The organism is Ruminococcus sp. MSJ-25 (assembly GCF_018917825.1).
In the GTDB taxonomy this organism is placed as follows: domain Bacteria; phylum Bacillota; class Clostridia; order Oscillospirales; family Ruminococcaceae; genus Hominimerdicola; species Hominimerdicola aceti.
In genome coordinates, this window is record NZ_JAHLPI010000016.1 from 1 (window position 1) to 57,671 (window position 57,671).

Annotated in this window: 50 protein-coding genes, 3 tRNA genes, 1 pseudogene and 1 CRISPR repeat array (1 of these 55 running past the window's edge); of the genes and pseudogenes, 21 read left to right on the plus strand and 33 right to left on the minus strand. The window is 41.5% G+C overall.

Annotated features, from left to right (window positions below):
• The 5 genes from KQH97_RS05945 to KQH97_RS05965 all read right to left on the minus strand — a co-directional run.
• Positions 1-716 (minus strand): hypothetical protein (locus KQH97_RS05945; RefSeq protein WP_216553412.1); only part of this gene is annotated, 716 nt, incomplete at its 3' end.
• Between the two features lie 691 nt (positions 717-1,407).
• A complete protein-coding gene (locus tag KQH97_RS05950; RefSeq protein WP_216553415.1) occupies positions 1,408-1,833 on the minus strand; it encodes a hypothetical protein in 426 nt (141 codons plus the stop codon).
• Positions 1,834-1,927: 94 nt separating this feature from the next.
• A complete protein-coding gene (locus KQH97_RS05955; RefSeq protein ID WP_216553418.1) occupies positions 1,928-2,605 on the minus strand; it encodes a DUF4367 domain-containing protein in 678 nt (225 codons plus the stop codon).
• Positions 2,592-3,131 (minus strand): RNA polymerase sigma factor, encoded by a 540-nt coding sequence (locus KQH97_RS05960; RefSeq protein WP_216553421.1) that lies wholly within the window; start codon positions 3,129-3,131, stop codon positions 2,592-2,594. Before KQH97_RS05960 ends, KQH97_RS05955 begins: the two co-directional genes overlap by 14 nt.
• A 290-nt stretch (positions 3,132-3,421) precedes the next feature.
• A complete protein-coding gene (locus KQH97_RS05965) occupies positions 3,422-3,694 on the minus strand; it encodes a hypothetical protein (RefSeq protein WP_216553424.1) in 273 nt (90 codons plus the stop codon).
• Between the two features lie 271 nt (positions 3,695-3,965).
• Between KQH97_RS05965 and KQH97_RS05970 the strand changes: the two genes are divergently transcribed.
• Positions 3,966-5,324, plus strand: coding sequence for an ATP-binding protein (locus tag KQH97_RS05970; RefSeq protein ID WP_216553427.1), 1,359 nt, complete (start codon positions 3,966-3,968; stop codon positions 5,322-5,324).
• A 119-nt stretch (positions 5,325-5,443) separates the two neighbouring features.
• Here KQH97_RS05970 and KQH97_RS08880 read toward each other — a convergent pair.
• From KQH97_RS08880 to KQH97_RS06020, 10 genes and pseudogenes are all read right to left on the minus strand, one after another.
• Positions 5,444-5,548 (minus strand): annotated as a pseudogene (locus KQH97_RS08880) (AbrB/MazE/SpoVT family DNA-binding domain-containing protein); the annotation flags it as partial.
• Positions 5,549-5,702: 154 nt separating this feature from the next.
• Complete coding sequence (locus KQH97_RS05980) at positions 5,703-6,308, minus strand: zinc ribbon domain-containing protein (protein ID WP_216553431.1); 606 nt, start codon at positions 6,306-6,308, stop codon at positions 5,703-5,705.
• Positions 6,309-6,320: 12 nt separating this feature from the next.
• Complete coding sequence (locus KQH97_RS05985; protein WP_216553435.1) at positions 6,321-6,968, minus strand: zinc ribbon domain-containing protein; 648 nt, start codon at positions 6,966-6,968, stop codon at positions 6,321-6,323.
• Positions 6,969-6,980: 12 nt separating this feature from the next.
• Entirely contained in the window at positions 6,981-7,271 is a 291-nt protein-coding gene (locus KQH97_RS05990) for a hypothetical protein (RefSeq protein WP_216553438.1), read from the minus strand.
• 16 nt (positions 7,272-7,287) lie between these two features.
• Positions 7,288-7,875, minus strand: a complete 588-nt coding sequence (locus KQH97_RS05995) for a zinc ribbon domain-containing protein (protein ID WP_117878860.1) — start codon at positions 7,873-7,875, stop codon at positions 7,288-7,290.
• A gap of 204 nt (positions 7,876-8,079) precedes the next feature.
• Complete coding sequence (locus tag KQH97_RS06000; protein ID WP_216553441.1) at positions 8,080-8,790, minus strand: AAA family ATPase; 711 nt, start codon at positions 8,788-8,790, stop codon at positions 8,080-8,082.
• A 257-nt stretch (positions 8,791-9,047) separates the two neighbouring features.
• A complete protein-coding gene (locus KQH97_RS06005) occupies positions 9,048-9,689 on the minus strand; it encodes an ATP-binding cassette domain-containing protein (protein ID WP_216553444.1) in 642 nt (213 codons plus the stop codon).
• Positions 9,690-9,705: 16 nt separating this feature from the next.
• Positions 9,706-10,581 (minus strand): hypothetical protein, encoded by an 876-nt coding sequence (locus KQH97_RS06010; RefSeq protein ID WP_038672009.1) that lies wholly within the window; start codon positions 10,579-10,581, stop codon positions 9,706-9,708.
• Between the two features lie 7 nt (positions 10,582-10,588).
• Complete coding sequence (locus KQH97_RS06015; protein WP_216553446.1) at positions 10,589-11,461, minus strand: hypothetical protein; 873 nt, start codon at positions 11,459-11,461, stop codon at positions 10,589-10,591.
• Complete coding sequence (locus KQH97_RS06020; protein WP_216553448.1) at positions 11,458-12,507, minus strand: hypothetical protein; 1,050 nt, start codon at positions 12,505-12,507, stop codon at positions 11,458-11,460. The genes KQH97_RS06015 and KQH97_RS06020 overlap by 4 nt, the downstream gene beginning before the upstream one ends.
• Before the next feature lie 142 nt (positions 12,508-12,649).
• On the opposite strand from KQH97_RS06020, the gene KQH97_RS06025 reads away from it, so the two are divergent.
• Complete coding sequence (locus KQH97_RS06025) at positions 12,650-13,417, plus strand: GNAT family N-acetyltransferase (protein WP_216553450.1); 768 nt, start codon at positions 12,650-12,652, stop codon at positions 13,415-13,417.
• Between the two features lie 94 nt (positions 13,418-13,511).
• Here KQH97_RS06025 and KQH97_RS06030 read toward each other — a convergent pair whose 3' ends face one another.
• From KQH97_RS06030 to KQH97_RS06055, 6 genes are all read right to left on the minus strand, one after another.
• On the minus strand, positions 13,512-14,597 hold the full coding sequence (locus KQH97_RS06030; RefSeq protein WP_216553452.1) for a hypothetical protein: 1,086 nt from the start codon (positions 14,595-14,597) through the stop codon (positions 13,512-13,514).
• Positions 14,598-14,627: 30 nt separating this feature from the next.
• Entirely contained in the window at positions 14,628-15,749 is a 1,122-nt protein-coding gene (locus KQH97_RS06035) for a hypothetical protein (RefSeq protein WP_216553454.1), read from the minus strand.
• A 73-nt stretch (positions 15,750-15,822) separates the two neighbouring features.
• Positions 15,823-16,224: a hypothetical protein gene (locus KQH97_RS06040; RefSeq protein WP_216553456.1), complete on the minus strand. Its 402-nt coding sequence runs from the start codon at positions 16,222-16,224 to the stop codon at positions 15,823-15,825.
• Positions 16,225-16,589: 365 nt separating this feature from the next.
• Positions 16,590-17,267 (minus strand): DUF4367 domain-containing protein, encoded by a 678-nt coding sequence (locus KQH97_RS06045; protein ID WP_216553458.1) that lies wholly within the window; start codon positions 17,265-17,267, stop codon positions 16,590-16,592.
• The gene (locus KQH97_RS06050) at positions 17,254-17,793 is read right to left on the minus strand and encodes an RNA polymerase sigma factor (protein ID WP_216553421.1); all 540 of its coding nucleotides are present in this window, start codon (positions 17,791-17,793) and stop codon (positions 17,254-17,256) included. The genes KQH97_RS06045 and KQH97_RS06050 overlap by 14 nt, the downstream gene beginning before the upstream one ends.
• Before the next feature lie 290 nt (positions 17,794-18,083).
• A complete protein-coding gene (locus KQH97_RS06055; protein WP_216553424.1) occupies positions 18,084-18,356 on the minus strand; it encodes a hypothetical protein in 273 nt (90 codons plus the stop codon).
• 271 nt (positions 18,357-18,627) lie between these two features.
• Here KQH97_RS06055 and KQH97_RS06060 point away from each other — a divergent pair, with 271 nt between their 5' ends.
• The 6 genes from KQH97_RS06060 (at position 18,628) to KQH97_RS06085 (ending at position 25,751) form a co-directional block, all read left to right on the plus strand.
• Entirely contained in the window at positions 18,628-19,986 is a 1,359-nt protein-coding gene (locus tag KQH97_RS06060; RefSeq protein WP_216553427.1) for an ATP-binding protein, read from the plus strand.
• Between the two features lie 258 nt (positions 19,987-20,244).
• Positions 20,245-21,267: a glycoside hydrolase family 5 protein gene (locus tag KQH97_RS06065; RefSeq protein WP_216553460.1), complete on the plus strand. Its 1,023-nt coding sequence runs from the start codon at positions 20,245-20,247 to the stop codon at positions 21,265-21,267.
• Positions 21,268-21,688: 421 nt separating this feature from the next.
• Positions 21,689-22,546, plus strand: coding sequence for a hypothetical protein (locus tag KQH97_RS06070; protein ID WP_216553462.1), 858 nt, complete (start codon positions 21,689-21,691; stop codon positions 22,544-22,546).
• A gap of 17 nt (positions 22,547-22,563) precedes the next feature.
• Positions 22,564-23,988 carry an ABC transporter substrate-binding protein gene (locus KQH97_RS06075; protein ID WP_253286390.1) on the plus strand — a complete coding sequence of 475 codons (1,425 nt, stop codon included), beginning with the start codon at positions 22,564-22,566 and terminating at the stop codon, positions 23,986-23,988.
• Between the two features lie 119 nt (positions 23,989-24,107).
• Complete coding sequence (locus KQH97_RS06080; RefSeq protein WP_117878607.1) at positions 24,108-24,869, plus strand: helix-turn-helix domain-containing protein; 762 nt, start codon at positions 24,108-24,110, stop codon at positions 24,867-24,869.
• 114 nt (positions 24,870-24,983) lie between these two features.
• Positions 24,984-25,751, plus strand: coding sequence for a glycoside hydrolase family 16 protein (locus KQH97_RS06085; RefSeq protein WP_022288047.1), 768 nt, complete (start codon positions 24,984-24,986; stop codon positions 25,749-25,751).
• 226 nt (positions 25,752-25,977) lie between these two features.
• Here the strand turns inward: KQH97_RS06085 and KQH97_RS06090 are convergent, their stop codons facing one another.
• The gene (locus KQH97_RS06090) at positions 25,978-27,147 is read right to left on the minus strand and encodes a hypothetical protein (protein WP_216553466.1); all 1,170 of its coding nucleotides are present in this window, start codon (positions 27,145-27,147) and stop codon (positions 25,978-25,980) included.
• Between the two features lie 696 nt (positions 27,148-27,843).
• Positions 27,844-28,132: a CRISPR direct-repeat array (repeat unit 25 nt; unit sequence GTGCGAATTTGCACTAGTCTAAAAC).
• An 80-nt stretch (positions 28,133-28,212) separates the two neighbouring features.
• Here KQH97_RS06090 and cas13d point away from each other — a divergent pair.
• Positions 28,213-30,990 (plus strand): type VI-D CRISPR-associated RNA-guided ribonuclease Cas13d, encoded by a 2,778-nt coding sequence (cas13d, locus tag KQH97_RS06095; RefSeq protein ID WP_216553468.1) that lies wholly within the window; start codon positions 28,213-28,215, stop codon positions 30,988-30,990.
• Here cas13d and KQH97_RS06100 read toward each other — a convergent pair.
• Both KQH97_RS06100 and KQH97_RS06105 read right to left on the minus strand, forming a co-directional pair.
• Positions 30,977-31,390: a hypothetical protein gene (locus KQH97_RS06100; protein WP_216553470.1), complete on the minus strand. Its 414-nt coding sequence runs from the start codon at positions 31,388-31,390 to the stop codon at positions 30,977-30,979. The genes cas13d and KQH97_RS06100 overlap by 14 nt on opposite strands.
• A gap of 581 nt (positions 31,391-31,971) precedes the next feature.
• Positions 31,972-32,048, minus strand: a tRNA-Pro gene (locus KQH97_RS06105).
• Positions 32,049-32,273: 225 nt separating this feature from the next.
• Here KQH97_RS06105 and KQH97_RS06110 point away from each other — a divergent pair.
• Positions 32,274-35,528: a fibronectin type III domain-containing protein gene (locus tag KQH97_RS06110; RefSeq protein ID WP_216553472.1), complete on the plus strand. Its 3,255-nt coding sequence runs from the start codon at positions 32,274-32,276 to the stop codon at positions 35,526-35,528.
• Between the two features lie 221 nt (positions 35,529-35,749).
• A complete protein-coding gene (locus KQH97_RS06115) occupies positions 35,750-35,899 on the plus strand; it encodes a hypothetical protein (protein WP_216553474.1) in 150 nt (49 codons plus the stop codon).
• Between the two features lie 118 nt (positions 35,900-36,017).
• Here KQH97_RS06115 and KQH97_RS06120 read toward each other — a convergent pair whose 3' ends face one another.
• From KQH97_RS06120 to KQH97_RS06130, 3 genes are all read right to left on the minus strand, one after another.
• Positions 36,018-37,115: a glycerol dehydrogenase gene (locus KQH97_RS06120; RefSeq protein ID WP_022286582.1), complete on the minus strand. Its 1,098-nt coding sequence runs from the start codon at positions 37,113-37,115 to the stop codon at positions 36,018-36,020.
• 210 nt (positions 37,116-37,325) lie between these two features.
• Positions 37,326-38,648, minus strand: a complete 1,323-nt coding sequence (locus KQH97_RS06125; RefSeq protein ID WP_216553476.1) for a sensor histidine kinase — start codon at positions 38,646-38,648, stop codon at positions 37,326-37,328.
• Positions 38,648-39,361: a LytTR family DNA-binding domain-containing protein gene (locus tag KQH97_RS06130; RefSeq protein WP_216553478.1), complete on the minus strand. Its 714-nt coding sequence runs from the start codon at positions 39,359-39,361 to the stop codon at positions 38,648-38,650. Before KQH97_RS06130 ends, KQH97_RS06125 begins: the two co-directional genes overlap by 1 nt.
• 225 nt (positions 39,362-39,586) lie before the next feature.
• Between KQH97_RS06130 and KQH97_RS06135 the strand changes: the two genes are divergently transcribed.
• The 4 genes from KQH97_RS06135 to pckA all read left to right on the plus strand — a co-directional run bounded on the left by KQH97_RS06135 (position 39,587) and on the right by pckA (position 47,258).
• Positions 39,587-41,290: a GLUG motif-containing protein gene (locus KQH97_RS06135; protein ID WP_216553480.1), complete on the plus strand. Its 1,704-nt coding sequence runs from the start codon at positions 39,587-39,589 to the stop codon at positions 41,288-41,290.
• 204 nt (positions 41,291-41,494) lie between these two features.
• Positions 41,495-43,420, plus strand: a complete 1,926-nt coding sequence (locus KQH97_RS06140) for a GLUG motif-containing protein (RefSeq protein ID WP_216553482.1) — start codon at positions 41,495-41,497, stop codon at positions 43,418-43,420.
• Positions 43,421-43,627: 207 nt separating this feature from the next.
• Positions 43,628-45,148, plus strand: coding sequence for an NPXTG-anchored protein (locus tag KQH97_RS06145; RefSeq protein WP_216553484.1), 1,521 nt, complete (start codon positions 43,628-43,630; stop codon positions 45,146-45,148).
• Between the two features lie 505 nt (positions 45,149-45,653).
• The gene (gene pckA / locus KQH97_RS06150) at positions 45,654-47,258 is read left to right on the plus strand and encodes a phosphoenolpyruvate carboxykinase (ATP) (protein ID WP_117897516.1); all 1,605 of its coding nucleotides are present in this window, start codon (positions 45,654-45,656) and stop codon (positions 47,256-47,258) included.
• 180 nt (positions 47,259-47,438) lie between these two features.
• Here the strand turns inward: pckA and KQH97_RS06155 are convergent.
• Positions 47,439-47,528: transfer RNA gene (locus KQH97_RS06155), tRNA-Ser, on the minus strand.
• Positions 47,529-47,550: 22 nt separating this feature from the next.
• Positions 47,551-47,639, minus strand: a tRNA-Ser gene (locus tag KQH97_RS06160).
• 244 nt (positions 47,640-47,883) lie between these two features.
• On the opposite strand from KQH97_RS06160, the gene ilvB reads away from it, so the two are divergent.
• From ilvB to ilvC, 3 genes are all read left to right on the plus strand, one after another.
• A complete protein-coding gene (gene ilvB, locus KQH97_RS06165; protein ID WP_216553486.1) occupies positions 47,884-49,509 on the plus strand; it encodes a biosynthetic-type acetolactate synthase large subunit in 1,626 nt (541 codons plus the stop codon).
• 118 nt (positions 49,510-49,627) lie between these two features.
• Complete coding sequence (gene ilvN / locus KQH97_RS06170; RefSeq protein ID WP_022287490.1) at positions 49,628-50,125, plus strand: acetolactate synthase small subunit; 498 nt, start codon at positions 49,628-49,630, stop codon at positions 50,123-50,125.
• 68 nt (positions 50,126-50,193) lie between these two features.
• Positions 50,194-51,219, plus strand: a complete 1,026-nt coding sequence (gene ilvC, locus KQH97_RS06175) for a ketol-acid reductoisomerase (protein ID WP_041337504.1) — start codon at positions 50,194-50,196, stop codon at positions 51,217-51,219.
• Between the two features lie 103 nt (positions 51,220-51,322).
• Here ilvC and KQH97_RS06180 read toward each other — a convergent pair whose 3' ends face one another.
• Genes KQH97_RS06180 through KQH97_RS06195 form a run of 4 tightly spaced genes read right to left on the minus strand, consistent with a single transcriptional unit; the run spans position 51,323 to position 54,295 of the window.
• On the minus strand, positions 51,323-51,817 hold the full coding sequence (locus tag KQH97_RS06180; RefSeq protein ID WP_216553488.1) for a hypothetical protein: 495 nt from the start codon (positions 51,815-51,817) through the stop codon (positions 51,323-51,325).
• Positions 51,817-52,485, minus strand: coding sequence for a tRNA (guanosine(46)-N7)-methyltransferase TrmB (gene trmB / locus KQH97_RS06185; protein WP_041337508.1), 669 nt, complete (start codon positions 52,483-52,485; stop codon positions 51,817-51,819). Before trmB ends, KQH97_RS06180 begins: the two co-directional genes overlap by 1 nt.
• 18 nt (positions 52,486-52,503) lie before the next feature.
• Entirely contained in the window at positions 52,504-53,040 is a 537-nt protein-coding gene (locus tag KQH97_RS06190) for a hypothetical protein (RefSeq protein ID WP_216553490.1), read from the minus strand.
• Between the two features lie 13 nt (positions 53,041-53,053).
• A complete protein-coding gene (locus KQH97_RS06195) occupies positions 53,054-54,295 on the minus strand; it encodes a galactokinase family protein (RefSeq protein ID WP_216553492.1) in 1,242 nt (413 codons plus the stop codon).
• Between the two features lie 709 nt (positions 54,296-55,004).
• Here KQH97_RS06195 and iorA point away from each other — a divergent pair.
• The 3 genes in view from iorA to KQH97_RS06210 are tightly spaced (at most 28 nt apart) and all read left to right on the plus strand, a layout consistent with a single transcriptional unit that may run on beyond the window.
• Positions 55,005-56,732: an indolepyruvate ferredoxin oxidoreductase subunit alpha gene (gene iorA / locus KQH97_RS06200; RefSeq protein WP_022287482.1), complete on the plus strand. Its 1,728-nt coding sequence runs from the start codon at positions 55,005-55,007 to the stop codon at positions 56,730-56,732.
• 28 nt (positions 56,733-56,760) lie between these two features.
• Positions 56,761-57,336: an indolepyruvate oxidoreductase subunit beta gene (locus tag KQH97_RS06205; RefSeq protein WP_216553495.1), complete on the plus strand. Its 576-nt coding sequence runs from the start codon at positions 56,761-56,763 to the stop codon at positions 57,334-57,336.
• Positions 57,336-57,671: the 5' portion of an HD domain-containing protein gene (locus tag KQH97_RS06210; RefSeq protein ID WP_215650303.1), read on the plus strand. Its footprint extends 162 nt past the window's final position; 336 of the gene's 498 nt are visible here — the first part of the coding sequence; its start codon is at positions 57,336-57,338; its stop codon lies off the right edge, out of view. Before KQH97_RS06205 ends, KQH97_RS06210 begins: the two co-directional genes overlap by 1 nt.

Genomic DNA, 57,671 nt, shown 5'->3' on the forward strand with positions numbered 1-57,671 from the left:
GTGGAAAAAACATTCTGTATGCCGATGCCCTTATATGCCTTTTGTATCTCTATCTCATAGCCAACGCCGCTGTCGGTCGTGATAACATACCCGTCGCTGACCACATTGTCAAGCTCCTCTCCAAGCACATTGCTGAACGTGTCCGCCAAAGTCTTTGCCTTGTCCGCAGCAGACAAAAGTCCGCTGTCAGCATTTTCAGAAGTTGGTCTGTCGAGATAAAAAAGCTCCATATTATCGGCGTCAGCGTCTGCGGTATTTACGCCGTTTTCGCTTGCCTCCCAACAGCAATAAGGCTGTGCAAAGCGTGTTATTTTAAGTTTGTTATGTTCGTCCTGGAGCTGTGCCTGATCTTCCACAGTTTCGATCTTACTGTCGATCTTGATATCCAAGGCACTTTGCAGCTCTTCCACTTTTGACGACAGCCAGTCCATATCATTTTCGGCATTGATATATGCAAGCTCGAAATCATAAACACCGTCAGGTTTGCAAATGCTCACCGCCGATTTTTCGGGCAGCTTGAATTTTGTATACTCTTTTTCAAATGCAGCATCAAAGCTGTCATAAATATTCTCTGACGAAACATAAGCCTCGCCGCTGTCCACCTCAGCCGAATGCTTGTTGCTTCTGATATTGTCGGGAGTATTTTCACAAGATGACAGCACCACAGCTGCCAACAGCACGGGCAATAATATTTTTGCTTTTTTGATACTTTTCATATGTCGTTCCTTTCTTTTGGGTTATTGCTGCCGATCAATATAGAAACCAAGTTTCTATATTGATCGTATAATTTAAGGCAATATCACATAAAAAGATAGTTAGTGATATTGCCTTAGTTTAAATTTTATTTACCGCTAACATATCCTGAAGCCTGACTACCTACACCTGACGGAGCTGGATTGAGTGACATGGTGCACAAAATACGTTCACCTTTATCAATATATGTCGCATTAGTGTGTTTCGTAGTATGGTTTCCTTTACTCGAGATTTTTCCACTTGCAATATATGTAACTCCAACCGTTGTTCTATATGAAACGGATGTAGCATTGGAAATTTTGTCAATTCGGTAGTTGACCCTAACATAATCATCCTGAGCTGCATTTCCAGCAGTAATAACTTTTGACGTAACAGATCCAGTGTTGGAAATATAGAACGAGAAACTATCTGCCGCACTGCCCCAATAGCCATAGAACTCATCATCATAACAGCAGCACCCATAGCTGCGATCCTCTTAATTATTTTTGTCATGTAAAAAAACCTCCGTCATTTTAATGCTAGTGTCTGAAACAATCTGCTTTGTTGCAAACTGATTTCATTTTCGTATGCTTGCACAAATATCATTGTGCGTTTTTGTATGTTTTATCTCTGCATTGGAATCACCAGCTTTTCCAATTAATCAACAACGTCTTTTTAATAAATCATGGTTGCACTGTTAGCTTCAAGATATTCATATTTGCTTCCGCTATAAACATATACGTGAGTTTCTGTACGATATCTCCTGCCTGAAACAGCAGATGAAAACTTGTCACTTACATGAGCTGAACGAGTTGTAGCTGTTTTTGTTACAACATCAACATTGCTCCAGTTGCCATTTTTGTATTCCTGTAAATACAGGTAAATGCTGATTTTTGTCGCTGTTGATTTTCCGACAACGTTACAACTATACACTATATTTGAACCGGATTTGCTGAGAGTTGTACTTACAGTGTCAGTGTACAAATTCATCAAAATGATGTCTTCGTTTATATTTATATCATCATCAGTTGCTGAAACATTTGTACAAAAGCAGCAGAACATCAGACAAGCTGAAATAATTATTGAAATAATTTTTCGCATAAAAAATGTGCACTCCTTTCCTCAAGATTTTGCCTCCTCATATAGTAAGATACAAGCTTGAGTGAATTTGTACACACTTTTTCAGAAAAATATTTTATTTTGTAGAGTTTACCGAATCAGCCATCTTAATTATGTCACTTTTACACAAATCTCCGGTTATTGTATAAGAATATCTGCCATCAGTCCATACAATGGTTGATGTATAGGCATCGTAAGACAGCAGAGCGTCATTGTCATTTATCGATATCTTTTCAGTTGTCCTGTTTTGCGTATCTATTTGATTATTCGTTAATATACTGCTTTGAGTGTACTCGATAAATTCATTATTAGAAGAATAATCAATGATAAGCATAGTTTCTTCTTGAACTCGGTCCTGTTCAGCAAATCCATTCGGGATATATGTTGGTTCACAACACACAAAAGCATCTGTAAGATCATCGGCAGGAACATCCCCATGTACATTCCAGACATCAGTATTATTATCATTGCTGCTTGCAAACAAACCAACAAACCATTCTCTTAACGGCGGTACAGCAGCTACTGTTATCGATCCGATCATAAGCACTGCGGCAATTATGAATATCATCTTTTGCAAGGTCGTCTTTATCAATGAATGGGGTGTTTTATCTTGATTTTTGGTCAATCTGCGGATCCTTCTTCTGTATGCTGATGAAAAATCACATTTTTCATCGGATATCAGCTGCATTTCTTTTGCACATGGCAGCACAACTGCTTGTTCGATTGCTTTGCAGAAATTTTCATTTTCGTTCATAGTTTGCACCTCTCAGCTTTTCCAATAAAATAGTTTCAGCCTTTCTCAGATACTTATATACTGTATTTCTGGATATCCCCATTAAATCAGCGGTTTCATTTGCGTTGTGACCGTAATAATAAAAATAAGTGATAACAGCTTTATACTTGTCTTCAAGCTGACCAATAGCGTTAGTCAGATCAGAAATATCATACTCATTAAGCTTAGCTATATCCGGCACATATTCAGAATCCTCAAATGAGTCATTTTCAAAATATTTTTTCTCCGTATTGTAGATCCGATATGATGCCCTTCTAATAGTTATAATCAAATAAGCGTTCATTTTGTACACAGGCAAATTGTGAACTTTCTTAAAATTTTCTGCTATCCTGTAAAAAGCCTCCCAAACGGCTTCTTCTGCCAATTCGTGTGAATTAAGAATTTTAAAGGCTTCACGATATAATTTTCGTTCATATTTATTTACTATATTTTCAAAATCACTTTTATCTTCCTCATCATCGATCAATGCCATATATATCGGCAGCATACAATCACTCCCTTCCTATCTCCATTTCAGAATATCATCCGTTTCCAAATTAAGTATATCATGTTTTCATACACCGTGCAACAAGGTTCTCTAAAATTTTACTTCTGTCGGATGCTGACTTGTAATTGCATAACAAAAGCGGCCAAGATGAAGGGTGATAACAAAAAAATGCCTAACCAAAATTTCCGTAATAAAAAGTACCCTCAACTTTTGTTTAATCATAAACACCGCCGCAGGTCACGCATTTGTGACCTGCGGCGGTGAATTTGGTTCTGTAAGATGTGTTTTAGTTAAGAGTGTGCACCATCCATCCAAGAACCATAAGCTTGCGATTCTATTTTTTCTTTACTCATTTCTTCAAATTTTGAGATAGTATCACATAAATTCCTGTCATAATACGAACAGCAGTTATACATATCTTTACCGATCTTTTTAAAATCAGTATTTACATTAACGCCTTTATCGGAACAGTAAACGATGTATTCATGTCCGTTTGAAATTCCACGAGATATAATATTTGCTTCTGATATTTGAAAAAATGGCTGTGATATATTGGTTTTCATATTTTATCCTCCAAATACTGATTTGATGCTACGATCAACTATCGCATTCAGTTTTTTCTTTGTTTTGAAATATTATACCACGGCATAATTGAACTGTCAACCACACCAAAACGGCAAAAGCTGCTTGATTTATCCCTTGATTTAATTTGCAAAGTGTGGTATAATAGCTATAAACCTGCGTATAATACGATTATAAGATATATGTAAACCTGCGTATTATTGAAATTGAGAATATATTCTAACCTGCGTATTATCAAAGTGAGGTGTTGTTATGATACTAAAGCGTAAAATGTATAATAAACTACTGACGCTGAAAAAAGAACTGAATGGTAAAAAAGCCTTTCTTATCGAGGGTGCAAGACGTATCGGCAAGTCTACTATCTGCGAGGAGTTTGGCAAGAACGAGTACAAGAGCTATATCCTGATTGACTTTGCAAAATGTCCCGATGAGGTCAAGGGCTATTTTCAAAAGCATATGAATGACCTCGACACGTTTTTTATGCTCCTGTCCACATATTATGGTGTGAAATTGTTTGAACGTGAGTCGCTTATAATTTTTGACGAGGTGCAAATGTACCCAAAGGCAAGAGAATGTATTAAATATCTCGTTGCCGACGGCAGATATGACTATATCGAAACAGGCTCGCTGATCTCCATCAAGGAGAATGTAAAAAACATCGTCATTCCGTCGGAGGAACGTCATCTGAGTATGTATCCGCTGGATTTTGAGGAGTTTTGCGATGCTTTGGGTGAGGGGCAGATCATTGGCTATATCAGAAAATGCTTTGCAGACAGAGAACCTCTTGAAAACGAGCTGCACCATAAGGCAATGCTGCTTTTTAAGCAATATATGCTTGTGGGCGGTATGCCGCAGAGTGTTATTGCGTTTCTTGAAAGCAGGAAGGATTTTGATAAAGCTGACGTTGAAAAGCGTGATATACTCGCACTCTATCGCAGCGATATTATGAAGATCGATGCAAGGTATCGCAGCAAGGTGCTTACCATATTTGATCAGATACCGGGACTGCTTTCTCAGCACGAAAAGCGTGTGGTGTTCAGTAATGTTGTCGCACAAAGTACGGCGGATCAGTATGAAGAAACATTTTTTTGGCTGTCAGATTCTATGATATCCAATGAGTGTTTTCTATGCAACGATCCGAATGTTGGGCTGTCGATCAACGAAAACAGAAGTTATGTAAAGTGTTATCTCGGTGACACTGGGCTGCTCGTAAGCCACACATTCGATGAGAACGAACTGCTTGAAGATGAGGTCTACAAGCAGATACTCGGTGACAAGCTGAACATGAATGAGGGTATGCTTTACGAGAACGCCATTGCTCAGATGCTGACGGCAAACGGTCACAAGCTGTATTTCTATACACATTACAACACTGAAAAGCACCGAAACGATATTGAGATAGATTTTCTTATTTCCAACAACAGTAAGCTGAAATACAAAATGTATCCTATTGAAGTTAAGTCCGGCAAGCGATATTCCATAGAGTCCTTGAAACGCTTTAGGGAGAAGTATAAGGCAAGGATCGGAGAGTGCTATGTCATTCATCCACGTAATCTTTGTTTCAAAGAGGATATAGTTTGTATTCCGCCGTATATGACAATATGTCTGTAAAAAACCGCCGTTCGGGAACTAGCCTGAACGGCGGTTTTGCTTTTGTGTCACTTTATGTACAGCCTATCCGCCAATCTGAGGAGTGCAAGCAGGTAGTCGAGTTCGCTTTTCAACGTTGTCTGTAACGGGTCGCCCTCACGGATACGCATGGTGCGCCTTATTTCTTTAGGTATGACAACTCTGCCGAGATCGTCTATCCTGCGGACAATTCCTGTTGCTTTCATATTTATGACCTCCGTTGTTTTTTCAAAATTGCAGTAATATTATTTGCAGAGGTGGGGAATTTATGCAGGAAAAAAAGCGAGCTGTGTGGCTCGCTTTTTTTATCGGCTGGGAAGTCCTCTATAAAGAAGTTGTGTTTTTGATTTTGTCTGTCAATTACATATGGATTGGGTTTGGCCACTGTCCATAAATGCTTGAACCTGATGATGAACGCCATGTTGCACTTTTTGCATTACCGAATTTATCGATCTCAAATGTTATATAGCTGTCAGTACCTTGGTCTTTAAGTGCTTTGTAGACGGCAGTTTCCAGTTTATCATCCTTGTTATAGTTAGAAAGTTTAAATTCGTGATAGCCTGGCTCGACAGAAACTCCGTTTACTAAAAGATCTGCGGCCTCATTGTTCACAATAGTAAACACCCATTTTGCATTGCTGTTTGCAGCTTTTAACTGGCTCTCTGTCATTTTAGAAGGTATGATAGCTATTGCCAGAATTAAAATTATACATATTGCCCATGTGATAACACCCACTAAAAGACAGGTCTTTGCCGCTTTTGGCTTTTTATCCTTATTTACACAATAAAGTATGATTCCTGCTATTGGAATAAGGAAACTTAGAACCTTTTCTCCTGTTGTCGCTGTTGATACCATATCTACTGTAGGTGCTGCTGGTGCAGCCTGAACTCCTGTTGGGCAGCCGCAATGCACGCATATTACTGCCTCATCGTCTATTTCTTTTCCGCATTTTCCGCAAAATGCCATATGTCATCTCTCCTAATGTGTATATATTTGTTTCCAAGTGTTGATATAAGATTGGTCGGGTCGTCCGGTTACAGGCACAACTGATATCATTGAGCATTTTCCAGTAAGATAACTGTTGATCCTGATAATGAACACCAAACCGTTTTCTGAACTTTCACTATAGCTGCCAATGTCTGTGCTGGTTTTGGCTGCCGAGTATACAAAGTATACATCATCCGTGTGGTCGAGCACTTCAGGACTGCCTATCAGATCAAATTTGAAAGAAAGTCCATTAAACTTGCCGTCTTTTTCTGCCTGACTTATAGTGCTGTTAAACTTTCTTGCAACAAGAGCACTGCCGTCAGAAACATTAATGATATACATGACCACCAAGGCAATGATAACTACTATGAAAGCAAATGCGATTATTTTTTTCTGTGTATCGCTAAGTCCGTTTGAACTGGAGTATGAAGCTGTTTGCGTACTTGTTGAGGTGCTGTTCTGCATATTGTTACCGTTTACATAGCAACCGCATTTGGGACAGATCGTGACATCATTACCTACAAGACTTCCGCAATGTCCGCAATAGGTCTTATTGCTATTGCTGCGATGACAATCACTGCAAAGACCATCACCGTGATCAAACTCGATCACAGCACCGCATTCTTTACAAAATTTCATAACAAATTCCTCCTAAAGGACAGACATTGTGATAAAGCCAAGTGCCCAGGTGATGATTCCCACCAAAAGGCAAGTTTTAGCGGCTTTTGGACGGGTATCCTTTTTTACAAAGTACATTATGATACCGGCAAGAGGTATCAGCACGCTAAGAAGTACTTCCACAAAGTCTGCACCTGAATAAGGGTCATAGTCAGGGTTTTGGTTCGTGTTTGTTCGTGCTGCCTTTTCGGTCGCACAGCCGCAATGTACGCACATTACTGCGTCATCATTAATTTCTTTTCCGCATTTTCTGCAAAAAGCCATAATTTTTCCCTCCTAATTATTTTTGATTTTCTTTTTTGTTTAATGCTCCGATTATCAACTCCATTTGTGCCGATTTATAAATAGCAGTTTTATAAGAGCCTATAGATTTTATGGCTGCAAAAGCTGATATGAGAATTATAAATAGTCCAAAACCAGTTCCTATTATTTTAAATTTAGGAACTATTTTTACTAAATCTTGCATTTGTTTAGCTGTTTGAGCTGCATATTGAGCTGTAGATTTAGTATTTTCGGTCGTTATTTTAAGAGCCTTATACACGTATGTATAATAATCTGTTCCAAATTCAGCATAATCTGCGGAATTATAATATTCGTTGTAATTGTTTGTATCTGCAGTGTTGTATGGTGCGGATATGTTACCACTTGTTGCTGTGACTATAAGTCCCAGTATTATTCCCAATGCACAAACAATAATCTTACCAATAAGTATTGTTTTGTAGTTTGGCTGTTCTGATGTTAGCAAAGACTTTGCTCCTAACGATATGCTCTGTTTTGTTTCTGCTCTTGCCAAGGTATAACACCCACATTCAGGACAGATTTCTGTTCCGTCTTTAACGTATTTTCCACAATGTCCACAATATGCCATATGACATTCCTCCATATTCTTTACAGTGCTTTTTTTCTGCACCATTTATTTTGTACTGTCATTATACCACATTATTTCCACGATTTGTTAAGCTGGCTGCTTAGGATAACGATTACATTTTGTAAACAAAGTGTAAATTTTGCAGGTGTAAACGTTGATAGGGGGTGTTTTTGAAATAAGGAGTGGGGAGCGAGGGGTGTTATTTCAAAAAGTGGGGAGATTTTGAAATAAGGGGGGGATGTATTGAAAAATATATCGCCGCAGGTCACTTGTGGGGCTTTGATGCGTTTTTGTTTGATCTACTCGACTAAAATTACAAGCCCACAAATCGCCCCACGTTCGCTGATTTGGGTTGACAGTAACTTCGCTAGTGTTTTTACTGTCACTACTATCACGCTCACGGTCGTAATGAAGAATTATCAGCCTGCCGTTTCTAGTTCGCTTGTACTGAAAATCTATCCCATACTTCCTGAGAGTATAGCCGTTCTGAACCAGATCTCTTGTAACTCTATTCGGATAGAATTGTTCTTGCGTGACTTCTTTTAGTTCGCTTACAAGTTCTGACGCCGTACCTGAAAAATCAATTTTCTTTTTGATGTAAACATACAATGCCGCAAGAAAAATGTTGTCCTTACTTTTTGGAGCGGTCGGCTCATAGAGTCTGTTTTGTATTCTTGCGTAGCTGTCCTCTAAACACAAATACAATGCCGTGCCCTGCAATGTTTTCTGACCTAAAACACTTTCTCCTTTCGCTATTGACAGGCACATATCCAGTGCCAGCCAAGACTTTCTGACCTTTGGTGCACCTGCTAAGATATACAGACCTTGTGCAAGCAAGCCGTCTATAACGAACTCTATTGGCTTGTACACAGTTGTCATTATTTCTTCGCAGGATCTTGTGCTAAGTTTTTTCAAATTATCATTCCTCCTATTCTGTTTTCAAGTTTCTGCTATTGTCACTGAACATAGCGAAATTTATATTCAAAACAAAAAGCTCGCAAAGACTTTTAAAATCTTTACGAGCTTATATTACTTTCCATTCTTATGGTATCGCATTTTAATACGTTTGTCAATAGTCATGGTCCATTTTCATTGTTTTGCACAGGAGATTTGATTTTGACACGGGGGTAAGATGTGCGTTTTCGCCGTCGCACTGTGAGATACCCCCTATGTCAAAACGTGATCTCACTTATCACTCCCTTATCCATTTCATGCACAGTATCGCACAGCACGGAGATGTCCTCCGCCGAATGAGAGCAGATAAGGATAGTCTTACCCTGCTCTTTGTATGAAAGCAGGTACTCACGCATTTCTTTTACTCCGTCCTTGTCAAGACCATTGAAAGGCTCGTCGAGAATAAGTATCTTCGGATTTTCCATAATGGCTTGTGCAAGTCCCAAACGCTGCCGCATACCTAGACTGTATTTGCGGACGTGTCGCTTTAGGTCAGGATCAAGTCCCACCTGTTTCATACTGCTTTTTATCTCCTCTTTGCCGATCTTGTTGTTGAGCCCTGCAAGAAGTTTGAGATTTTTGTAGCCTGAATAGTATGGGATAAACCCCGGTGTTTCAATGATAATTCCCATATCTTTCGGAAAATCAACGTCCTTGCCCACCCGCTTGCTGTCAACGATAATCTCACCGCTCGTGGGCTTGATAAAGCCGCATATGCACTTCATAAGCATTGTCTTTCCGCTGCCGTTTCGCCCGATAAGTCCGTGTATCTTGCCCTCCTCAAAGGACACATTTATGTGCTTTAGTATCTCCGTTTTGCCAAGCGTAAGGCATACGTCATTTACATTGATGATATCCATTTTGTCCCCCTAATCCCTAACTTGCTATCTCTGCAACATTGTCGTAATTGAATTTTCTTATGGCGATAAAGCAGAACGCCAGCAGTACCGCTATAAATATGGCAAGATAGCTGACTGAAAAACTCATTGACATAACAGGCTCACGGAAATATTTTGTGTAGTGCAGCCATATTATGCTGTTCGCCATTGGCATTGTCCACATAAGCGTGGTCTTTATAGAGCAGAACGCTGTGCCTAAAGATATCACCGCTCCGCAGAGGACAAAGCCTACAGTTTTGTGTTTCACAAGTGAAAAGCTCAGCAGGATAAGCCCAATTATCATAAGGTATGCGAACACGAGCAGGTAGCTTTGCACTGCGGCTGAAAATACTGTGAGCTGATTGTAGAGATTTTCAGGGAGAAGCTGCACACCGAAATTGCCCGAATGTTCAGGAAAGCGTGAAGCGAACTTTGTCGCCACATTGCTCCAGCCGTTGTACCAAAAACCGTCTGAAAGCATTGGAAGCACTGCGCCCAAGAATATCACTGCAAGATAAGATAAAGCCATAAAAATGAGCTTCAAAAGCTGTCCGAACAGCCAGTTCAGCCTGCCAACACGCATTATGTAGAAAACTGTGTTGGTGTCTATCTTGGGGAAATCTGCGATAAGTGTGAGGAAAACCAGCGGTATGATAAGAAGTATCGCACCTGAATTAGCTATGGCGATAAAAGGCTCAAGGATATTCAGCGGCTCGCCCATAAGCTCTGCGTTTGATTTAAGAGGCTCGATAGCAAAGCTGTAAATGAAGATAAGAAGCACTCCCAGGATTATCATTCGTGCGTCGCATACCCACTTTATGAACTCCGCCCTTGCACAGAAAAAGCTTTGCTTAAGGCTGAAATTTTTCATCATAGCTGACCTACACCCCCTTGTCCTTGCGCAAATTCATCACGATAATAAATCCCAGCAGGGCAACGATCGCCCCCGAACAGTTCACCGCAGTTATCCACTTTGCACTTCTGTCAAAGCTTTGTATATACAGAAAATTCATCACAGAGCTTGGATAAAAGGCGTTCGCTCTATCAAAATCAAAGTTATCGTTGAAAAGATTTGCGTCTATTATCCTATTGAGCATTGTTGTGAGGACATAGTTGAGCATAAAAGGCAGGCAGGTTATGATATACGGATTTTTGCAGAATGAGCTTAGGAAAAACGCAGGCAGTGTGGAAACTGCACCATATGCGAAAGCTACCGCAAGCATTTTGATTATGGTTCTACCTGTGCTGTCTTGCATTATGTATTGAAGCTGGTCGGCTGATACGTCAAACTTCGAAAGTGGTTGAAAAAGCACTGCACAGGCTATGCCGTAAACAGCTATACCTAGCATAACGGCAAATCCGCCTGAGATAAGTGCGGATATGAATTTTGAAAGATAATATCTTAGCTTGCCTGTGCGAGATATGGTGAAACGCATCAGTCCGTTATTTCGCTCTGCACAGAAAGACACCATGAAAGGGAATGCCACGACAATAGGCAAAAACATTGTGATATATCCCGAAAGTCCGTTTCTGAAAACCAGCACTGAGGACAGCATTGGGTCGGTGCGGAGGATATTTTTATCGAGAGTGAAAAGTGACTCGAACACCGAGTATGATTTATCGGTGGCAAGGTCTGTATAGGCTGAGGAGGTGAAAGCAAGCACTGTCGTCAGCAGCACCGCACCTGCAAAGCCTATGTTTATTATGCTTTTGTTCAGGTCACATTTTATTGCGTTTAGAAGTTTTAGTTTCATTTCTCTATATCTCCGATCTCGGTGTAGATAAACCTACCAAGATTATTGCTGTCAGCTTTGGCGTAAGCGAGCGTTCCAAACTCATGCCCTGAGGGGTCATACTCCGCAGGGTCTGTGCATATAACGGCATAATCAAAACTCTCCGACTTTCCGCTATCGAAAAGGTCTGTGGAGCAGTCAATTATCACCATAACTTCAAGCCCCTCACTAAGCTCACCGTCGCAATAATATGTAGGCACTGTGCAAACTGTCTTTTTGTCTGTGAGCTTTATCTCTGCGGTAGTGTCGCCTATGGTCTGTACTGTGCCGAAAAAGCTGGGGTAGTCACTGGTCGTGAGCGGCTCATACGTCTTTGAGCCGTCATCATTTACCGCAACAAGTAAGTTGATATCCTCAATAATAAACTTGCCGTCGGTAAAAAGATAGCCGCCGAACATAACATCATCAGCACTTTCGGGATATTTTCCTTTCTGCCACTCCTCAAGATCGTTGAAATCCGCCGTGATAGTCCGATTTGCATTGCTAAGCTCATAGACAGAGCCGCTCTTGTGGCAAAGCTTGTAGTCATAATTCTCCGCAGGCACGTCCGCCTTGATGTCCTCATACATTCCCGAAGCGTATTTCTCGCCGTTAGGACTTACAACATCACAGCTGTATATTTTGGTTATGCCCTCGCTTGCTACTATCTCCGCCGAAATGTCCTCACAAATGTTATTGTTTATTATGGCTTGCGACAAGCTTTTTCCATTCACATATTTTTCATCGTGCTCAAAAAGCTCGCTGTCCATTGCAAGCGTGTATTCCTTGCCGTCATAAACAAAGGTGAGCTGTCCGTTATCATAACCCACAGCCTCAGCCTGCAATGTCACTCTGCTGTCCAAAAGGCTATCAGTTCTGCTTCCCACAGCCGATACCACCACCGCAGATGAACTATTCTCGCTATTATTTTGACTATTTCCGCAAGCCGTAAGACAGATGATTACACCTATCACAGCAATACAAAAAATTCGCTTTGTGATTTTGTCTATATTTATGTTTGTTTTCATACTACTGTCCTTTCGGTTTTGGTTGATTTATTTATGTGGATATGGTATAATGGAGAAAATATGTTGGGGTTTCTGCTCGACAAATCGGAGTTTGTTGATTTTGTGAATTTCGATTTTATATACTATGTGAGGTAATCAAAACATGACAAATAAAGAGATACTTGATATTGCAATGCAGCAATCTGCCTACGATACTAATGCGAAAGCATGTGATTTTCTTTTGGACACAAATGTATTTGTAAAGTCTGAGATCGGGCCATTGGCAAAAAAATATTATAAAGAACCTATTGCCTGTAATTTGGTTTCATATGGGAATAATATAGTTGCATCTGTAAAAGATGAATATAGAGAAATTGTTGAAAGCTATCTGAGCAAATATGAGTTTTATCATTGTTTTGAAACTCCTAATATGCATTGGCTAGATGAACGGATGAAAGAAAACGGATACCGTGTTTGTTTTATGGCAGAGTATTTTTTACCGGATGTTAATGCCTTGAAGAGAAGAGAATGCAACTATCCTCTTAAGGTGTTGGAACAAAAGGATTTTGCAAATTTATATCTTCCGATCTGGAGCAATGCACTTTGTGAAGATAGAAAACAACTAGATGTTCTTGGGGTTGGTGCTTATGATAATGGAATACTTATCGGGCTTGCAGCCTGTTCTGCGGATTGCGATGATATGTGGCAAATTGGAGTTGATGTTTTACCAGAGTATCGCAGGCAGGGGATCGCTTCCTCATTAACCAGCAATTTGGCAATAGAGATAATAGATAGAGGAAAGGTGCCTTTTTATTGTTGTGCCTGGTCGAATCTTAAATCTGTTAAAAATGCATTACGAAGTGGTTTTGTGCCAGGGTGGGTGGAGATGACCGTAAAAGCTGCAAGCTTAGTTGAGAATATGAATAAATAACAACTTCCAGCTTATCGCTACACTTATTTTTCACAGCACTCAAACGGGTGCTGTGATTTTTTATGCCTGATTTTTTTCTCAAAAAAAGCTTCACCTATGAAACATCAACAAAGACCTCGCCACTGAGAGCATTCACCTTGATATATTCCTTTGCTCCCTCGCCGCCCTTTATCTCGAAACACCACATAGGCTCAAAGGTTTTTGGTGTCTTGTTGTATTCCTCCGCCAACTGTTCAGCCTTAGCAACATTGTCCTCTTCGGTCATATCCAATGCTGGCTGATTTGCAAGACAGCAGTACATAAGCTCAACATTTGAAAACTCATAATAAGACCCTTTTGCAAGCTCCGTCTCAAGAATTTTCACCGCCTCGTCAAATGGTATCATCTTAGTTTTCTCCGTCTTATCAAGTATGTTAAGTGGCGCATTTGCGTTGATAAAATCAAATTTGCCGTCCGCCCCAATAGAGCCTGTCACCTGCAAAAACGTCCAGTAACTCATATTATTCTCGTTGTCTGCCCGACTGTATGCAGAGGGCGAATACTGAAAAGGCACATTTTCATAGTCAAGACTTGCCGTAAAATCAATTCTGCCCACAGTGTCATTCACCGAAAACTCTTTGGTATTGATCGTAAAATCCTTATAAAAATCAGCAAGATAATTGTTTAATCCACTGTCGATATCAGTCACATCAATGGCTCTGCCACCCAAAGTAATGTCGCCCTCATCAAGCTCCACAACATAAGTCTGTCCGCTGCTGTTTTCTTGAAACTCATAGTCAGCGGAATAAAGTGCAATATCCATACCCCAGTATGCAGATGTGTTTATTCCAGCTTGATAAACTATTCCGCCATTGTCAGTTGAAAGTGCACTTTCGTTAAAATCGTCACCATAAAAAGTCTTGAATAACTTTTCAGCATTGGTCATATCATCATTTTTCAAAGTATTGCAGGACAAAGAATATACCTTATCAAAGTCCACTTTGCTTATCTTTTCTGGCAGCTTAAAACTGCCGTGATCGCTGCCAAGCAACTTATCACAGCCGTCATAAGCCTGTTCCACTGGCTCAAGCCTTGCACTGTCTGTACTGTGGTTATTGGATTTGTTGTCCTGAGATGAACAACCCGTCAGCATAAGCACAGCCGCTATTAAGGCTGTGGCTCTTTTTAAGCTATTATCCATACTTTATAAGCTCCGATCTATATTGTAAAATTACAAATTTATATCACCACTGCTTTGTGAATAAAATGAAAAATCACCCGTTTCACAATCTACCAAAGCATAGTATAATTTTTCCTCAGTAGGGCTATAGAGTGAAACTGTCCACATTGGAGTACTTGAATATACGCCCGTTTCAGCGTCCACCCAGTATATCTTATTCTCAAGTCCTATGTAATCCACCTCGTAACTGGAATTATCACTTAAATTGTCATCAATATATCTAAGTGCAGAATATGGTGTTATCACCTTGTCGATATTCTCTTTTTCATATTCACAAAATACATTTTCATTATTTCTAAAACAACCTATATCGGACGAAGAAGTTATAAGCACTGTGTATCCCGCTGGATTTGAATTTATTTTGCTCAATCGACCTGTGAAAACATCATTGACAGAGGATTCCCTGCCCTCAAAGCCACTGTTAGCTGCTCTCAACGGTACTCCGTTATCCTGTTGCACCATATCTATTCTGAACGCATAAGTATCGTTTATTTTCTCAACTCTGATCTCAAAAGGCGACATTTGTGGGTAGCCAATTTTTCTCAGTCCCTCTGAAAATTCAGCACTTTTTTCTATTGCCTCACTTATGGACATTTCACAGTCTTTAAGCTTATATTTCTCATCATCAAAGGTGTTGCAACAATAATATCGTTTTACTGTAATGTTTTCATTAGTTAGAAAAAAAGCCTCAGCATCTTCGTCTTTGATCCATACTATCGAGCCACCATCATAATCAGTAAAGTAGGGATAACCTCCTTCGGCGTTAAGCTGATGATATTCACCCATATCGTCACTGCTAACACTTATTTTGCTAAGATCAACAGGACTGCCGTTTAAATAGTCTATAAATCTCTGCTCTTTATTGAACAGAAAACCGTCCGACGGCTTATATAACGTTCTGCTAACTGAACTCACATCAGCTATTCTTACACTGTCACGAATAGTGAAATGAGCATACTCCAATTTGAGGGCTTTTGAATATGTATCTGTTATTTTATTTACAGGCACATATTCAGAATTAAATTCACTGAATTTTACATTATTAGTTTTGTTTGAACACGCTGAAAGTACCATGCACACCGCAACAACCAAAATACAAATCTTTTTCATCATAATTTATCCTCTAAAGTAAGAGCCGCTCGTCATTACCAGCAAGATAATCCGCAGCGGCTCAAAATACTATTCTTTAGTTAAAACTTCCTGACGCAGAAGCACTTGAAACATACTTTGAAATATTTGTGTAACCGCCAGACACTCCAAATTCAGCAACAACATCATAAGAATAACCCTTCTTATAATTAGAATTTTTCCAATTTGTTGTTCCTTTGTTCCAGATATCGAAAGAACCACAATTAATAGTATGGCTTGAAGATCTGTATCCATTTGCTAAGACACTAAACTTGCCACTTGTATTTATGGATTTGCAGGTGGATTTTAAATAGCCATTATTCTGTGCCTTTATACCATACATCCATTTCTCACAAACGTTATCTGATGACGGAGCTCCTTTAGTATAGTGCAGATCGTAGGAGTTTGCCGCACTAGCCCCAATAGCCATAGAACTCATCATCATAACAGCAGCACCCATAGCTGCGATTCTCTTTACGATCTTTTTCGTATTAAACGTCCTTTCATAATATAAGAGTGTTTTTTGGGTAATTTTGTTGCAAATAAAATTAAATTTCATCATATCACACAATTATTGCAATGGGTAATTGTGCATAATGAATATTCACATCTTCATTGAACTCAGCAGCTTTCAATTATACAAACCGAAAAAGCAGTGAAAATGGCTGATTGAAATACATAAGTTTGTATGTTTTCACAATTGCACGTACTTGTTTTTATTATTATTGCATAAAAAATGTGCACTCCTTTCCTCAAGATTTTGTCCCCTCATATAGTAAGATACAAGTTTGAGTGAATATGTACACACTTTTTCAGAAAAATATTTTATTTTGTAGAGTTTACCGAATCAGCCATCTTAATTATGTCACTTTTACACAAATCTCCGGTTATTGTATAAGAATATCTGCCATCAGTCCATACAATAGTTGATGTATCGGCATCGTAAGACAGCAGAGCGTCATTGTCATTTATCGATATCTTTTCAGTTGTCCTGTTTTGCGTATCTATTTGATTATTCGTTAATATACTGCTTTGAGTGTACTCGATAAATTCATTATTAGAAGAATAATCAATGATAAGCATAGTTTCTTCTTGAACTCGGTCCTGTTCAGCAAATCCATTCGGGATATATGTTGGTTCACAACACACAAAAGCATCTGTAAGATCATCGGCAGGAACATCCCCATGTACATTCCAGACATCAGTATTATTATCATTGCTGCTTGCAAACAAACCAACAAACCATTCTCTTAACGGCGGTACAGCAGCTACTGTTATCGATCCGATCATAAGCACTGCGGCAATTATGAATATCATCTTTTGCAAGGTCGTCTTTATCAATGAATGGGGTGTTTTATCTTGATTTTTGGTCAATCTGCGGATCCTTCTTCTGTATGCTGATGAAAAATCACATTTTTCATCGGATATCAGCTGCATTTCTTTTGCACATGGCAGCACAACTGCTTGTTCGATTGCTTTGCAGAAATTTTCATTTTCGTTCATAGTTTGCACCTCTCAGCTTTTCCAATAAAATAGTTTCAGCCTTTCTCAGATACTTATATACTGTATTTCTGGATATCCCCATTAAATCAGCGGTTTCATTTGCGTTGTGACCGTAATAATAAAAATAAGTGATAACAGCTTTATACTTGTCTTCAAGCTGACCAATAGCGTTAGTCAGATCAGAAATATCATACTCATTAAGCTTAGCTATATCCGGCACATATTCAGAATCCTCAAATGAGTCATTTTCAAAATATTTTTTCTCCGTATTGTAGATCCGATATGATGCCCTTCTAATAGTTATAATCAAATAAGCGTTCATTTTGTACACAGGCAAATTGTGAACTTTCTTAAAATTTTCTGCTATCCTGTAAAAAGCCTCCCAAACGGCTTCTTCTGCCAATTCGTGTGAATTAAGAATTTTAAAGGCTTCACGATATAATTTTCGTTCATATTTATTTACTATATTTTCAAAATCACTTTTATCTTCCTCATCATCGATCAATGCCATATATATCGGCAGCATACAATCACTCCCTTCCTATCTCCATTTCAGAATATCATCCGTTTCCAAATTAAGTATATCATGTTTTCATACACCGTGCAACAAGGTTCTCTAAAATTTTACTTCTGTCGGATGCTGACTTGTAATTGCATAACAAAAGCGGCCAAGATGAAGGGTGATAACAAAAAAATGCCTAACCAAAATTTCCGTAATAAAAAGTACCCTCAACTTTTGTTTAATCATAAACACCGCCGCAGGTCACGCATTTGTGACCTGCGGCGGTGAATTTGGTTCTGTAAGATGTGTTTTAGTTAAGAGTGTGCACCATCCATCCAAGAACCATAAGCTTGCGATTCTATTTTTTCTTTACTCATTTCTTCAAATTTTGAGATAGTATCACATAAATTCCTGTCATAATACGAACAGCAGTTATACATATCTTTACCGATCTTTTTAAAATCAGTATTTACATTAACGCCTTTATCGGAACAGTAAACGATGTATTCATGTCCGTTTGAAATTCCACGAGATATAATATTTGCTTCTGATATTTGAAAAAATGGCTGTGATATATTGGTTTTCATATTTTATCCTCCAAATACTGATTTGATGCTACGATCAACTATCGCATTCAGTTTTTTCTTTGTTTTGAAATATTATACCACGGCATAATTGAACTGTCAACCACACCAAAACGGCAAAAGCTGCTTGATTTATCCCTTGATTTAATTTGCAAAGTGTGGTATAATAGCTATAAACCTGCGTATAATACGATTATAAGATATATGTAAACCTGCGTATTATTGAAATTGAGAATATATTCTAACCTGCGTATTATCAAAGTGAGGTGTTGTTATGATACTAAAGCGTAAAATGTATAATAAACTACTGACGCTGAAAAAAGAACTGAATGGTAAAAAAGCCTTTCTTATCGAGGGTGCAAGACGTATCGGCAAGTCTACTATCTGCGAGGAGTTTGGCAAGAACGAGTACAAGAGCTATATCCTGATTGACTTTGCAAAATGTCCCGATGAGGTCAAGGGCTATTTTCAAAAGCATATGAATGACCTCGACACGTTTTTTATGCTCCTGTCCACATATTATGGTGTGAAATTGTTTGAACGTGAGTCGCTTATAATTTTTGACGAGGTGCAAATGTACCCAAAGGCAAGAGAATGTATTAAATATCTCGTTGCCGACGGCAGATATGACTATATCGAAACAGGCTCGCTGATCTCCATCAAGGAGAATGTAAAAAACATCGTCATTCCGTCGGAGGAACGTCATCTGAGTATGTATCCGCTGGATTTTGAGGAGTTTTGCGATGCTTTGGGTGAGGGGCAGATCATTGGCTATATCAGAAAATGCTTTGCAGACAGAGAACCTCTTGAAAACGAGCTGCACCATAAGGCAATGCTGCTTTTTAAGCAATATATGCTTGTGGGCGGTATGCCGCAGAGTGTTATTGCGTTTCTTGAAAGCAGGAAGGATTTTGATAAAGCTGACGTTGAAAAGCGTGATATACTCGCACTCTATCGCAGCGATATTATGAAGATCGATGCAAGGTATCGCAGCAAGGTGCTTACCATATTTGATCAGATACCGGGACTGCTTTCTCAGCACGAAAAGCGTGTGGTGTTCAGTAATGTTGTCGCACAAAGTACGGCGGATCAGTATGAAGAAACATTTTTTTGGCTGTCAGATTCTATGATATCCAATGAGTGTTTTCTATGCAACGATCCGAATGTTGGGCTGTCGATCAACGAAAACAGAAGTTATGTAAAGTGTTATCTCGGTGACACTGGGCTGCTCGTAAGCCACACATTCGATGAGAACGAACTGCTTGAAGATGAGGTCTACAAGCAGATACTCGGTGACAAGCTGAACATGAATGAGGGTATGCTTTACGAGAACGCCATTGCTCAGATGCTGACGGCAAACGGTCACAAGCTGTATTTCTATACACATTACAACACTGAAAAGCACCGAAACGATATTGAGATAGATTTTCTTATTTCCAACAACAGTAAGCTGAAATACAAAATGTATCCTATTGAAGTTAAGTCCGGCAAGCGATATTCCATAGAGTCCTTGAAACGCTTTAGGGAGAAGTATAAGGCAAGGATCGGAGAGTGCTATGTCATTCATCCACGTAATCTTTGTTTCAAAGAGGATATAGTTTGTATTCCGCCGTATATGACAATATGTCTGTAAAAAACCGCCGTTCGGGAACTAGCCTGAACGGCGGTTTTGCTTTTGTGTCACTTTATGTACAGCCTATCCGCCAATCTGAGGAGTGCAATTTTATATGTGCAACGTAATGCATATCAAGAGTTTAGAGAAATACATTTAAAATGTCATAATAACATTACGATTTTTACACGAATATTAAAATTATGATATAATTTCCGGCCATATAGTGCTACGATATAGTTGCAAATAAAACTAGAATCAGAAAGGACGGTTAAAAATATGAGAAGATTTAATGGCTATATGCACGGCATCGATATCGGAGGCTGGCTGTCACAATGCGATTACAGCAAGGAGCATCTTGATAATTTTATTACAGAGGAGGACATCAAGCGTATAAAGGGCTGGGGCTGCGACCACGTTAGAGTGCCTGTGGATTATAATATCTTTCAGGACGAAAACGGCTTTATAGAGAGCGGCTTTGACTATGTTCAGAAGTGTATCGATTGGTGCGGAAATAACGGTATCAATATGATACTTGACCTCCATAAGACATTGGGCTTTTTCTTTGACAAGGCTCAGGCTGAAAGCGGATTCTTTGATAACGCTGAGCTTCAGCAGAAATTCTATGACCTTTGGGAAGAGTTTGCAAAGCGTTTCAGCAAATATTCTGACAGAGTCTCTTTTGAACTTCTCAATGAGGTAACTGACCCGAAATTCAGTGAAAAATGGAATGCTATCGTTGAAAATGCCATAAAGCTTATCAGAAGATATAGCTCTGATATAAATATCATTGTGGGCAGCTACTGGAACAACTCTATTGATTCAATGAAAGATCTTGATAAGCCTTATGACGAGCATATAGTTTATACTTTCCATTGCTATGACCCATTTCTTTTCACTCATCAGGCTGCCTATTGGGTAGATGAGATGCCGAGAGATTTCAGGATCGATTATCCGGGAAGCGTCCCAAAATACAGAAGTGAGATAAAGCGTCTTGGTCTTGAATATATGCAGACATACGAGGAGGTCAAGACAGAGAAGTTTACGCCTGATTATTTTATGGGAAGATTTGCTGAGGCTGTAAGGGTCGCAGAGGAAAGAAATGTTCCTATGTATTGTGGCGAATACGGTGTTATAAATCTTGCATCTGCTGAAAATACTCTTAACTGGTACAAGGATATAAGCAGTGCCTTTGAGAAATGTTCTATCGGAAGAGCGGCTTGGTCATACAAGGGCGTTGACTATGGCTTTATTGACGGACATCTTGACGGCGTTCTTGATGAACTGGTAAAGTATCTTTAATAGATCATTTCTTAATATAACTCCATTTTTGGACAAGCTCGGTCACGTTTGCCGAGCTTGTTTTTTTATGCTTAGTTTCATAAATTGATGTTTGCTCATAAAATTCTATTTACGATAATTATTTGATATAAATAATTAAATATTGATATAATAGTTTTAAAACAAAGCGTATAATATAAACATAATAATTCATAGTCACTTTCTTATAATAACTTCCGAATAAACAGATCTGCTTGAATATCAAGTGGGTCTGTTTTCATATATTTATAATCTTTCATAAATTCGATATTAAACACTTTTATGATATTTATGTTACGTTTTTGATATAAACAAAACGTTTACATAGTTATAATATATACAGAAACAACAAAATAAATTGCTTTTAGCGAAAAATTTTATTGAAAAATAGGAGGAAAAGGTTATGAAAATCAAAAAATTTGTAGCAGGTCTTTCAGCAGCGGTTCTCGCAGCAACAATGATGTCAGTTTCTGTTTCGGCAGCAAAGCTTGGCGATGTTGTTCACCCGTCAGAGGAGGACTCAAAAATGAATGACTCATATTACTCTATCGGAGCAATGGGCTTTTATATGGGTCAGGACTGGACCTGGAATCAGGGCGACTGGGTAGGCATTGATGATGCCGGCAAGATAACTGTTGAATATAAGATAAGCAAAGTTATCACCGACAAGACAATGTCAGGAAAGGGAACTCTTGGAGATATGGGCGTTATGGTGGCTAATCTTCCTGATGGTGTTTATCCTGTGGACGTTAAGATATCTGACGCAAAGTTCGTTGCCGAGGACGGCACAACAACGGTTTTTGATTCGCTTAATTCTATCACTTCATTGGACGAGGACCCAGAGGGTGGAATAAGAATACATATCAGACCAACTGACGAGGTCAATGAGGAAACAGGCGAGGTAACAAAGAAAGCTTGTCCTGAGGTCGCAGGCTGGGAGAAGGAAGGCGCTTTCAACGGCGGAACACTTTCAATGACGCTTGATTTCGGTGTTGCATCTGCCGAGGGCGGAGAGTCAAAAACAGATACTTCAAAGGCAGATTCAAAGTCTGATACTTCAAGCTCAAAGGCTGATACATCAAAGAAAGACGTTTCTTCATCTAAGGCAGATACAAGCAAGACTTCTGCAGCAGCGGCTACATCTTCAAAAGCATCTGACGATACATCTAAGGCAGCAGAAACAGGTGCTGTTGTTGGCGGAACACTTGCGGTTATTGTTCTTGCAGGCACAGCAGTGATCGTTGCAAAGAGAAGAAAGTAATATTCGGAGGTATGGCTATGAATAATGCAAAAAGAGTTTTGACGTTTGCCCTTGCGGTTTGCTCGCTTTCAGCATTTGCATCTTGCGGAAGTTCAAGCGATTCATCAAGCAAGGTAGTTGACAAAAAGCTTAAGGAAGATCAGCAGCAGATAGTTCAAAGACTTGCTGATGATATGAAAGATGTGAGAGATCTCAAGAGCAACGAAATAAAGTGGTTTTCACATTGGGATATCAACCCTACTGAGGCAGAGGACAAGGAGATAGGTGCTGACCTTGCTTTGTTCAAGACAAAGTATAATGGTAAGATAAACTGGGTGCAGACCACTTGGGAAACTAAGTTTGACGATCTTGCGGCACTTGTAATGTCAAATGATTCACCTGATTTCATCGGCGCTGATGATATGGACGTTTTCCCTAAGGGCGCTATAAAGTCAATGATAGAGCCTATCGACGATTATATCGATCTTTCAAAGCCTCTTTGGACAGACATAAAGGGTGCGACAGATCAGTTTATGCTTGGCGATAAGCATTATGTGAGCGTTATCAGAACAGACCCTGCATATGTTTTTGTATATAACAAGCAGACAATGGAAGATAACGGCTATGATGATCCTGCTGAGCTTTTCAAAGAAGGCAAGTGGAACTGGGATACATTCACAGAAATGTGTCTTGATTTTACTGACGCTGAAAGCGATAAATACGCACTTGACGGCTGGTATTATGAAAAGGCTTTGCAGCAGTCTTCAGGTGTGCCGCTCATCGGTATCACAGACGGCAAGCTTGTAAATAATATTTCTGACCCTATGATAGCTAAGGCTCAGAATATGATGTATGAGCTGCAGAAGAACAATGTTGTTTATCCAAAGCACGAGAATAACTGGAAACTCAGAGGCGACGCAGAGGGAAGCGGAATGGCAACAGGTCTGACGCTTTTCTATCCTATCGGACTTTGGGCACTTGAGAATGCTCCGTCAACAACTGTAAACTATGGCGATGTATCAAAGGGAGAGGTAATGTTCGTTCCTGTTCCTTGCTCAGCTGATAGTGATAAACAGTATATCCCTTCAAGAGTACACGGCTTTAGCATTGTAAAAAACGCTCAAAATCCTGAGGGCGTGGCAGCTTTCCTTGAATGCTGCCGTTATGCAGAGCTTGACGAGGCTGCACATCAGATAACCCTCGACCAGTATAAGGACGATTACGGCTGGTCTGATGAAATGCTTGAAATGAGAGATACTATATATGATCTTTCCGCACAGAACCCTGTGTTCGACTTTGAACAGGGCGTATCTGCCGACCTTAACTCTATCTGTGATACTGCAATAAGAGGAACAATGAATCCGCAGGAGTCAAAGAGCTGGTCACAGGTCGTTCAGGAAAATGAAAAGGCTATAAATTATCTTATCGACGAGGCTATGGCTTCAATGAATGAGGCTAAATAATATCTAATTATCAGAAAAAAGGGCGGCAGGGTGATTTGCCGTCCTTTTTCTATAAATATGAAGCTTTACTTGTGTCTGTAAATGTGATATAATAATCTAAAAAGCAGGGGGTGAAAGCTATGGAAATAAACAGAGAATTGTCTAAGCGGCAGTTTATGCAAAAGGAAAATGACTATCATCATTCACCATATGAAACGGAACTGGAATTTTACTCTGCTGTGCGGGCGGGCGATCTTGAAACGGTCAAACGTTTGTATACGCCGCTGGATACAAACGGAAAGGGCAGGCTCAGCAAGGACGACCTTAGAAACGTCAAGTATCATCTTGTCATAACCATAGCTATGCTGTGCAGGTTTTGCATCGAGGGTGGACTTGACCCGGAAACTGCGTATACCATAAGCGATATATACATTAATAAATGTGATGAGTGCCGCAATGAAGAAAGCGTTATGGCTGTACACAAAGAAGTCATCGTTTATTATACAAAGCAAATGAAAAAAGCTGCGTCACAGAACGTTTACTCGAAGCATATCCTTATGTGCTTTGACTGCATTTTCGATAATATTTACAAGGGCGTGACCGTCAATCAGATAGCTGATGAACTGAACATAACGCCTCAGTATCTTTCAAAGCTTTTCAGAGAGGAAGTTGGCGTAAAGATCTCTGATTTCATTATGTCTAAAAGGATACAAGCGGCTGAAAATATGCTGAGATATTCTGAATATAGTCCGCTTGATATAGCCAATTATCTTGCTTTCAGCTCGCACAGCCATTTTATTGCCTGCTTTAAGAAACAGACAGGACTTACGCCGAAACAGTATAGAGATCAGTTTTTCCGTGCAAACTGGAACAAGCATAGCACAAGCAGATCGAAAATATAAGTTGATGTTAATAATCTGATATTTGCATTACTTTTCTGATATAAATATCACATTTGTTGATTTATAATACTTATAGAAGATAAAATTCTGATATTTATTCGGAGGTAATGAAAAATGAAAAAAGTTTTGGCTATGTCGATTCTCACAATGATAGTTATGTCTATGGGTGGCTGCGGTGCTTCATCTGACAGCAGTTCTTCGCAAGATGTCAGCAGCAAGGCGGAAACGGAAAGCAATTCTCCATACACGGTTGAGGCAGATTTCAGCAAGGGTGCGTCAAATGATTTTTCCATTTCAGCAGGCTGGTCAAATGGTGATCCGTTCAACTGTTCGTGGAGCGAAGATAACGTAACTTTCAATGACGGAAAAATGCAGCTTACCATTGACAGTATGGGCGATTCCGAAGCGTACAGAGGCGGCGAGTATCGTTCAAAGGAAAACTATGGCTATGGACTTTATGAGGTTTCAATGAAAGCCATAAAGAATGACGGCGTTGTATCATCGTTCTTTACATACACAGGTCCGTCGGAGGATAATCCTTGGGACGAAATAGATGTTGAAGTCCTTGGCAAGGACACAACAAAGGTGCAGTTCAATTACTACACCAATGGTGTTGGCAAGCACGAATACATGTATGATCTTGGTTTTGACGCTTCTGAGGATTTTCACACTTACGCATTTGAGTGGAAAGAGGACGGCATAACTTGGTATGTTGACGGAAAGGAAGCATACAAGGCTACTGAAAATCTGCCTGTTACGCCCGGAAAAATAATGATGAATGCGTGGAACGGCATTGGCGTTGACAGCTGGCTGAAAGCCTTTGACGGCACAGTTCCGCTGACAGCGGAATATGAGTGGGCAAGGTTTACGGCAGAAAAGTAAAGTGATCCGCATATTACGTTTGCTTTTATGTTTTGATTTTTTTAGTTAATGATATTGATATTTGAACGACCCCATTTGCTAGGTCAAAAAGTCTAGCGAATGGGGTCGGTTTATTTTACAAAGATAAACTCATATATTAACTCTTCTCATGAGCTTGACTATTTATGATATCATGAGTATATTTCTGTATATGGGTGTTTTTTTGCTATAATTTTCATTTATATTCTCACATCTCAACTTCTCGGTTATACGCCTCAGCACCTTCGACATACAGCGTTCTCATTTCTTCAAACGAGTCGCTTGGGGATATGATAACGCCGTCTTTGCCGAACTTATTGAAATAGTATTTGACTTGGATAGGCGGGGAGATGAACTCGTTGACAGCGTTGGGCTTGGGCTTTTCATTGCCTTTCAGTATGGGACGCTGATAGAGTATTTTGCCGAACATTTCAACGCCTTTTTCGGTGAGGTACACTTTGGAGATATCGCTCTCATCACTGCCAAAACGTGGGTCGCTGAGCAGGTGCTTCACGGATTTGACGTGACCCTCTTTCAGCCGTTCGTATTCGGTGACGGAGGAGTATTCCTTTTGGCTGAGCTTTTCTGCAATGCTTAGTCCGCTCAATCTGCTTATGCGACAGCTGTCAGCTTTGAACTCTTTGCCTGCGCTTTTTTCGTCGGACAGGCAGACAAGATAATTATACATCTTATATTCGTCGCTGACGATACGGTAGGGGATAAGCCTTATGCGGCGCTTTTCACGGCTGTACATATTAGAATATGCGTAAATGAAGCTGTAATATCTGCTGCCGTTTTGTTTGATGACTTCATTTATTTTTATGATATTGTCGGCGAAAAGAAGCCTTTCTCGTTCGCAATCTGACAGCAGGGCATAGTCCTCATACACGGCTTTCAGAAATCTTCTTAGGGTCGAGTTGTACACCTTGTTTTCATAATAAAGGTCATCACTGCTCAGTGTATCGTAAAGGTCACGGCATATGCTGAGCCTTACTCGCACTGCATTTTCGGTCTTGGTCTTTTCGTATTTTGCAGAGAGCTTTGAGATAAGATAGCTTTTTATTATCTCCTTGCTTTTATCATCAAGGCCGTCATCGATCTCCTCGATCTGCCATTTTACGAATGCGTTCAGAAGTGGGATACCATTATATTTTTCACTTTTGTATTTTAATGATGCGATATATGCTGAATCAAATATACTTGTGAGAAATGAGGACATTGATACGCTGCCGTTAGGGGAAAGGCTTGTTTCAAATATGGACTTGTCCTTGATAATGACGGAATATGCAGAGGGTGAGAGGGGTATGGATTGCACCTCTGCGATATATGGTACGCCGCCCTCACGCTTGGGCAGAAATGTGCTTGGGGTCATGCTCATTTTTATCACCTCTTGTATCCATTATATCACAAATGTACTTTTTGTCAATATCATAGAAAATTATTTTGCTAAAATTGTGATATAAATGCCGTAAAAACGTGATAAATGTGCCAAAACATAGACAAAAAAGTTTTTGAAAATTACACTTTTGTTGACGATGATAAGGTGGTATAATGTATACAGAACAAAGGACAGGAGGTGATAAAAATGGGAAAGACGATCCTTACGGCTATCATTGTAGCTGTACTTGACTGTGCTATCGCAGCTGTCAAGGAGATTGGGGAATGAGATGAAATAACAACAGACGGGAGGTGATGAAAATGAGAAAAAAGATACTTACAACTATCCTTTTATCGGCACTTAACTGTGCGATAGCAGTTGTTAAGGAAATTGAGAGCTGTGACGAGATCACAATAGACTAGGGGGTGATAAAAATGGGAAAGACGATCCTTACGGCTATCATTGTAGCTGTACTTGACTGTGCTATCGCAGCTGTCAAGGAGATTGGGGAATGAGATGAAATAACAACAGACGGGAGGTGATGAAAATGCTTTATGTAAAACAGCCACTTTCTATTGACATTTGTGTCTGGAAATGGTATAATATACACATTAAAGCAAAGCGTCGATAAAATAAGTTTGGTGTTTTATTACAGAATATCATTGATTATTTTGTCAACTTTGACCTACTACACTAGTGCGAATTTGCACTAGTCTAAAACCCCTGTATGTAACTCGAATCATTCTTTACCTACTACACTGGTGCGAATTTGCACTAGTCTAAAACTCATCATGCCTTTTTTGAATCTTGTCCATTCTACTACACTGGTGCAAATTTGCACTAGTCTAAAACACACCCATGACAACTATTTCGGCTAGCTTGTCTACTACACTAGTGCGAATTTGCACTAGTCTAAAACTGCCCTCGACCGACACGGGACGTGCGTTCGCTACTACACTGGTGCAAATTTGCACTAACTGGCAAAATTTAACATCAAAACCAACAAATAAAAAATCCCTTAACGCTCAATGCGCTAAGGGATAACTAATATAAGGAGTAATATTTATGGCAAAAAAGAATAAAATGAAGCCTAGAGAGCTGCGTGAGGCTCAGAAAAAAGCCAGACAGCTCAAAGCGGCTGAGATAAATAATAACGCTGCTCCTGCGATCGCTGCCATGCCTGCTGTAGAGGTCATTGCACCTGCGGCAGAGAAGAAAAAATCCTCCGTCAAGGCGGCAGGAATGAAGTCTATTCTTGTCAGCGAAAATAAAATGTACATAACCTCTTTCGGCAAGGGCAATTCTGCTGTGCTTGAATATGAGGTGGATAAGATGGATAATAATAACTACAACAAAACTCAGCTTTCCTCTGAGAGCAGCAGCAATATCAAGCTTTGTGGTGTAACCAAAGTAAACATCACTTTTTCAAGCAAGCATGGCTTTGAGAGCGGAGTGGAGATAAATACTTCAAACCCTACTCACAGAAGCGGTGAAAGCTCGCCTGTAAGATGGGATATGCTGGGGCTTAAATCGGAGCTTGAAAAGCGCTTTTTCGGCAAAACTTTTGATGATAATATACATATCCAGCTTATTTACAACATTCTGGATATTGAAAAGATACTTGCGGTGTATGTAACGAATATCGTTTATGCGCTGAACAATATGCTCGGTGTAAAGGGTTCAGAAAGTCATGACGATTTTATTGGGTATCTTTCCACAAATAATATTTATGATGTTTTTATTGACCCTGATAACAGCAGTTTATCTGATGATAAGAAAGCGAATGTCAGAAAAAGCCTTAGCAAGTTCAATGCCCTGCTGAAAACTAAGCGCCTTGGCTATTTCGGCCTTGAAGAGCCAAAGACAAAGGATACAAGAGCTTCGGAAGCATACAAAAAGCGTGTTTATCATATGCTTGCAATTGTGGGACAGATAAGACAGTGTGTTTTTCATGATAAATCGGGTGCAAAAAGATTTGACCTTTACAGTTTTATTAACAATATTGATCCCGAATACAGAGAAACCCTTGACTATCTTGTAGATGAGAGATTTGATTCTATAAATAAGGGCTTTATCCAGGGCAACAAGGTCAATATCAGCTTGCTTATTGATATGATGAAAGGCTATGAGGCTGATGATATCATACGCCTTTATTACGATTTCATTGTGCTTAAATCTCAGAAAAATCTCGGTTTTTCTATCAAAAAGCTTCGTGAGAAAATGCTGGACGAATACGGCTTCAGATTTAAGGACAAGCAATATGACTCTGTGCGCTCAAAGATGTACAAGCTTATGGATTTTCTGCTTTTCTGCAACTACTACAGAAATGACGTTGTCGCAGGCGAAGCTCTTGTGCGCAAACTGCGTTTTTCAATGACCGATGATGAAAAAGAGGGGATATATGCTGATGAAGCGGCAAAGCTTTGGGGCAAATTCAGGAATGATTTTGAAAATATCGCCGACCACATGAACGGTGACGTTATCAAGGAGCTTGGCAAGGCTGACATGGATTTTGATGAGAAAATTCTTGACAGTGAAAAGAAGAATGCGTCTGACCTTTTGTATTTCTCCAAAATGATATATATGCTCACATATTTTCTTGACGGCAAGGAGATAAACGATCTTCTTACAACGCTTATCAGCAAGTTTGATAACATCAAGGAGTTTTTGAAGATAATGAAAAGCTCTGCTGTTGATGTTGAGTGTGAGCTTACGGCGGGCTACAAGCTGTTCAATGACAGCCAGAGGATAACCAACGAGCTTTTTATCGTAAAGAACATTGCTTCCATGAGAAAGCCTGCGGCTTCAGCGAAGCTTACGATGTTCCGTGACGCACTGACTATACTCGGTATAGACGACAAGATCACGGACGATAGGATAAGCGAGATCTTAAAACTTAAAGAAAAAGGTAAGGGCATACATGGTCTGAGAAATTTCATAACAAACAATGTTATCGAGTCCTCTCGGTTTGTATACCTTATCAAGTATGCGAACGCTCAGAAGATAAGAGAAGTGGCTAAGAATGAGAAAGTTGTCATGTTTGTTCTTGGGGGTATCCCTGACACGCAGATAGAGCGTTATTACAAGAGTTGTGTGGAATTTCCTGACATGAACAGTTCTTTGGAAGCAAAGCGCAGTGAGCTTGCGAGAATGATAAAGAACATCAGATTTGATGATTTCAAAAATGTGAAACAGCAGGCAAAGGGCAGAGAAAACGTGGCTAAGGAGAGGGCAAAGGCTGTTATCGGGCTTTATCTTACGGTCATGTATCTGCTGGTGAAAAATCTTGTAAATGTCAATGCAAGGTATGTTATTGCGATACACTGCCTTGAACGTGATTTTGGGCTGTATAAGGAGATAATTCCTGAGTTGGCTTCAAAGAACTTGAAAAATGACTACAGGATACTTTCACAGACGCTTTGTGAACTTTGTGATGATCGTGATAAGTCGCCGAATTTGTTCTTGAAAAAGAACAAGCGGCTGCGCAAGTGCGTTGAAGTTGATATCAATAATGCAGACAGCAGCATGACAAGAAAATACCGCAACTGTATTGCTCATCTTACTGTAGTTCGTGAACTGAAAGAATACATAGGAGATATTCGTACAGTGGATTCTTACTTCTCCATTTATCATTATGTTATGCAGCGCTGTATCACAAAAAGGGAAGATGACACAAAGCAAGAAGAGAAAATAAAGTATGAGGACGATCTTTTCAAAAATCACGGCTATACGAAAGACTTTGTAAAGGCTCTCAACTCGCCGTTCGGATACAACATTCCGAGGTTTAAAAATCTTTCTATCAAGCAGTTGTTTGACAGAAATGAATATCTTACTGAAAAATAGCGTGGTGTAGATACCGCCGCTCTCTTTGGGGACAGGAGGCGGCGGTGATATTCATTCTTGTAAAAGACGTGGTGGATATTCTGTTTGATTTGTTTTTTGGGAAAGAAGAAGTAGAACAAGTGAAAATCAGAGCGCTGTATGCAATGTGGTGCGGATATCTACAAACGCTTAGCAGCATAAAGCTGTTGAAGCTCCTTAAAAAGCTGAATATTTTTCGATTTTCTACCTCATCAGCGTCATTAGGGGAATAGTCCCAATCGTCTGTAGAAGCGATAACAATAGTATCGTTCTTAAAGTCAACTATAGCGCCAACACCATATGTAGTGATAAGCTGAGTTTTTCTTATATCTCCAACGGAGATCTTTTTGTCTGAATATGTTGATATGCCATTCTTCTGCATAATCTCTTATTCTAGGCTCGATACTTTCGACACGTTCAAGCATGGTTCGTTTTATCTGCTCTATATCTTTATCATCAGCAGTTTTTCGATGATGGCAGCAAAAATCCAGCACTAACGCAGAAGATCGTGGACAGCGTATCGAGGCTTTCTGAGAAGGATCAGAAGCTTGTGCTGGAGATTTCGGAGAGGTTGGGGAAAGATTGAATCGGTAAAGTGCCTTAATGCTAGTCATAAGGCACTTTTGCTATGTGGAGCATACAAAAAAAAGAGTTACGCTTTTCGGTTCCTCAAAGCATAGCCCTACTTTTTTAGGTAATACAAAAACTCCCCCTGCGGCGTTAAGTTCTGATAATAAAAAAGCCATGACGGACAATGCCCGTCACGGCGAGTGACTGGTCGAGGCGACAGAACGTTGACCAGTGGGTTCAAGCCTGCGTTTCGACCAAAATAAAAAGGGTTACGCTTTTCGGTTCCTCAAAGCATAACCCTACTTGTTTAGGTAATACAAAAACTCTCCCTGCGGCGTTAAGTTCTGATAATAAAAAAAGCCATGACGGACAATGCCCGTCACGGCGAGTGACTGGTCGAGGTGACGGGACTTGAACCCACGGCCTCTGCGTCCCGAACGCAGCGCTCTACCAAACTGAGCCACACCTCGAAATACCACTGTAATATTATATCACACCCATCAAACCTTGTCAAGGCGTTTTTTTCAGTTTTGTATCCTCTTTGCTTTTTTTACTGCGTTGACCTTTGGTGTATGACGAATTTATTGAAATCATTCTCATTGTAACTTATTTTCATTGACATACGCCTTGCGTTGTGATATTATATATATAAAGGTGTTCTCGTTTAAAAGTTTTTGTATGAGGTGATGAAATCGATGAATATGAAGAAAAAAATGTTGAGCATTGTCCTGTCTGGCGCAATGGCTGTTTCTACTGCTGTGTCTGCTGGATCGTTCAGTGCCTTTGCCGTGGCGCAATGTGTTGCGTATTCAGGCTCTAATGTTAATGATCAGGACTATGTGCAATGGTCTGACACAGTGAAATCTTACCTGACAGTGTGTGACAACGGCAATTATATGCGTGTCCAGTCAGGCGCTATCGAGGGCAAACTCCTTGTGGAATATTACAGCTCTGATTTTGAACCGCTCAGCACTAAGCTTATCGACAATGAGCTGCCGATCTTTGGTGCTTTCTATGACTCAGGCGATAACTATTACGTCCTGAGCGGTCAGGAAAATCCGAAACAAAACGACTCCCTCGAGGTTTTCCGTATAACGAAGTATGATAAGAATTGGAACAAAATAAAGTCCTGCGGTCTGTATGGAGCTAACACTACAGTCCCATTCGATGCAGGCTCGGCAAGAATGACCCATAGCGGTGACCACCTGCTTGTGAGAACCTGCCACGAAATGTATAAATCAAGCGACGGCAATAATCATCAGTCTAATGTTACCATTGAAGTGGATATGCCTTCAATGACTATCACGGATTCGTATACCGGCGTCATGAATGTGGAGTATGGCTATGTGAGCCACTCCTTCAATCAGTTTATAAAAACCGACGGCACCCATATAGTCGCCCTCGACCATGGTGACGCTCATCCACGTTCTGCTGTTCTGGTGAAGTATAATTCTGATTTTACCACAGGCAAATTCTTCCCAAGCTATTATGAAAAGGGCGGCAATATCGACGTTGTAACATACCCTGAATATACCTCCGGTCACTATAACTATACAGGTGCGGCTATAGGCGGCTTTGATGTGTCATCGTCAAGCTATATAGTGGCACAGAGTACAGTTGACCTTGATTATATCAATACGTCAGAAACACGAAACGTCTACGTTTCCGCTGTTTCAAAGGATCTTTCCACAAACAAGCTCAATAAGATAACTTCTTATGCAGAGGGTACAGACTCGGCTTCTGCTCCACAGCTTGTGAAGATAAATGATAACAGCTTTTTGCTGTTGTGGGCCAGAGATACAAAGGTAAGCTGTGTAAAGCTAAACGCTGACGGCACAGTAAACGGCAGTATACACACCTTTGAGGGAAGCCTTTCAGATTGCCAGCCTGTTATCAAAAACGGCAGAGCAGTTTGGTATATTTACGATAAAAATAACGTGACCTTTAACTCCCTGAACCTTTCAAATCTTGACGATATAAAGACGGTTGATGTCAAAACAGGCCATGACTATGAAACAAAGTACGCATCAAAAACTGACGGCACTGTAACACAGACCTGTAAGTCTTGCGGCTATGTGAATAAGTTCACAGTTCCGACCTCTACCACTGTTTATTGGCGCACAGACCTTTCGAATACGACCTTTTCAAGCGTATTGAGCAAAACTCAGTTCAGTGTGGGCGACAGCATTGATTTCTGGCTTTATGACGATACAGACTACACAGTTGAATTTTCTGATCGCAGTATGGTAAGTGTAAATAAGCTTGAAAACTATGCTAATGATATAAGACGTATCACATTCAAAAACGGCGGTTCACTCACTGTAAAAATTTATCCTACATACAATCCGTCTGTAGCAAAGACATACAAACTCACCTGCGGATGCACGAGCCACACATATGGCAGTGCTGTTATCACAAAACAGCCTACCTGCACAGCAGAGGGTACAAAAACAAAGACTTGTACGCAGTGCGGAGCAACAGTGACAGAAACAATTGCAAAGCTTTCCCACAGCTACACAACCACAGTTGTTGCACCTACTTGCACTACTAACGGCTATACTCTCCACAAGTGTTCTGTTTGCGGTACTTCATACAAGGATAGCACAACAAAAGCAACAGGTCACAGCTACGGAAATTCTGTTGTAACAAAACAACCGACTTGCACATCAGAGGGTACAAAAACAAAGACTTGCACAAAGTGCAATGCGACAGTTACAGAAACTATACCAAAGACTTCACACAAATATGCTGACACAGTTGTTGCACCTACTTGCACTACTGACGGCTACACTCTCCACAAGTGTTCTGTTTGCGGTACTTCATACAAGGACAACACAACAAAAGCAACAGGTCACAGCTACGGAAATTCTGTTGTCACAAAACAGCCGACCTGCACATCAGAGGGTACTGCTATAAAGACTTGCACAAAGTGCAATGCGACAGTTACAGAAAAGCTTCCTGCAAAGGGTCACACCGCAGTTACCGACAAGGGCTGCCCTGCTACTTGCACCACCGCAGGCAAAACAGACGGCTCACATTGCTCAGTTTGCAATACTGTTATCAAGGTTCAGACAGTGATAAATGCCACAGGTCACAAGTCAAGCGGTTGGATAGTCGACAAAGCGGCTTCTATCGGAGTTAAAGGCTCAAAGCACAAGGAATGTACAGTCTGCAAGAAAGTTCTTGAAACGGCTGAGATCCCTGCACTTTCAAGAATTAGCATTTCAAAGGCAAGCGTGACACTTTCCACTTCGACCTACGCATATGACGGCAAGGCAAAGAAGCCTGGTGTAACGGTCAAGCTAAACGGCAAAACTTTGAAGAATGGTACAGATTACACAGTTTCCTATTCAAACAACATCAAGGTCGGAACAGCAAAGGTCACTATCACGGGCAAGGGCAATTACACTGGCTCAGTTTCTAAGACCTACAGTATCAAAAATAACTTCAAGAAAGCCACAGTTTCGGGCATTTCCACAAAGGCTTTCACTGGCAAGAACATCACTCAGAGCATTACTGTTAAATACAATGGCAAAACGTTGAAAAAAGGCACTGACTACACAGTTTCGTACTCAAACAACAAGAAAGTAGGCACTGCCACTGTAAAAATTGCAGGAAAAGGCTCTTACACAGGCACTGTCACAAAGACATTCAAGATAAATCCTGCCAAGCAGGAGATACAGAAGCTCACGGCTAAGAGCAAGGCATTCTTTGTGGACTGGGCGCAGAAAGGCTCGGCTACCGGATATGAAATTCAGTATGCTACTAACTCAAAGTTCACAAGTGCAAAGAAAGTTACCATAACAAACAACAAGACCGACAAGACCACTGTTTCAAAGCTTTCAGGCAAAAAGAAATATTACGTTCGTGTTCGTTCGTACACAACTGTAAAGGGTACGAAATACTACGGCGCTTGGTCGGCTTCAAAGAGTGTGACTACTAAGAAGTAATTTTATATGAGAACAGCGTATCGCAGGGGATTGCGGTACGCTGTTTTATTTTTACTTTGATATTGCAGTTCGAGGCCTCAAAAATTATTCTTTTCCTAGTCTTTCAGAAACTTCAAGCACCAATCGTTGGTCTTTTTCTGAAAGTTTCGACCCTGCACCCAATTTCTGTCTTACTTTGGGTAGGACGGATTTTTTTGTTCCCGGTGAGATAGAATTGCGTTATGATAAATTTTGAAATCACTCGCCGTGACGGGCATTTCCCGTCATGGCTTTTTATTGCCCAACTTCAGTGCCGCTCAGGCAAGTTTGAACGTAAGCCTTACAATTCAGAGCTTGCTCCTGCACCTAATTCCGCCTTACTGTGTATTTAATACAGCAAAAAGAGGCAGAGAAACCCATTGATCGGGTTTCTCTGTTTTTTTCGCAAAAAAACCACCCACAGCCAAATCAGTCGTGGGTGGCAATATCATTTTAAATTAACACTATTCTTTATTTTCCCAGCGCAATCTTGCCCATTGCGTCTGCCTGCATGATAGCGTCATAAAGCTCGATAGGCTGTACGTCGCCTGCAAGATTGTGGATAGTTTCGCCTGGGATGCAAGCGTTCTTTGCGATAGTTTCTACCTGCTCAGGTGTAGTTACACCGATCTCCTCGAGTGTGACAGGAAGTCCCACTTCAAGGCAGAAGTTCTGTACCTCTTCAAACTCTTCCTTTGGCGCACCCTCAAGTACAAGCTGAACCAGTGTACCAAGGGCTACACAACAGCCGTGGTCTGCGTGCTTGATTCCCAATGATGTTACGCCATTGTAGAACGAGTGTGCAGCCGCACAGTTTACGTTGTCTGCTCCAACGCCTGAAAGATATACGTTAGCCTCGCAGATAGCTTCAAGGGCAGGTGTAACTGCGTGTACCTTGCAAGCCTCAACTGCCTGCTTGCCGTATGTTTTCAGCGTGTCATAGCAAAGTCTTGCAAGTGCCTGTCCTGCTCTTGTGATGCCTGTGCCTTCAAGGCTTGCAGACTCTGTTCTTATGGAAGCTCTGCCCTCAAAATATGTACCAAGTGCATCGCCCATGCCTGCAATAAGGAACTTTACAGGTGCGTTTGCGATAACTGTTGTGTCTACCATTACTGCGTCTGGATTGGTAGGATAGAAAAGATATTTGTCAAAGCTGTGGTCGTCATTGTATATTACTGACAGACCTGTGCAAGGCGCATCTGTTGCCGCAACTGTAGGCACGATAACAATGTGCTTGCCTGTATAGTATGCTGTAGCTTTTGCAGTATCAACTGCGCTTCCGCCGCCAACTGCAACTACTGTGTCGATGTTGTCAGCCTTTACTATCTCTTCCATTTTGGCTATCTCGCCCTTGCTTGATATACCACCAAATACTTCATAGCGTCTGTAATCGTCAAGCTCGCCAAAGCTTTTCTCTATCTTGTCATGACAGGCTTTGTAGCCGCTGTTTGAACATACAAACAGCCACCTTTTGCCCATATAGCCCATTTCTTCATGAAACTTAAGTGTAGCATCTCTGCCCTGAACATATTTGAGCGGCTCACGCATTGCTCTGAGTCTTCCCATCATAATGAATTACCTCCGATTTGTTTGATTTATTAACTTTATACGGAATTCTCTCCGTATTTTCAATTAGATTATAGCATTTTGCACAAAAGATGCAAGAAACATTTTATAAATGATATGTGAATTATTTGTGGTGGCAACATTTGAAAATGTAAAGCTTGGAGGACGATAAAACAGAAAAAGCGGAGGCTCTTTGCGAGCTTTCCGCCTTTTTCATATGTTCAGCATTACGGAAGCGTAAAACATTCCGTCACCGTATTCAAATTTAGCTACGCCATTGTATTTGGCGGCAATGTTCTTGACAGACTCTGTGCCGATCCCTTTGCCTTTGCGTTTTGAGGAAAGGAAACCGCCTTCTGGGTCGGTGAGGATAGTTCCGGTGAAGGTGTTGTCCACCGCCAGGCAGAGGGAATAGCTGTCAGCCTTTGCTCTGATTATTATTTTTTTATTCTTTGCACTGTCAGCCACGCAGCCGTGAATGGCATTTTCGATAAGATTTCCGAAAAGCACAGAGAGGTCGGTTATGTCTATTTTTATATCATCTGGGATGTCAGCGCTCACCTTGTATTCAATGCCGCTGCTTTCCGCTATTTGAGCAAAATATGCAAGAAGTGCGCTTACAGATGTGTTTTTGCAGTAAATGTGTTCTGATATATCGGGCATAGAATCCCTGAAAGCGTTGAGATATTCCGAAAGCTTATCATATTCGCCCTTTTTCAGAAGCTCCTGCATAAGAGCGATATGATGTCTGACATCATGCTTATAGCGTCTTGTTTCTTTTATCTTATCCTGCAAATAGTCATATTGCAGGTTCTGCATTTCAAGCAGGTGGTTATTTTCCTGAAGCCGCAGATTTTTCTGCTGCTCGATGACCAGCCGTGCCACGATGTAATACACCAGAAATGCCCCTGCGTTTATAAAGAACAGAGCTATGGTGTTCTTTGGCTCCAGAGCAAGCTCTAAGCTGCTTTTCGCAGAGTTGCCGTAGAGAGTATAATACCATATTATATAGAACGTAAATGGGATAAGCCAAAGATAGCGCCACTCCAGACCTGACGGCTCTCTTTCCACCGCAGGTGTGTAGACCTTTTTCATGTAGATAAAAAGCGGCCCCCATACCACGGCTTCTGTCATAAGCATACAAAGGGAAAACGACCAGCGGTATGATTCATAGGCAAGTGACGGGAACAGAATGCCCTCCAGACATTTTGAGGTAATGACGATAAAGCTTGCGTTATTTGAAAGCAGAAGCAGTGTGAAGCCTGTTTTGCCGACCTTGACCTTCACAGCGAAAAAGTAAAAAGCCGCATAGAGCAGGGTGCTGACTGCACTTAGCAGACCTGCATTTGTGCTGAAAAATGCCGCCTGCCAGCCTAAGAAGATCTGCACCAGTGAAAGAGCCACAACAAGTCCCACAGTAGCTGTTTTGGAAAAGCGAAGCCTATGCCGGAAGGGATAAAGGGCAAGCACCATAAGTGGCAGAAAATTCAGAAGGGAATATATGCCCACTTCCACAAGGCGGTACAAAGGAGGCATTACTGCTCACCGCCTTTTCGCAGATCACTGAAGCGAAACTGAGCGAAGGCGTCTAATGTTTCTCTGGATTTTCGGCGACTTATGGGGATATGTGTGCCGTCGCTCATTATGAAAAGGTCGCTTTTTTGCTGGGTTATCTCATAGAAATTCACGATGACGCCTTTGGTGGAGGTGTAAAAGTATGAATGACTGCAAAAAATGCTCTCGATCTCAGCGAAAGAATTTCTTGAAACTATGCTTTCACCGTCTGCGCAATGGATAGTCACGATATGTGACGCACAGTCTATGTAGATAACATTTCTGAGTATCACGTTCTGTCCGTCGGGAAGCTTAACGGAACGCATACGATCAATTTCATCAGAACCGATCCGGTCAAGCATGGCTTTTACTTTGTCAGCCTGAAAGGGTTTGCAAAGATAGTAGCAGGCGTTGAGGTCGTAGCTTTCGCTTGCAAACTCGTTGCTTGAAGTGCCGAATGCGATATGGACGCTTTTGTCTGTTTCACGAAGCTTTTCTGCGACCTCTATCCCTGTCATTTTCCCCATGAATATATCAAGCACCACCAGATCATAAGCTCCCATCTGCCAACATGACAAAAAGCTTTCTCCGCTTGAAAACGTATCTATCTGACAGCTGTGAGCGGTTTGTTCGGAAATATATTCATGAAGAAGTGCAAGGTCGTTTTTATTATCGTCTACCAATGCCACTCTCATACTGTAAAAATCCTTTCTTATACATGATTTCTTAATATATAATAACACATATCAAAGCAAAATTCAAGCATTATTCATTTATTTTATTACCGCTTGTGCAGGTTTTTGACCGTTTGTGCCAAATCTATTGACAAAGTGTGTAGGCCATGTTAAAATAATCATGTAAAATTATGTTCTGAGTAAAAAAGAAATATCAACCCAGAAAAATATTATGGAGGAATTAGAATGAAAAAGAAAATTTTAAGTCTTTTGGTGACGGGCTGTCTTTTGTTTGTGCCGACAACGGCATTTGCAGACGATAATAAGACGGTAATAAAAACTGTTGACGACCTGTTGGCGTTTTCAAAAGCGGTAAACAACGGAGATTATGACAAGAATAAGGACGCAGTTGTTGTTCTTGAAAATGACCTTGACTTGACAGGTGTTGTATGGACGCCTATCGGAAACGTTATCGGTAAAAACGGCTATATTGAACATTGTTTCAGCGGTAAATTTTACGGAAATGGTCATACTATTTCAAACATTGATTTTACGTCTATTTATGGTAAAGACGTGTTGGTCGGTTTCTTTGGCGATATCGAGGAAGCGGAGGTATCAGGTCTGACTATAGAGGGAAGTATTGATGTGACAAATACTGATAACGACTATACTTTTTATGGCACTATTGCAGGATTTGCAGGTGATTGTACTATTTCTGATTGTGTGTCAAACGTATCGTTCAACAATAACGGCAAATATGTTTATGGCTTAATAGGCATGGTAGGTCAGGCAGACGCCACAACTTTTGAATATTGTGAGAACACAGCAGACATAACTATCTCAGGCGACAGCGGAAGTCTTTATGTGGGCGGTATAGTTGGATATGCACAGAATGGAACGGAAGTTCGCTATTGTTCAAGCACAGGCGATATGGTATATGCTGCACCAGACGCCGGCGGTATCGTAGGATGTTTGTATGGCGATTCCAAGGTCATAAACAGCTATGTTACAGGAAAACTCACGCCGGTTGGCAACGGAACCACAGATGTAGGCGGTATCGTTGGTTCAGTAGCCGGCGGTTCTGTAAGTGATTGCTATTTTGCAGGAGAAATTGACCTTTCACAGTATTCAGCCAGAAAGCCATATACACGTTTCGGCGGAATAGTGGGAAAAGATTCCTCGTCTACACCTGACTTTAAAAACAACTATTTCACAGAAACAGAAGATGTTGAAGCTTGCGGTTCAAATAAAGAAGCAGGCAAGGCTAAAGCATATGACTATATGACAACAAAAGAATTTTATGACGAGCTGACAGCCGACGGTGCAAAGTATCAGTATGTTGAGGGAAAAACACCTGTCCTGCCAACTAAGGAATATGCAGTTGATTTTGAAGTAACACCTGCTGACCTGAAAAATGTTGTAATAAAGGTAGACGGAAAAGAGATAACAGGCAACACTGCAATGCTTACAGCAGGTACTTACACAGTAGGGGTAACTGCTGACGATTGCGAGCCTTTCAGCAAGGAAATAACTATTTCAGCGGATATCGCAACACATACACAGGCTTTTGAACTTGCATACAAGTCAGCAGACTATACAGAGCTTGACAAGGCAGAGAAAGCCGCAAAGGCTCTCAACAAGGACGATTATGAGGACTTCTCAGAAGTCGAAAAGGCTCTTGCCGCTATCGACAGAACAAAGAACATCACAGAGCAGGCTGACGTGGACGCTATGGTAAGGGCTATAAATGACGCTGTGGCAAACCTTGTAAAGAAAACACCTGCTTCTTCACAGCCTGACAGCTCGACTGCCGACAGCAAGACAGACAGCAGCTCAAAGGCGGCTTCAAACGCTTCAAACACAAACCCATCGACCGGCGTTGCTGGAGGAGCATTCGCTCTTGCACTTCTGAGCGGTGCGGCTGTAGTCATGGCTAAGAAGAAAAAGTAATATATCCATTAAATAGATATATAAAGCAATTAAGTGGGATTTTCATACATTATTTGTTTAAATGAATACCGCTTGCGCAGATTTTTGACGGCTTGTGTCAAACTTGTTGACAAGTGTGTAGGTTGTGTTAAAATAATCGTGAAAATTTATGCTCTGAGTAAAAAAAGAAATATCAGCAACGAAAAATACTATGGAGGAATTAGAATGAAAAAGAAAATTTTAAGTCTTTTGGTGACGATGGGTCTTGCGGCAAGCTTAGTGCCTGTTTCTGTTTTTGCTGACGGTACAGAGGTCTGGGACGGCTCTGTAGCGGAATCTTTTGCAGGAGGAAAAGGCACCAAAGACGACCCTTATCAAATAGCTACCGGCTCACAGCTTGCATATCTTGGCGAAAGTATGAAATCGGGAACGTATGGAGAAAAGTTTCAGGATACATACTTTGAGCTTACAGAGGATATCGACCTTGGGGGAAAAGAGTGGACACCGATAGGCTACACAGCGGCAGACCTTATTATGGGTGGTCATGAATATTTTGTTTTCTCTGGCAACTTTGACGGAAATGGTTATACTATCAAAAATCTTACCATTGGAACAGAAACATCGCCATACAGTGGCGATGTATGCGGCTTGTTCGGTGCGACCAGCGGCACTATCGAGGACGTAGTTCTTGAAAATGTTTCTATAAACTATGTTGGCGGAAATCACAGCAGTGGATATGGCTTCCGCATGGGAGGTGCGCTTGTAGGTTATTCTATGGGCGATATAGTAAATTGTACTGTTACTGGTCTTGACATGAAAGCAGGCTCTGACGGCAGCTATGTTGCTATTAACAGCATAGGAGGATTAGTAGGCGTTCAGGACGGCGATACAACAGTAAGTCACAGCCGTGTTTCCGGAAAGATAGAGGAATCAACAAAAAAGGGCAATGTTGGTGGCTTTGTTGGTACGCTCGCAAAAGGCTCATCTGCTAAATATTGCGGTGCAGACGTTTCTGTTGAGGTAACAGGAAATGGTCGTGGTATCGCAGTAGGTGGCTTCGTTGGAATAGGTAATGGAGTGACAATTGATGAAACTTTGATAGAAAATTGCTATGCCACAGGCAATATAACAGGTGCAGAATATGCAGGCGGCTTTGTTGGAAACATCTCAGGTCTTAACATCAGCAACTGCTATGCAAAGGGTGATGTAAGCAATAGTTTTGTTGGTGCGTCATTCTTGGGTACTGACGCTGCAAGCAATAACTATTATGGCACTGTAAAGAATTGCTATGCAACAGGTCTTGTATCTGATATTTCTTCTTTCGCTTATGCTTTTGCAATGCAGAGCACCATGGAGAGAAGCAAGTTTGAAAATTGTTACTATAATGCAGAAAATACAGCAGATGCTGCTGAAAGTGCATTGCCGTACGCCATAGATGATATGAAAAAAGACGAGTTCACTGATAAGCTTGGCAGTGAAGCCTGGACAAAGCTTGATAACGATACTCCTGCCTGCGGTGCTGAGCCTGCTGACTACAGCAATGTTTATGAAGTGCTGGGTAATATTCCTGCCGACCTTTCTATCTACACAGATGAAAGCGTTGCAAACTTGTACAGTGCAGTTGAGGCTTTAAGAGGGTATAGAGATCTTGCACAGCAGTCAGATGTTGACAAAATGACAAATGATATAAACGACGCTGTTGAGGCACTTGTTTACAAGTCAGCAGATTATACAGAGCTTGACAAGGCAGAGAAAGCCGCAAAGGCTCTCAACAAGGACGATTATGAGGATTTCTCAGAAGTCGAAAAGGCTCTTGCCACTATCGACAGAACAAAGAACATCACAGAGCAGGCTGATGTGGACGCTATGGTAAAGGCTATAAATGACGCTGTGGCAAACCTTGTAAAGAAAGCACCTGCTTCTTCACAGCCTGACAGCGTAAGCAGTTCTGATGCTTCGTCAGATACGAGCAGTTCCGCTTCCGACAGCTCATCTTCTGACAGCAAGGCAACTGACAGCAAGTCAGACAGCAGCTCAAAGGCAGCTTCAAACGCTTCAAACAAAAACCCATCGACCGGCGTTGCAGGCGGAGCATTCGCTCTTGCACTTCTGAGCGGTGCGGCTGTGGTCATGGCTAAGAAGAAAAAGTAATATATCCATTAAATAGACATATAAAGCAATTAAGTGGGACTTTCATACATTATTTGTTTAAATGAATACCGCTTGTGCAGATTTTTGACCGTTTGTGTCAAAATAGTTGAAAAATTATTACTGTTCTGCTATCATAATTATAAGCAGGGCGGTTTTATAACGCAATGCAAATATGATATGAAGTCTTATATTTCGGGAGGATAAAATATGAAAAAGACAAGAATTTTTAGCACAATGCTCGCAACGGTCATATGTATGGCATCTTTGCCTGCAATAAATGTTTTTGCGGCAAATCAGCAGAGAACTACAACTCTTGACCTTACAACGTCAGAATTTCAGAACGATCAGAAAAATGAAGACGAGGGCTGGAGCTGGGACGCTGATACTCTGACGCTTACTCTTGACAATGTTGATTTTTCGACGGCGAAAAAGTCTTGTGTCATTGTTGACGGAGAAAAAGTTACTAATATAGTTTTCTCAGGAGATAACAAGATGACCTCAGGCACTACAGTTATTTCGAGAAAAGGAAGCGCAAAAGATACCGGTGTAGTACTAAGTGGAAAGACTAAGGACAGTGTGCTTAATCTTGAAGAAACAGGCAATAGTCCTTCAATGGATCAGCCAAATATCACCTTTGAGTCAGGTACAGTTGATATTCAGGGCGGTGCAGCCATTACTTTGTATACCATAAAAGTAATGGAAGCGGCTGTGAATATTGATACAACTATGGCTGACCCTGAAGATGGTTGGAACGATGGTCTGTATGCTAACGGTTCTATCGAGATATACGGTGGAGAGGTCAATGTTAAGGCCGGAAGAATAGGTTTGTTTGTTGTTGGCATAGGCGCTCCTGAGCCTAAGACAGGCTTGATCATAGAGGACGGAAAGTTAGATATCAATGGTAAACTTGCAGATATCTATGTTGGTTCAGGCAATACTAAGAATGCGGTAATTTCCGGCGGAGATATCACACTCGGTGGTAACATCGGAATTTTCCTTTACGATTGCGAAAAGTGCGAGATAAAGGGCGGTACATTCCATACTGATGAATGTGAAAAACCATTCGCAGTTCATAGAGACAGTTCGGCTGTATTTGAGTATGCAAAGGCAGATTATACAGAGCTTGACAAGGCAGAAGAAACTGCAAAGGCCCTTAATAAGGACAACTATGTGGACTTTACAGCCGTAGAAAAGGCACTTGAAGCTATCGACAGAACTAAAAACCTTACACAGCAGTCAGATGTTGACAAAATGGCAAAGGATATAAACGATGCTGTTGAGGCACTTGTTTATAAGGATGCTGATTATACGGAGTTAGACAAAGCAGAAAAGGCTGCAAAGGCTCTCAACAAGGACGATTATGAGGACTTCTCAGAAGTCGAAAAGGCTCTTGCCGCTATCGACAGAACAAAGAACATCACAGAGCAGGCTGATGTGGACGCTATGGCAAAGGCTATAAACGATGCTGTGGCAAACCTTGTAAAGAAAGCGCCTGCTTCTTCACAGCCTGACAGCGTAAGCAGTTCTGATGCTTCGTCAGATACTAGCAGTTCCGCTTCCGACAGTTCATCTTCTGACAGCAAGGCAACTGACAGCAAGTCAGACAGCAGCTCAAAGGCAGCTTCAAACGCTTCAAACACAAACCCATCGACCGGCGTTGCAGGCGGAGCATTCGCCCTTGCTCTTCTGAGCGGTGCGGCTGTGGTCATGGCTAAGAAGAAAAAGTAAATTAGATCTCCCCTTATGTTGATATTTCGGAGAAAGGCAGTTCCTTGAGGACTGCCTTTCTCTGTTTGCAGGAAAGCGGCGGCTGCCTGCATAATTCAGGGCGTTTTTTTGCAAAAAAACATAAAAATGCAATTATTTTATATCGATAATGCAAAACGGTCTGCATAAGCCTGAGCTAACCCTTGACAATAGTCAATATCTTTTATTATCTATTTTATACCATGAAATTACATTTATTCATAAAAAATCATCATAGATTTAAACGAAATGTAAAAAATCAGCTCACAAAATCTGCGTTTACCCTTGCAATTCAGAAAAATATGTGGTATAATTATATTGCTGTAATAGGAGCACAGCATGAAATGCTGACAGTGTGTTTTCAATTATCAGATGAATTTCTGTATAGCTTATGCTTTATAATAAGGAAAGAAAATGAATGCGTCAGCGTGTGCTGTTTCATTATAGCGCCTATTAACGATATTTTTTGAAAAGGAGTTATTGCAACATGTCAAAGATCGATTTGAGCAAATACGGTATCACCGGAACTACAGAAGTTGTTTACAACCCTTCTTACGAGCAGCTGTTCGAGGAAGAAACAAAGCCAACACTCGAAGGCTATGAAAAGGGTCAGGAGAGTGAGCTTGGCGCAGTAAACGTTATGACAGGCGTTTATACAGGCCGTTCACCTAAAGATAAGTTCATCGTTATGGACGAAAATTCTAAGGACACTGTTTGGTGGACTTCTGACGAGTACAAGAACGACAACCACCCAGCTTCACAGGAGGCTTGGAAGTCTGTTAAGGAACTCGCTATCAAGGAACTTTCAAATAAGAGACTTTTCGTAGTTGACGCATTCTGCGGCGCTAACAAGGATACAAGAATGGCTATCCGTTTCATCGTTGAGGTTGCTTGGCAGGCTCACTTTGTAACAAATATGTTCATCAAGCCAACTGCTGAGGAGCTTGAGAACTTTGAGCCTGACTTCGTTGTATACAACGCTTCAAAGGCTAAGGTAGAGAACTATAAGGAGCTTGGTCTTAACTCTGAGACAGCAGTTATGTTCAACATCACAAGCCGTGAGCAGGTAATCATCAACACTTGGTACGGCGGAGAGATGAAGAAGGGTATGTTCTCAATGATGAACTACTTCCTTCCACTCAAGGGCATGGCTTCAATGCACTGCTCAGCTAACACAGATAAGAACGGTGAGAACACAGCTATCTTCTTTGGTCTGTCCGGTACAGGTAAGACAACACTTTCTACAGACCCTAAGAGACTTCTTATCGGTGACGACGAGCACGGCTGGGACGACAACGGAGTATTCAACTTCGAGGGCGGCTGCTATGCTAAGGTAATCAACCTTGACAAGGAATCTGAGCCTGATATCTACAACGCTATCAGAAGAGATGCTCTTCTTGAGAACGTAACTCTTGACGAGAACGGCAAGATCGACTTTGCTGATAAGAGCGTTACAGAGAACACTCGTGTATCTTATCCTATCGACCATATCAAGAACATTGTAAGACCTATTTCTTCTGCACCTGCTGCAAAGAACGTTATCTTCCTTTCAGCAGACGCATTTGGTGTACTGCCTCCAGTATCTATCCTCACACCAGAGCAGACACAGTATTACTTCCTCTCTGGCTTTACTGCAAAGCTTGCAGGTACAGAGCGTGGAATCACTGAGCCTACACCAACATTCTCAGCTTGCTTCGGTCAGGCTTTCCTTGAGCTTCACCCAACAAAGTATGCTGAAGAGCTTGTTAAGAAGATGCAGAAGAGCGGTGCTAAGGCATACCTGGTAAACACAGGTTGGAACGGCACAGGCAAGAGAATCTCTATCAAGGATACTCGTGGAATTATCGACGCTATCCTTAGCGGTGATATCCTCAACGCACCTACAAAGAAGATACCACACTTTGACTTTGAAGTTCCAACAGAGCTTCCAGGCGTTGATCCTGCAATTCTCGATCCTCGTGACACATATGCTGACGCTTCCGAGTGGGAGACAAAGGCTAAGGATCTTGCAAGCAGATTTGTTAAGAACTTTGCTAAGTATGAGGGCAACCCAGCAGGTAAGGCTCTTGTATCAGCAGGTCCAAAGGAATAATCAATAACTCTGATACTATTATATAGTATAAAAGCTGCTGTGCCTTTTGGTGCGGTAGCTTTTTTGTGCAAAAAAAATACCGCAGAGGACAGACATCTCTGCGGTATTTTAGTATTTATGCAATAAAAAATCCGCTCTACATAACGTAAAGCGGATACAAGCAAAAGCTTAAACTTTTGCTGGCGCGGATTGAGAGATTTGAACTCTCGCGCCCGTTTCCAGACCTACTCCCTTAGCAGGGGAGCCCCTTCACCACTTGGGTAAATCCGCAAACCTGTATATATAAAAAATGTGGCGGACAGGGTGGGATTCGAACCCACGGTACGTTGCCGTATCACTGGTTTTCAAGACCAGCTCCTTAAACCACTCGGACACCTGTCCACATTAATTATTTGTTTTATGTCGTTCTCTCTCAGCGACTTAATTATTATAGCACAGTTCATCTGTCTTGTCAACCCCTTTTTCAAATTTTTTTTGCGAAATTTTTTTAAGCATAAATATTCCTTCGTATGCTGACGATACTTGACGAAATCTTATAAATATGGTATAATAAATCACAGCTTTGTATGTTTTATCACTTTATATGATAATTTATACAGAAAATTTTTATGGAGGCGACTTTATTATGAAAATGACTGTAAGTCAGGCTATGGTTGAATGTTTGAAAGCTGAGAACGTAAAAGTCGTCTTTGGCTATCCCGGAGCTGCTATCTGTCCTTTCTATGACGCTTTGCTGGATGCTGAAAACGACATCAGGCAGGTGCTCGTGAGACAGGAAGCTAACGGTGGTCATGCGGCTAACGGCTATGCACGAATTTCAGGCAAGCCTGCGGTATGTATCGCTACATCAGGTCCGGGTGCAACTAATCTTATTACTGCTATTGCTACCGCTTATGCGGATTCTATACCTATCGTGTGCATAACAGGTCAGGTGAATACCGACCAGATAGGATCTGACGTTTTTCAGGAGGCTGACATTACAGGCTCGGCTGAACCGTTCGTGAAGCACAGCTATCTTCTCAAAGACCCTGAGGACACTGCAAGAGTTTTCAAAGAGGCTTTCTATATTGCAGGTACGGGCAGACCGGGTCCTGTTCTTATAGATATTCCTATGGACGTTCAGAAGTCTGTTATCGACTTTGAGTATCCTGAAAAGTGCGAGATAAGAAGCTATAAGCCTACCACAAAGGGCAACTACGTTCAGGTAAGGCGTGTAATGGCGGCGTTGGAAGAGGCTGAGAAGCCACTTATCTGTATTGGCGGAGGTGTTTTTGCCGCTCATGCTGAGAACGAGATAAGAGAGCTTGCCGACATTATGCAGATACCTGTTATCACAACTATGATGGGTATTTCTGTTTTCCCTGATGATGACCCGCTTTTCTGCGGCATGATAGGAACTCACGGTGTTAAAATGGCAAACGCCGCTGTGAACGAGTGCGACGTGCTGTTCCTTGTGGGCGCAAGAGTTGGCGACAGAGCCGTTAAAACACCTTTGGCTCTGGAGAAAACTACTAAGATAATACATATAGATATCGACCCTGCGGAGATAGGCAAGAATATCGGTGCTGACCTGCCTCTCGTTGGCGACGCAAAGCTTGTTTTACAGCAAATGACGGAGCTTGCAAAGCCTATGAAGCACGATGAGTGGATAGCTCACATCAAGACCCTTGGGGGCGAGAGAAAGTATGTTGAGCCTGCAAATGGTACTGTCAATCCGAGGGTGTTTATCGACAGGCTTGCAAAGAAAATGCCTGCCAATGTTACTGTTGTGGCAGACGTTGGACAAAATCAGATATGGACCTGCACTGAATATAAGTTCCGCAAAGAGGGCAGACTTCTTACCTCAGGCGGCATGGGTACGATGGGCTATTCTGTGCCTGCGGCAATAGGTGCAAAAATGGCTGACGACAGCAGAGCAACAGTTGCTATATGCGGTGACGGAGCTTTTCAGATGTCGTTCATGGAGCTTGCAACAGCCGTTCAGTTCGGCGTTGATATAAAGGTGGTAGTAATGACAAACAACCGCCTTGGCATGGTAAGAGAGCTTCAGACAAACGGCTATCATGACAGACAGACGGCAGTTTTTCTTGACGGCTCTCCTGACTTTATCAAGCTTGCAGAAGCTTATGGCATACCTGCAATGAGAGTTTATGACGATGATACTATGGAAAAGGGCGTTGAGATGCTCGCCAAGCATGAGGGTATATGCCTTGTTGAAGTCGTTGTGGATAAGGATATGCCAACATTATAAGGCCAATATTTTAACTATCTGTAGCGTTTACAGTATATAGCGTTTGCGTTCAAGAAATCTTAATAATAAACTGATATAATAAAAAAACAAGGAAAGGTTTCCTTATGGAGGTTGATTTATGAAACATACGATCTCAGTTCTTGTAGAAAACCACAGCGGTGTTCTATCAAGAATTTCCGGACTGTTTTCAAGACGTGGGTTCAATATCGAGAGCCTTGCAGTAGGTCCGACTCATGACCCTGACGTTTCAAGAATAACGATAGTTGCTGACGGTGACGAGCATACAGTTGAGCAGATCGAGAAACAGCTCAACAAGCTTATCGAGGTCATCAAGGTAAAGACATTTGAGGCTAATGAGTATCTCGCAAGAGAGCTTATGATAGTCAAGGTGTCTGCGGTCGCAAACAGACGCAGTGAGATAATGACTATTGCGGATATCACAGGGGCTAAGGTCATGGATATAACGCTTACGACAATGACATTGGAGCTTTGCGACACTTACGCTCACCTTTGCAGATTTGAGGAGGTCATAGCGCCTTACGGAATAATCGAAATGGTAAGAACAGGCACTATCGCAATAGAGAAAGGCTCTGACACATTCAATGCAGGCAAATAAACTTTGATTATATAGCCGAAAGGCTACATAAAATAAATCTTAAATTTCTGAATTTGGAGGAATTAACAATGGCACAGGCAAGAATATTCTATCAGCAGGATTGCGACATTAACGTACTCAAGGGTAAGAGAGTTGCCATTATCGGTTACGGTTCACAGGGTCACGCTCATGCACTCAACCTTAAGGAGAGCGGTGTTGACGTAGTAGTAGGTCTTTACGAAGGTTCTAAGAGCTGGGCAAAGGCTGAGCAGCAGGGTCTTACAGTTATGACAACTGAGGAAGCTGCAAAGACATCTGATATCATCATGATCCTTATTCCTGATGAGAAGCAGGCTGCACTTTATAAGAAATCTATCGAGCCATACCTCACAGAAGGTAAGACTCTTGCATTCGCACACGGCTTTAACATTCACTTTGGCTGCATCGTACCACCAAAGAATGTCAATGTTATCATGATCGCACCTAAGGCTCCTGGTCACACAGTACGTTCTGAGTATCAGGCTGGTAAGGGTACACCTTGCCTTATCGCAGTTGAGCAGGACGCAACAGGCAACGCACAGGATATCGGACTTGCATATGCACTTGGTATCGGCGGAGCAAGAGCAGGTGTTCTTGAGACAACATTCAGAACAGAAACAGAAACAGACCTCTTCGGTGAGCAGGCAGTTCTCTGCGGTGGTGTTTGCGCACTTATGCAGGCTGGTTTTGAAACACTTTGCGAGGCTGGTTATGACCCAAGAAACGCATACTTTGAGTGTATCCATGAGATGAAGCTCATCGTTGACCTTATCTATCAGTCAGGTTTCGAGGGCATGAGATATTCTATCTCTAACACAGCTGAGTACGGCGACTACATCACAGGTCCAAAGATCGTTACTGAGGACACTAAGAAGGCTATGAAGAAGGTTCTGTCTGACATTCAGGACGGTACATTCGCTAAGGACTTCCTCCTTGATATGTCTGACGCTGGTTCACAGGTACACTTCAAGGCTATGAGAAAGCTCCATGCTGAGCATCCTTCTGAGAAGGTTGGTAAGGAGATCAGAAAGCTCTACAGCTGGAACAATGATGACGAGAAGCTCATCAACAACTAATTTGTGGATATTACATATTAGCATAAAAAGAGAACGACTTGCAATGCAGGTCGTTCTTTTTTATCTCTCTACTCGTTATTGGACTATGGTTGTTTCTTTGTTGTTAGCTTTTACTTGTTTTTACATAAGACCACCCGTCACTGAGGTTATCCTTGCCCCCTGATGAGCTTATGGGTGAGCGGTAAATATAGTAATGGTCATAAATGGTATAGAATTTCACTGTCAAGCCGTCGCTGTCGATGTATGTAACGTTCCTGCGCTCCAGCTCCTCAAGCTCTTTCTTCACAGACTTGCAGGCATTGTTTTCAGTGAGCGATTTAATGGAGCATTTGCCCTTTGTCAGTGTCGGCTTTTCGCATGAAATGCTTTCTATCATAAACTCCGCAGTGGTCTGAAAGTTAGCCTTGTTGTCATTGAAAACGGCTTTTATCTGGCTGTCGGAGCGCATATAGTGCTGATGCCAGAAGCCGAGTGCTACTGCTAAGATTATGACTATCCAAATTATCCACTTGACTTTTCTGCCTGTTGGCCATTTGCGAAGCTTGCCGTCAGCACCCATATCTTTCTCGCTGACAATTGGATTTATCTGCTCGCTCATTATTTTACGAACGCCTCCAATCTGTAGATAGGCATACCCATGTCTGAGAATTTCTTCTCATATTCCGTTACGATATTGCCCTCGAAGCCACTGTTGTGAAGGTCGAGAGAAATGTTTTTAAGTCCGTAATTTGCCGCAGAGAACTCCTCCAAGGAGAACTCAAAGAAGTGCATATTGTCGGTCTTTTGGTATATCTCGCCTTTGTCCACAAGAATACGTCTGTATATTTCAAGAAAAGCTCGGTATGTGAGCCTATGACGTGCATATGTATTTTTAGGATACGGACAGCTAAAGTTAAGGTAGATACACTCCACTGACTTTTCAGGGATAAAGCAATCGAGATATTCAGCCTCGCCCCTTGCAAATCTCAGGTTCGGTATGCCCTCGTCTATAGCCATTTGTGCGGCGTCAACTATAACGTTACTGCTTTTTTCTACTGCAAGGAAATTCTTGTCAGGATTTCTCTTTGCTATCTCTCTTGCAAACTGACCCTTTCCACAGCCTATCTCCAGCACAAGGGGATTGCTGTTTCCGAATATCTTCTCAAAGTCAATAAGCTGTTTGTTTGATTTGTCCTGAAAATTCTTCTCGTCACGGTCAAGATATAAAATATAATCTCCACAGGCTTCAAGACGTGCCTCAAGATTTTTCTTTCTTCTCATTCTCATATGGGATAAACTCTCCTGTTATTTATTAGAATATTTGTGCAGAAAATAGTCCTTGTCAGACGTGACCTTTAGCCACTGCACAGCCGACCCTGTGAGCATATTTTCATAAGGATAAACTGTGAGCATGACTTCGGATGTGTCCTCACCGCTGAAATGAGGTGTCACCTTAAAAGCTATCTCGCAGTTGAGTCGTTGGACGACCTCTTCCTCGGTGAGCTTTCTGAAAAGCACTGAGGTGTCCTTTTCGGTGATAGGTATTTTGGTAAACTTCGCCTGATAAATTTTCTTGCCGTCCTTTTTGGTGACAAGTGAAAAGCCATGCTTCACAAGGGTTATCTTTCCGCCATGGTTTTCGTAGTATTCAAGGTTTGAAAAGGTAACACGTCCGTCATTGACAGCTTCACCGGATATGGAAACGCAAAGCCCTTTGTCTGACGCTTTCCCTGCACTCTCCACTCCGAAAGCAAAGGGAAGTCCGTCTATCATTATCTCTCCGCAGGTGGAAAACTGCAACTTCACCTGCTTTTTCTTCAAGCCTGCAAATGGATTTTTCATGACAACTCCTATATTAAAGGTCGATCTGCACGCCGCCAACAGGTCTTATGGACAGCACATAGCATGAGCCTTCACCGAATACTCTCTCCATTTCAGCCTTGAAAGCTTCAAGCTTCTTTTCAGGTACGAATGCTTGGATAGTTCCTGCAAAGCCACCGCCGTGTACTCTGCAAGCACCCTCACCGCCAAGAGCCTGCTTTGCAAGATACAGAGCAAGTGAAAGACCCTGCTCGTTTGGGGCAGAAGAAGCATAGATGTTCTGAAGATATTTGAATGATGAATCTCCTGATTCATTGATAAGGCTCAGGAAAGCGTCAAAGTCGCCCTCTGAAAGTGCGGAAGCTTCCTTGCCAACTCTCTCGTTATCGTCAAAGAAGTGGAGTGCTCTAAGCACAGCTCTGTCACTGCACTTTTCTCTAAGAGCGCAGATGTTTTCAAGAAGCTGTTCCTTTGTTATCTCTCTCAGCACCTTTTTGCCAAAGAAAGCTGCAACAGACTTCATTTCCGCAGGGATAGCTGCATACTCAGGGGTGAGGTCGGCATGGTTGCCCTTTGTGTCAACGATACAAAGGGCGTGACCGCTTTTTGTGAAATCGAACTTTACAGAGTCGATAACAGGGTGCTTTTCGTCAGCAAAGTCGATAGTGATAAATCCGCCTACTGATGAAGCCATTTGATCCATAAGACCTGACGGCTTACCGAAATATACATTTTCTGCAAACTGAGCTATCTGAGCTATCTCCACAGCAGAAACCTCGCCGTCATTGTAAAGACCATTGAGGATAGTGCCGATAAGTACCTCGTAAGCCGCTGATGAAGAAAGTCCTGAGCCTTTCAGCACGTTTGAAGTAGCATAAGCCTTGAAGCCCCCAGCCTTGTGACCATTCTTTTTAAAGCCTGCGGACATACCTCTTATAAGTGCCGCAGAAGTGTTTTTCTGCTCCTCGTAGATAGTATCGTCCTCAACGTTCACAGTGTCCATAGGGAAGCCCTCGGACTTTATGGTAATAACGTTCTCCTCGGTGTCAGGAGCAACAGCGGCGATAACGTCAAGTGAAACGCCTGCCGCAAGAACACAGCCGAAGTTGTGGTCTGTGTGGTTGCCGCCTACCTCAGTTCTGCCTGGGGCAGAGAAGAAAGCAGTAGGCTTTTCGCCGTAAAGCTTTTCAAACTCATCTGCAACTCTGTTATATCTTTCTCTCTGAAACGCCGTCATATCGGCAGTGTAGACCTCGTCAAGTGTGTATTTTTTCATTATGTATATCCTCCGAACGTAAATTTAAGTATACTTTGTTATTATACAACATTTGCGCCTTTATTTCAAGTGCAATTTTGTTAAGAAGTGAGGAATGAGGAGTGAGGAATGAGGAATTATGGTATCGCCTGTGGGCGATTTATTTTATTGTTGCTTAAAATGTGTATTTACACGCTTGTTTACACACTTATACACGTTTCGTGTGTATGGCTCAAAGCGCCTGTTTGCGTGGTTTGCGGTGGTTTTTACACGATTACACGCTTTGAACGGCTTATCTTATTTTTATTATATATATAACATTTACCCCCTATATATAAGTATACCAATATACAATATATTTATATATATAAAACAAATCGTGTAATCGTGTAAAGTGCGTATTTACGCTGTTTAACAGCAATTTAAAATGTGTATTGTGCGTGTATCAAATCGTGTAAACGTGTAAGCCTGCACGTTTCATGTGTGCGTGTATGTGTGCCAAGTGTGCCTATAGGTGAATTTTTGCACAGAAGCTCCCTTAATATTTTATGCAAACTGACAAAATTGCCGTAAGCAAACTTTTTATAATGCTCTATTGGTGCTTTAAATCAAAAAAGCTGTTGCATTTTGGTGAAATTTGTGGTATAATTACTTATGTCTATTTTAATTATTGTTTATTTCTACCGACCACGAAAAAATGGTCGGTGCAGTGAAAGGAAAGATTTATTGTATGAAAAAACTAATGCTTGGAAACGAGGCGTTTGCAAGAGGTCTGTATGAGGCAGGCTGTAAGGTTGTATCATCTTACCCTGGTACTCCGTCAACTGAGATAACAGAAGCTGTTGCAAAATATGACGAGGTATATGCTGAGTGGGCGCCTAATGAAAAGGTGGCAATGGAAGTGGCTCTTGGCGCTTCTATAGGCGGTGCAAGAAGCTTCTGCGGAATGAAGCACGTTGGTCTTAACGTTGCCGCTGACCCTCTTTACACAGCAGGCTACACAGGCGTAACGGCAGGTATGGTAATAGCTGTCGCCGATGACCCTGGTATGCACTCGTCACAGAACGAGCAGGATTCACGTCACCATGCAATCGCTTCTAAGACAATGATGATAGAGCCTTCCGATTCAGGAGAGTGCAAAGAGTTTGCTAAGGCTGCTTTCGAGCTTTCTGAAAAGTTCGATGTTCCTGTTATCGTAAGACTGTCCACCAGAGTTTCTCACTCTCAGTCAGCCGTTGAGCTTTGCGAGAGAGAGGAAAGGGAGAATATCCCATACGAAAAGAATATCCAGAAGTATGTTATGATGCCTGGTAACGCTATCCGCCGTCACCCTGTTGTTGAGGCAAGAATGAAGGCTATCGCTGATTATGCCGAAACTTCACCGCTCAACAAGGTAGAGATGAACGATACAAAGATAGGCGTTATCACAAGCGGTATCTCATATCAGTATGCAAAGGAAGCTCTGGGCGACAAGGCTTCATATCTCAAACTCGGTATCGTAAACCCAATGCCAATTCAGATAATAAAGGACTTTGCCGCAAAGTGCGAAAAGGTCTATGTAATCGAGGAGCTTGACGATGTTATCGAAACACACTGCAAAAAGAACGGCGTGAACGTTATCGGCAAGGAGCTTTTCAGCCTTATGGGCGAGATATCACAGACTATCGTTGCCGAAAAGATACTTGGCGAGAAGCCTGAGTATATCACATTTGAGGATAACGTGCCTGTAAGACCTCCTGTTATGTGTCCGGGATGTCCTCACAGAGGTCTGTTCTATTGCCTGCATAAGCTGGGCGTTATGGTATCAGGCGATATCGGCTGTTACACTCTCGGCGCAACAGCACCGCTTTGTGCTATGGATTCAACTATCTGCATGGGTGCTTCTATCAGCGGACTTCACGGCTTCAACAAGGCAAGAGGCGCAGAGGCTGAGAAGAAGTCTGTTGCCGTTATCGGTGACTCTACATTCATGCACAGCGGTATGACAGGTCTTGTGAACGTTGCATATAACTCCACAAATTCAACTGTTATCATTCTCGATAACTCTATCACAGGTATGACGGGTCATCAGCAGAACCCTACAACCGGTAAAAACCTCAAGGGCGACCCTGCTTATGCCGTTGACCTTGAAATGCTCTGCCATTCACTTGGTATCAAGAGCGTAAGAGTCGTTGACCCATATCACATGGCTGAAACAGAAGCTGTTATCAAGGAAGAGCTTGCCAAAGAAGAACCAAGCGTTATTATTTCAAGACGTCCATGCGCACTTCTTAAATATGTAAAGCACAATCCACCACTTAAGGTAAACAAGGATAAGTGCGTTGGCTGTAAGCAGTGCTTGAAGATAGGCTGTCCTGCTATATCTATCCATGACGGCAAGTGCGTTATCGACCATACACAGTGCGTAGGCTGCGGCATATGCAAGGAAATGTGTAAGCTGGGTGCGATATGCGACTAATGATAACATATATTTCGAGGTGTAAATAATGAAAACAAGATCAATTATGATAGTGGGCGTAGGCGGACAGGGCTCTCTGCTTGCGTCAAGAATAATAGGAAACGTGCTTCTCTCACAGGGCTTTGATGTCAAGGTCAGCGAGGTACACGGTATGAGCCAGCGTGGCGGTTCTGTTGTTACATACGTTAAGTACGGCAGCGAGGTATGCTCACCTGTAGTTGAAAAAGGCGAAGCTGATATCATCATTAGCTTTGAACAGCTTGAAGCCGCAAGATATGTTTCATATCTCAAAAAGGGCGGACATATCATAACTTCAACTCAGCAGATAGACCCAATGCCTGTTATCACAGGTGCGGCTGTTTATCCTGAGGATATCATAGGCAAGCTTAAAGCAGAGGGCGTTGACGTTATCGCTGTTGACGCACTGGCACTTGCAGAGCAGGCTGGTACTGCAAAGGCTTCAAACGTTGTTCTCATGGGCGTTGTGTCAACTAAAATGGCTTTTGACGAGGACGTTTGGCAGAAGGCTCTTGAAAGCTGTGTTCCTGCAAAGTTCCTTGAACTGAATAAAAAGGCGTTCGCTCTCGGCAGAGAGGTAAAATAATGGACGAGATAAGCGGTCTTATCATAAAAATGACCGAGTTTTTCGGCGGCGACCCTAAGCGTATACAGCACTTTATAAAGGTGCATACCTTTGCCCGTGTTATCGGCAGGGCAGAGGGGCTTGATATCCGCACTATGTACTGTCTTGACGTTGCGTCGGTGGTGCATGATATAGGCATAAAGCCTGCGGAGGAGAGATACGGCAAGGGTCACTGCGGCGGAAAGCTTCAGGAACAGTTAGGCCCTGAGCCTGCACGGAAAATGCTCACAGAGCTTGACTTTGACGAGGATATCATAGACAGGGTGTGCTTTCTTATCGCACATCATCACACCTAT

Coding starts and splice junctions, on each gene's coding strand:
- KQH97_RS05950 (WP_216553415.1), bottom strand. CDS start 1,833: ATGCGAAAAATTATTTCAATAATTATTTCAGCTTGTCTGATGTTCTGC.
- KQH97_RS05955 (WP_216553418.1), bottom strand. CDS start 2,605: ATGAACGAAAATGAAAATTTCTGCAAAGCAATCGAACAAGCAGTTGTG.
- KQH97_RS05960 (WP_216553421.1), bottom strand. CDS start 3,131: ATGCTGCCGATATATATGGCATTGATCGATGATGAGGAAGATAAAAGT.
- KQH97_RS05965 (WP_216553424.1), bottom strand. CDS start 3,694: ATGAAAACCAATATATCACAGCCATTTTTTCAAATATCAGAAGCAAAT.
- KQH97_RS05970 (WP_216553427.1), top strand. CDS start 3,966: ATGATACTAAAGCGTAAAATGTATAATAAACTACTGACGCTGAAAAAA.
- KQH97_RS05980 (WP_216553431.1), bottom strand. CDS start 6,308: ATGGCATTTTGCGGAAAATGCGGAAAAGAAATAGACGATGAGGCAGTA.
- KQH97_RS05985 (WP_216553435.1), bottom strand. CDS start 6,968: ATGAAATTTTGTAAAGAATGCGGTGCTGTGATCGAGTTTGATCACGGT.
- KQH97_RS05990 (WP_216553438.1), bottom strand. CDS start 7,271: ATGGCTTTTTGCAGAAAATGCGGAAAAGAAATTAATGATGACGCAGTA.
- KQH97_RS05995 (WP_117878860.1), bottom strand. CDS start 7,875: ATGGCATATTGTGGACATTGTGGAAAATACGTTAAAGACGGAACAGAA.
- KQH97_RS06005 (WP_216553444.1), bottom strand. CDS start 9,689: ATGGATATCATCAATGTAAATGACGTATGCCTTACGCTTGGCAAAACG.
- KQH97_RS06010 (WP_038672009.1), bottom strand. CDS start 10,581: ATGATGAAAAATTTCAGCCTTAAGCAAAGCTTTTTCTGTGCAAGGGCG.
- KQH97_RS06015 (WP_216553446.1), bottom strand. CDS start 11,461: ATGAAACTAAAACTTCTAAACGCAATAAAATGTGACCTGAACAAAAGC.
- KQH97_RS06020 (WP_216553448.1), bottom strand. CDS start 12,507: ATGAAAACAAACATAAATATAGACAAAATCACAAAGCGAATTTTTTGT.
- KQH97_RS06025 (WP_216553450.1), top strand. CDS start 12,650: ATGACAAATAAAGAGATACTTGATATTGCAATGCAGCAATCTGCCTAC.
- KQH97_RS06030 (WP_216553452.1), bottom strand. CDS start 14,597: ATGGATAATAGCTTAAAAAGAGCCACAGCCTTAATAGCGGCTGTGCTT.
- KQH97_RS06035 (WP_216553454.1), bottom strand. CDS start 15,749: ATGATGAAAAAGATTTGTATTTTGGTTGTTGCGGTGTGCATGGTACTT.
- KQH97_RS06040 (WP_216553456.1), bottom strand. CDS start 16,224: ATGGGTGCTGCTGTTATGATGATGAGTTCTATGGCTATTGGGGCTAGT.
- KQH97_RS06045 (WP_216553458.1), bottom strand. CDS start 17,267: ATGAACGAAAATGAAAATTTCTGCAAAGCAATCGAACAAGCAGTTGTG.
- KQH97_RS06050 (WP_216553421.1), bottom strand. CDS start 17,793: ATGCTGCCGATATATATGGCATTGATCGATGATGAGGAAGATAAAAGT.
- KQH97_RS06055 (WP_216553424.1), bottom strand. CDS start 18,356: ATGAAAACCAATATATCACAGCCATTTTTTCAAATATCAGAAGCAAAT.
- KQH97_RS06060 (WP_216553427.1), top strand. CDS start 18,628: ATGATACTAAAGCGTAAAATGTATAATAAACTACTGACGCTGAAAAAA.
- KQH97_RS06065 (WP_216553460.1), top strand. CDS start 20,245: ATGAGAAGATTTAATGGCTATATGCACGGCATCGATATCGGAGGCTGG.
- KQH97_RS06070 (WP_216553462.1), top strand. CDS start 21,689: ATGAAAATCAAAAAATTTGTAGCAGGTCTTTCAGCAGCGGTTCTCGCA.
- KQH97_RS06075 (WP_253286390.1), top strand. CDS start 22,564: ATGAATAATGCAAAAAGAGTTTTGACGTTTGCCCTTGCGGTTTGCTCG.
- KQH97_RS06080 (WP_117878607.1), top strand. CDS start 24,108: ATGGAAATAAACAGAGAATTGTCTAAGCGGCAGTTTATGCAAAAGGAA.
- KQH97_RS06085 (WP_022288047.1), top strand. CDS start 24,984: ATGAAAAAAGTTTTGGCTATGTCGATTCTCACAATGATAGTTATGTCT.
- KQH97_RS06090 (WP_216553466.1), bottom strand. CDS start 27,147: ATGAGCATGACCCCAAGCACATTTCTGCCCAAGCGTGAGGGCGGCGTA.
- cas13d (WP_216553468.1), top strand. CDS start 28,213: ATGGCAAAAAAGAATAAAATGAAGCCTAGAGAGCTGCGTGAGGCTCAG.
- KQH97_RS06100 (WP_216553470.1), bottom strand. CDS start 31,390: ATGCAGAAGAATGGCATATCAACATATTCAGACAAAAAGATCTCCGTT.
- KQH97_RS06110 (WP_216553472.1), top strand. CDS start 32,274: ATGAATATGAAGAAAAAAATGTTGAGCATTGTCCTGTCTGGCGCAATG.
- KQH97_RS06115 (WP_216553474.1), top strand. CDS start 35,750: ATGATAAATTTTGAAATCACTCGCCGTGACGGGCATTTCCCGTCATGG.
- KQH97_RS06120 (WP_022286582.1), bottom strand. CDS start 37,115: ATGATGGGAAGACTCAGAGCAATGCGTGAGCCGCTCAAATATGTTCAG.
- KQH97_RS06125 (WP_216553476.1), bottom strand. CDS start 38,648: ATGCCTCCTTTGTACCGCCTTGTGGAAGTGGGCATATATTCCCTTCTG.
- KQH97_RS06130 (WP_216553478.1), bottom strand. CDS start 39,361: ATGAGAGTGGCATTGGTAGACGATAATAAAAACGACCTTGCACTTCTT.
- KQH97_RS06135 (WP_216553480.1), top strand. CDS start 39,587: ATGAAAAAGAAAATTTTAAGTCTTTTGGTGACGGGCTGTCTTTTGTTT.
- KQH97_RS06140 (WP_216553482.1), top strand. CDS start 41,495: ATGAAAAAGAAAATTTTAAGTCTTTTGGTGACGATGGGTCTTGCGGCA.
- KQH97_RS06145 (WP_216553484.1), top strand. CDS start 43,628: ATGAAAAAGACAAGAATTTTTAGCACAATGCTCGCAACGGTCATATGT.
- pckA (WP_117897516.1), top strand. CDS start 45,654: ATGTCAAAGATCGATTTGAGCAAATACGGTATCACCGGAACTACAGAA.
- ilvB (WP_216553486.1), top strand. CDS start 47,884: ATGAAAATGACTGTAAGTCAGGCTATGGTTGAATGTTTGAAAGCTGAG.
- ilvN (WP_022287490.1), top strand. CDS start 49,628: ATGAAACATACGATCTCAGTTCTTGTAGAAAACCACAGCGGTGTTCTA.
- ilvC (WP_041337504.1), top strand. CDS start 50,194: ATGGCACAGGCAAGAATATTCTATCAGCAGGATTGCGACATTAACGTA.
- KQH97_RS06180 (WP_216553488.1), bottom strand. CDS start 51,817: ATGAGCGAGCAGATAAATCCAATTGTCAGCGAGAAAGATATGGGTGCT.
- trmB (WP_041337508.1), bottom strand. CDS start 52,485: ATGAGAATGAGAAGAAAGAAAAATCTTGAGGCACGTCTTGAAGCCTGT.
- KQH97_RS06190 (WP_216553490.1), bottom strand. CDS start 53,040: ATGAAAAATCCATTTGCAGGCTTGAAGAAAAAGCAGGTGAAGTTGCAG.
- KQH97_RS06195 (WP_216553492.1), bottom strand. CDS start 54,295: ATGAAAAAATACACACTTGACGAGGTCTACACTGCCGATATGACGGCG.
- iorA (WP_022287482.1), top strand. CDS start 55,005: ATGAAAAAACTAATGCTTGGAAACGAGGCGTTTGCAAGAGGTCTGTAT.
- KQH97_RS06205 (WP_216553495.1), top strand. CDS start 56,761: ATGAAAACAAGATCAATTATGATAGTGGGCGTAGGCGGACAGGGCTCT.